Source organism: Pseudomonas sp. NFR09 (assembly GCF_900111535.1).
Lineage (GTDB): Bacteria > Pseudomonadota > Gammaproteobacteria > Pseudomonadales > Pseudomonadaceae > Aquipseudomonas > Aquipseudomonas extremorientalis.
Window position 1 is genome coordinate 57,442 of sequence record NZ_FOIH01000008.1, and the last position, 57,671, is coordinate 115,112.

47 protein-coding genes and 1 pseudogene (2 of these 48 only partly in view) are annotated in these 57,671 nt (G+C 62.2%); 28 read left to right on the plus strand and 20 right to left on the minus strand.

The features are described from left to right. Positions 1-407, plus strand: the 3' portion of a protein-coding gene (locus BMX59_RS18335) for a branched-chain amino acid aminotransferase (RefSeq protein ID WP_093124323.1). 613 nt of this gene lie to the left of the window's left edge; 407 of the gene's 1,020 nt are visible here — the last part of the coding sequence; the start codon falls outside the window, past its left edge; its stop codon occupies positions 405-407. A gap of 35 nt (positions 408-442) precedes the next feature. Here the strand turns inward: BMX59_RS18335 and BMX59_RS18340 are convergent, their stop codons facing one another. Continuing rightward, entirely contained in the window at positions 443-1,333 is an 891-nt protein-coding gene (locus BMX59_RS18340) for a GNAT family acetyltransferase (protein WP_093124327.1), read from the minus strand. Positions 1,334-1,618: 285 nt separating this feature from the next. Between BMX59_RS18340 and ctlX the strand changes: the two genes are divergently transcribed. The 7 genes from ctlX (at position 1,619) to BMX59_RS18375 (ending at position 7,525) form a co-directional block, all read left to right on the plus strand. Next, positions 1,619-2,545, plus strand: a complete 927-nt coding sequence (ctlX, locus tag BMX59_RS18345) for a citrulline utilization hydrolase CtlX (protein ID WP_092244650.1) — start codon at positions 1,619-1,621, stop codon at positions 2,543-2,545. 11 nt (positions 2,546-2,556) lie between these two features. Further along, on the plus strand, positions 2,557-3,603 hold the full coding sequence (locus BMX59_RS18350; RefSeq protein ID WP_092244647.1) for an ornithine cyclodeaminase: 1,047 nt from the start codon (positions 2,557-2,559) through the stop codon (positions 3,601-3,603). Positions 3,604-3,829: 226 nt separating this feature from the next. Then, positions 3,830-4,609, plus strand: a complete 780-nt coding sequence (locus BMX59_RS18355) for an ABC transporter substrate-binding protein (RefSeq protein WP_092244644.1) — start codon at positions 3,830-3,832, stop codon at positions 4,607-4,609. A gap of 167 nt (positions 4,610-4,776) precedes the next feature. Continuing rightward, the gene (locus BMX59_RS18360) at positions 4,777-5,478 is read left to right on the plus strand and encodes an ABC transporter permease (RefSeq protein ID WP_071492097.1); all 702 of its coding nucleotides are present in this window, start codon (positions 4,777-4,779) and stop codon (positions 5,476-5,478) included. Next, positions 5,475-6,188, plus strand: a complete 714-nt coding sequence (locus tag BMX59_RS18365) for an ABC transporter permease (RefSeq protein ID WP_065903984.1) — start codon at positions 5,475-5,477, stop codon at positions 6,186-6,188. The genes BMX59_RS18360 and BMX59_RS18365 overlap by 4 nt, the downstream gene beginning before the upstream one ends. A gap of 3 nt (positions 6,189-6,191) precedes the next feature. Further along, positions 6,192-7,022 carry an ABC transporter ATP-binding protein gene (locus BMX59_RS18370; RefSeq protein ID WP_256572979.1) on the plus strand — a complete coding sequence of 277 codons (831 nt, stop codon included), beginning with the start codon at positions 6,192-6,194 and terminating at the stop codon, positions 7,020-7,022. Positions 7,023-7,027: 5 nt separating this feature from the next. Then, the gene (locus tag BMX59_RS18375) at positions 7,028-7,525 is read left to right on the plus strand and encodes an Lrp/AsnC family transcriptional regulator (RefSeq protein ID WP_016974875.1); all 498 of its coding nucleotides are present in this window, start codon (positions 7,028-7,030) and stop codon (positions 7,523-7,525) included. Between the two features lie 122 nt (positions 7,526-7,647). Here BMX59_RS18375 and BMX59_RS18380 read toward each other — a convergent pair whose 3' ends face one another. The 4 genes from BMX59_RS18380 to BMX59_RS18395 form a co-directional block, all read right to left on the minus strand. After that, positions 7,648-8,481: a TIGR03915 family putative DNA repair protein gene (locus tag BMX59_RS18380; RefSeq protein WP_092244641.1), complete on the minus strand. Its 834-nt coding sequence runs from the start codon at positions 8,479-8,481 to the stop codon at positions 7,648-7,650. After that, positions 8,478-9,698, minus strand: a complete 1,221-nt coding sequence (locus tag BMX59_RS18385; protein WP_092244638.1) for a putative DNA modification/repair radical SAM protein — start codon at positions 9,696-9,698, stop codon at positions 8,478-8,480. The genes BMX59_RS18380 and BMX59_RS18385 overlap by 4 nt, the downstream gene beginning before the upstream one ends. Before the next feature lie 66 nt (positions 9,699-9,764). Beyond that, positions 9,765-11,102: a lysine N(6)-hydroxylase/L-ornithine N(5)-oxygenase family protein gene (locus BMX59_RS18390; protein ID WP_093124336.1), complete on the minus strand. Its 1,338-nt coding sequence runs from the start codon at positions 11,100-11,102 to the stop codon at positions 9,765-9,767. A 120-nt stretch (positions 11,103-11,222) separates the two neighbouring features. After that, complete coding sequence (locus BMX59_RS18395; protein WP_093124339.1) at positions 11,223-11,705, minus strand: sigma-70 family RNA polymerase sigma factor; 483 nt, start codon at positions 11,703-11,705, stop codon at positions 11,223-11,225. A 255-nt stretch (positions 11,706-11,960) separates the two neighbouring features. On the opposite strand from BMX59_RS18395, the gene BMX59_RS18400 reads away from it, so the two are divergent. The 14 genes from BMX59_RS18400 (at position 11,961) to BMX59_RS18465 (ending at position 27,812) form a co-directional block, all read left to right on the plus strand. Then, positions 11,961-13,130 carry an efflux RND transporter periplasmic adaptor subunit gene (locus BMX59_RS18400; protein ID WP_093124343.1) on the plus strand — a complete coding sequence of 390 codons (1,170 nt, stop codon included), beginning with the start codon at positions 11,961-11,963 and terminating at the stop codon, positions 13,128-13,130. Then, a complete protein-coding gene (locus tag BMX59_RS18405) occupies positions 13,114-15,102 on the plus strand; it encodes a MacB family efflux pump subunit (RefSeq protein WP_139212900.1) in 1,989 nt (662 codons plus the stop codon). The genes BMX59_RS18400 and BMX59_RS18405 overlap by 17 nt, the downstream gene beginning before the upstream one ends. Continuing rightward, a complete protein-coding gene (locus BMX59_RS18410; protein ID WP_093124348.1) occupies positions 15,095-16,498 on the plus strand; it encodes an efflux transporter outer membrane subunit in 1,404 nt (467 codons plus the stop codon). The genes BMX59_RS18405 and BMX59_RS18410 overlap by 8 nt, the downstream gene beginning before the upstream one ends. A 104-nt stretch (positions 16,499-16,602) precedes the next feature. Then, on the plus strand, positions 16,603-17,352 hold the full coding sequence (locus BMX59_RS18415; protein WP_093124352.1) for an alpha/beta fold hydrolase: 750 nt from the start codon (positions 16,603-16,605) through the stop codon (positions 17,350-17,352). Between the two features lie 106 nt (positions 17,353-17,458). Next, complete coding sequence (locus BMX59_RS18420; RefSeq protein ID WP_015884774.1) at positions 17,459-18,226, plus strand: FadR/GntR family transcriptional regulator; 768 nt, start codon at positions 17,459-17,461, stop codon at positions 18,224-18,226. Positions 18,227-18,451: 225 nt separating this feature from the next. After that, the gene (locus BMX59_RS18425) at positions 18,452-19,654 is read left to right on the plus strand and encodes an ABC transporter substrate-binding protein (RefSeq protein WP_093124356.1); all 1,203 of its coding nucleotides are present in this window, start codon (positions 18,452-18,454) and stop codon (positions 19,652-19,654) included. A gap of 57 nt (positions 19,655-19,711) precedes the next feature. Then, the gene (locus BMX59_RS18430; RefSeq protein ID WP_015884776.1) at positions 19,712-20,572 is read left to right on the plus strand and encodes a branched-chain amino acid ABC transporter permease; all 861 of its coding nucleotides are present in this window, start codon (positions 19,712-19,714) and stop codon (positions 20,570-20,572) included. A 1-nt stretch (position 20,573) separates the two neighbouring features. Continuing rightward, complete coding sequence (locus BMX59_RS18435; RefSeq protein ID WP_093124359.1) at positions 20,574-21,584, plus strand: branched-chain amino acid ABC transporter permease; 1,011 nt, start codon at positions 20,574-20,576, stop codon at positions 21,582-21,584. Then, positions 21,581-22,330 carry an ABC transporter ATP-binding protein gene (locus BMX59_RS18440; protein WP_071492108.1) on the plus strand — a complete coding sequence of 250 codons (750 nt, stop codon included), beginning with the start codon at positions 21,581-21,583 and terminating at the stop codon, positions 22,328-22,330. The genes BMX59_RS18435 and BMX59_RS18440 overlap by 4 nt, the downstream gene beginning before the upstream one ends. Beyond that, positions 22,330-23,025, plus strand: a complete 696-nt coding sequence (locus tag BMX59_RS18445; RefSeq protein WP_028617000.1) for an ABC transporter ATP-binding protein — start codon at positions 22,330-22,332, stop codon at positions 23,023-23,025. Before BMX59_RS18440 ends, BMX59_RS18445 begins: the two co-directional genes overlap by 1 nt. A gap of 13 nt (positions 23,026-23,038) precedes the next feature. After that, on the plus strand, positions 23,039-24,307 hold the full coding sequence (locus BMX59_RS18450; protein ID WP_092244616.1) for a Zn-dependent hydrolase: 1,269 nt from the start codon (positions 23,039-23,041) through the stop codon (positions 24,305-24,307). After that, positions 24,304-25,710: an amidase gene (locus BMX59_RS18455; RefSeq protein WP_092244613.1), complete on the plus strand. Its 1,407-nt coding sequence runs from the start codon at positions 24,304-24,306 to the stop codon at positions 25,708-25,710. The genes BMX59_RS18450 and BMX59_RS18455 overlap by 4 nt, the downstream gene beginning before the upstream one ends. A 175-nt stretch (positions 25,711-25,885) precedes the next feature. Then, positions 25,886-26,749 (plus strand): LysR family transcriptional regulator, encoded by an 864-nt coding sequence (locus BMX59_RS18460; RefSeq protein WP_092244610.1) that lies wholly within the window; start codon positions 25,886-25,888, stop codon positions 26,747-26,749. Between the two features lie 58 nt (positions 26,750-26,807). Further along, complete coding sequence (locus BMX59_RS18465; RefSeq protein ID WP_093124367.1) at positions 26,808-27,812, plus strand: LacI family DNA-binding transcriptional regulator; 1,005 nt, start codon at positions 26,808-26,810, stop codon at positions 27,810-27,812. Here the strand turns inward: BMX59_RS18465 and BMX59_RS18470 are convergent. The 6 genes from BMX59_RS18470 to BMX59_RS18495 form a co-directional block, all read right to left on the minus strand. Further along, complete coding sequence (locus BMX59_RS18470; protein WP_071492114.1) at positions 27,809-28,534, minus strand: SDR family oxidoreductase; 726 nt, start codon at positions 28,532-28,534, stop codon at positions 27,809-27,811. The two genes, BMX59_RS18465 and BMX59_RS18470, sit on opposite strands and share 4 nt — an antisense overlap. Then, positions 28,535-30,067 (minus strand): FGGY-family carbohydrate kinase, encoded by a 1,533-nt coding sequence (locus BMX59_RS18475; RefSeq protein ID WP_093124370.1) that lies wholly within the window; start codon positions 30,065-30,067, stop codon positions 28,535-28,537. Between the two features lie 2 nt (positions 30,068-30,069). After that, a complete protein-coding gene (locus tag BMX59_RS18480; protein ID WP_093124374.1) occupies positions 30,070-31,149 on the minus strand; it encodes an alcohol dehydrogenase catalytic domain-containing protein in 1,080 nt (359 codons plus the stop codon). A gap of 22 nt (positions 31,150-31,171) precedes the next feature. After that, a complete protein-coding gene (locus BMX59_RS18485) occupies positions 31,172-32,164 on the minus strand; it encodes an ABC transporter permease (protein ID WP_093124377.1) in 993 nt (330 codons plus the stop codon). After that, positions 32,130-33,638 carry a sugar ABC transporter ATP-binding protein gene (locus tag BMX59_RS18490; RefSeq protein ID WP_093124380.1) on the minus strand — a complete coding sequence of 503 codons (1,509 nt, stop codon included), beginning with the start codon at positions 33,636-33,638 and terminating at the stop codon, positions 32,130-32,132. The genes BMX59_RS18485 and BMX59_RS18490 overlap by 35 nt, the downstream gene beginning before the upstream one ends. A gap of 63 nt (positions 33,639-33,701) precedes the next feature. After that, a complete protein-coding gene (locus BMX59_RS18495) occupies positions 33,702-34,625 on the minus strand; it encodes a substrate-binding domain-containing protein (RefSeq protein ID WP_093124383.1) in 924 nt (307 codons plus the stop codon). Between the two features lie 294 nt (positions 34,626-34,919). On the opposite strand from BMX59_RS18495, the gene BMX59_RS18500 reads away from it, so the two are divergent. Together BMX59_RS18500 and BMX59_RS18505 are read left to right on the plus strand one after the other, a co-directional pair. Next, complete coding sequence (locus BMX59_RS18500; RefSeq protein WP_093124386.1) at positions 34,920-35,597, plus strand: sterol desaturase family protein; 678 nt, start codon at positions 34,920-34,922, stop codon at positions 35,595-35,597. Beyond that, positions 35,594-36,691: an SMP-30/gluconolactonase/LRE family protein gene (locus BMX59_RS18505; RefSeq protein WP_093124390.1), complete on the plus strand. Its 1,098-nt coding sequence runs from the start codon at positions 35,594-35,596 to the stop codon at positions 36,689-36,691. Before BMX59_RS18500 ends, BMX59_RS18505 begins: the two co-directional genes overlap by 4 nt. A 60-nt stretch (positions 36,692-36,751) precedes the next feature. Here the strand turns inward: BMX59_RS18505 and BMX59_RS18510 are convergent, their stop codons facing one another. The 6 genes from BMX59_RS18510 to BMX59_RS18535 all read right to left on the minus strand — a co-directional run bounded on the left by BMX59_RS18510 (position 36,752) and on the right by BMX59_RS18535 (position 44,076). Further along, the gene (locus BMX59_RS18510; protein WP_093124393.1) at positions 36,752-38,263 is read right to left on the minus strand and encodes a hypothetical protein; all 1,512 of its coding nucleotides are present in this window, start codon (positions 38,261-38,263) and stop codon (positions 36,752-36,754) included. Between the two features lie 113 nt (positions 38,264-38,376). Further along, positions 38,377-38,757, minus strand: a complete 381-nt coding sequence (locus BMX59_RS18515; protein WP_093124398.1) for a hypothetical protein — start codon at positions 38,755-38,757, stop codon at positions 38,377-38,379. A 2-nt stretch (positions 38,758-38,759) separates the two neighbouring features. Then, complete coding sequence (locus BMX59_RS30505; RefSeq protein WP_093124401.1) at positions 38,760-39,755, minus strand: hypothetical protein; 996 nt, start codon at positions 39,753-39,755, stop codon at positions 38,760-38,762. 137 nt (positions 39,756-39,892) lie between these two features. Continuing rightward, on the minus strand, positions 39,893-40,954 hold the full coding sequence (locus BMX59_RS18525; RefSeq protein ID WP_093124405.1) for a lipocalin-like domain-containing protein: 1,062 nt from the start codon (positions 40,952-40,954) through the stop codon (positions 39,893-39,895). Next, positions 40,944-43,406, minus strand: a complete 2,463-nt coding sequence (locus BMX59_RS18530; RefSeq protein WP_093124408.1) for an ABC transporter permease — start codon at positions 43,404-43,406, stop codon at positions 40,944-40,946. The genes BMX59_RS18525 and BMX59_RS18530 overlap by 11 nt, the downstream gene beginning before the upstream one ends. Before the next feature lies 1 nt (position 43,407). After that, complete coding sequence (locus tag BMX59_RS18535; protein WP_092244575.1) at positions 43,408-44,076, minus strand: ABC transporter ATP-binding protein; 669 nt, start codon at positions 44,074-44,076, stop codon at positions 43,408-43,410. A 275-nt stretch (positions 44,077-44,351) separates the two neighbouring features. Between BMX59_RS18535 and BMX59_RS18540 the strand changes: the two genes are divergently transcribed. The 3 genes from BMX59_RS18540 to BMX59_RS18550 all read left to right on the plus strand — a co-directional run bounded on the left by BMX59_RS18540 (position 44,352) and on the right by BMX59_RS18550 (position 48,367). Then, positions 44,352-45,029: a lipopolysaccharide core heptose(II)-phosphate phosphatase PmrG gene (locus BMX59_RS18540; RefSeq protein WP_175486692.1), complete on the plus strand. Its 678-nt coding sequence runs from the start codon at positions 44,352-44,354 to the stop codon at positions 45,027-45,029. A 174-nt stretch (positions 45,030-45,203) separates the two neighbouring features. Next, a complete protein-coding gene (arnT, locus tag BMX59_RS18545) occupies positions 45,204-46,859 on the plus strand; it encodes a lipid IV(A) 4-amino-4-deoxy-L-arabinosyltransferase (RefSeq protein ID WP_093124416.1) in 1,656 nt (551 codons plus the stop codon). Further along, on the plus strand, positions 46,859-48,367 hold the full coding sequence (locus BMX59_RS18550; protein ID WP_093124421.1) for an ArnT family glycosyltransferase: 1,509 nt from the start codon (positions 46,859-46,861) through the stop codon (positions 48,365-48,367). The genes arnT and BMX59_RS18550 overlap by 1 nt, the downstream gene beginning before the upstream one ends. 8 nt (positions 48,368-48,375) lie before the next feature. Here the strand turns inward: BMX59_RS18550 and BMX59_RS18555 are convergent, their stop codons facing one another. Both BMX59_RS18555 and BMX59_RS18560 read right to left on the minus strand, forming a co-directional pair. Beyond that, on the minus strand, positions 48,376-49,089 hold the full coding sequence (locus tag BMX59_RS18555) for an AAA family ATPase (RefSeq protein WP_071492131.1): 714 nt from the start codon (positions 49,087-49,089) through the stop codon (positions 48,376-48,378). Continuing rightward, positions 49,089-49,833: pseudogene (locus BMX59_RS18560) on the minus strand (ABC transporter permease). The gene BMX59_RS18555 and the pseudogene BMX59_RS18560 overlap by 1 nt, the downstream one beginning before the upstream one ends. A 1,411-nt stretch (positions 49,834-51,244) precedes the next feature. Here BMX59_RS18560 and BMX59_RS18575 point away from each other — a divergent pair. After that, a complete protein-coding gene (locus BMX59_RS18575) occupies positions 51,245-51,733 on the plus strand; it encodes a hypothetical protein (RefSeq protein WP_092244560.1) in 489 nt (162 codons plus the stop codon). Positions 51,734-51,773: 40 nt separating this feature from the next. Here the strand turns inward: BMX59_RS18575 and BMX59_RS18580 are convergent, their stop codons facing one another. Beyond that, on the minus strand, positions 51,774-57,671 hold the 3' portion of the coding sequence (locus tag BMX59_RS18580; protein ID WP_093124426.1) for a non-ribosomal peptide synthetase. 312 nt of this gene lie beyond the right edge of the window; only the last 5,898 of its 6,210 coding nucleotides appear in the window; its start codon lies off the right edge, out of view; the stop codon is at positions 51,774-51,776.

Consider the following 57,671-nt stretch of genomic DNA (forward strand, 5'->3'; position numbering starts at 1 on the left):
CCGACGCGATCTACCTGGACCCGATGACCCATTCGAAAATCGAAGAAGTCGGCTCGGCCAACTTCTTCGGGATCACCCACGACAATAAGTTCATCACGCCGAAGTCGCCTTCGGTACTGCCAGGCATCACCCGCCTGTCGCTGATCGAACTGGCCAAGACCCGCCTGGGCCTGGACGTGATCGAGGGCGAAGTGTTCATCGACAAACTGGACCAGTTCAAGGAAGCCGGCGCCTGCGGTACGGCGGCGGTGATCTCGCCGATCGGCGGCATCCAGTACAACGGCAAGCTGCACGTGTTCCACAGCGAGACCGAAGTCGGCCCGATCACCCAGAAGCTCTACAAAGAGCTGACCGGTGTGCAGACCGGTGACGTCGAAGCGCCGCAAGGCTGGATCGTCAAGGTCTGAGTTACCTGGAAAAACCCGCCATCTGGCGGGTTTTTTCATTGTTCGGGGATATTCACCACTAGCTTCTTGCCCATGCTGATCCTGGGTTCCACCCCATACCCCAATGCCTCGTAGAACCCGACGACCCCCTCATTACCACTGGTGATCTGCAGGTTGATCTTCATGCAGCCCAGCGCCGTCAATATCTGTTCCGCATGCCGCACCAGCGACGACCCCAAACCCTGCCGCCGATAGTCCCCATGCACCGCCACTGAATACAGCCAGCCACGGTGCCCGTCGTACCCGGCCAGAATGGTCCCGATCACCGTTTTTTTGTCCGTCGCGACAAAGAACAGCCCATCGTCGACCGCCAGCTTCTTATCAATCGCCAGGGCGGGCAGGTTGTGCGCCGTTTCGTAGCCGAATGCCTCCTGCCATAACGCTACCACCTGCGCCCGGTGCTGACGGTCGCGATACGGACCGATGGGATGCCGGGACAGCAGGGCCTTTTCCATCACCAACGTACGTTCGCTGCCGTGATAAACGTCGCGCACGGTGTGAAACCCCAATTTGGTGTAGAACGGCTCGGCGGTCAGCGATGACGGCACGCTCAGCACCGTCACCCCGGCTTCGCGGGCGCGTAGCTCAATCTCGATCATCAACAATCGCCCAATGCCCTGCCCTTGCAGCGCCGGGTTGACAAATACCGAGCGCACCACATTCGCATCCAGCGCTGCGGTGGCGACGATCACCCGATCCTGAATCGCTACCAGCACCACGCGACGCTTGAGCAGTTCCAGCACCGCCTCCGGCGTGAAGTTAGCGGCAACCCGCGCAATCACATGCGCCGGATAGTCCCGCGCATTGCTGCTGTGCAGGGCGGCCAGGATGACCTGGCTGATGCCCTCGGCATCGGTGGCTTGGGCTAAACGAACGACGGTAGACATAATTCCTCCTGGCTGACACAGCTGCAACAAACACCACTCTACCCATGTGGGAGGGGGCTTGCCCCCGATAGCATGCTTTCAGATATAGATTTTCTGGCTGACCCACCGCTGTCGCGGGCAAGCCCCCTCCCACAGGTTGCGTGCATTTCACTCCGGCAGCCGATTCGGCTGCCCTACCCCACTTTTCAGCTTTCCCGGCTGACCCACCCCTCGGTTTCAGCCGGGATTCATCCCGCACAACCCACAAAATACACCCACTGCTCACCCCATGGATGTCGTGCCCCCATGCAAACCACCAACACCGTCTTGATGATTCGCCCGGCGCGCTTTGCCTTCAACCCGGACACCGCGATCAACAACCGTTTCCAACGCCCGCCCCTCGACCCGCTCCACGCACAGCAGAAAGCGCTGGAGGAGTTCGACGGCTATGTCACCACCCTGCGCAATCATGGCGTGGAGGTTCTGGTGGTGCAGGACACCCCGGCGCCGCACACCCCCGACTCGATCTTCCCCAACAACTGGTGGAGCAGCCACGCCGACGGCAGCCTGGTGCTGTACCCGATGGAAGGCCAGAACCGACGACTGGAACGCGACAAAGGCGTGCTGCAAGTGTTGGAACAGCGATTTACGGTCAAGGACACCATCGACCTCAGCCACCTCGAACAACAGAACATCTTCCTCGAAGGCACCGGCAGCATGGTGCTCGACCGCCAGCACCGCATCAGCTACGCCTGCCACTCCGGGCGCACTCACCACGACGCCCTGCGCCAGTTCGCCGAACGCCTCGACTACCAGCTCTGCGTGTTCCATGCGGTCGACCGCCACCACGCGCCGATCTACCACAGCAACGTGATGATGAGCGTCGGCCGCGACCTCTCGGTGGTGTGCCTGCAAGCCCTGCCGATTGCCGATGAGCGCCAGGCCCTGGAGCGCTCCCTGCGCGACACTGGCAAGGACATCGTCGCCCTCGACTTCGACCAGTTGGAAGCCTTCGCCGGCAACATGCTCGAAGTCCACGACCGCGACGGCCAGCCGCTGCTGGTGATGTCGGCCAGCGCCTGGGGCGCCCTGCAACCGACCCAGCGCCAACACATAGAACGCCACACACGGCCGGTGGTGGTGAACATCGACAACATCGAACGCATCGGCGGCGGCAGTGCCCGCTGCATGCTGGCGGAAGTGCACCTGCCCGCCCGTCCCTCATTTCAATAAGGAGTCTTTCCATGACCCGCTATATCGACGTCAACGATCTCTGCTACCTGGTCTCGCAAAAAGGCCTGCCCACCTGCATCACCGAGATGGCCGAGTACATTCGCGCCGACTACCTGCGCTGGCAGGATTTCGAGAAATGCGCGCGCCTGGCCAACCACTCGCCGGACGGCGTGATCGAGCTGATGCCGGTGTCCGACGCGTCGCTGTATGCGTTCAAGTACGTCAACGGCCACCCGAAAAACACCCTGGCCGGCATGCTCACCGTGATGGCCTTCGGTGCGCTGGGCGATGTCGATACCGGCCTGCCGGTGCTGCTGGCGGAAATGACCCTGACCACCGCGATCCGCACCGCCGCCACCTCGGCGCTGGTCGCCCGCTACCTGGCCCGCGAGAACAGCCGCAGCATGGCGCTGATCGGCAACGGCTCGCAGAGCGAATTCCAGGCCCTGGCCTTCCACGCCATGCTCGGCATCAATGAAATCCGCCTGTTCGATATCGACGCCAAGGCCACCGCCAAGCTGGCGGCCAACCTCAAGGCCTTCCCGGCAATCAAAGTGATCCTGGCCGGCAGCGTGGCCGAGGCCGTCAAAGGCGCCGACATCGTCACCACCGTCACCGCCGACAAGGCCTACGCCACCATCCTCACCGACGACATGATCGAGCCCGGCATGCACCTCAACGCCGTCGGCGGCGACTGCCCAGGCAAGACCGAACTGGACCGACGTATCGTCGAGCGCGCCCGCGTGATCGTCGAGTACGAACCACAAAGCCGTATCGAAGGTGAAATCCAGCACATGCCGGAAGATTCGCCGGTGACCGAGCTGTGGCAAGTGATCAACGGCCAGCAGCCAGGCCGCGAGAATGCGCGCCAGGTCACGCTGTTCGACTCGGTGGGTTTCGCCATCGAAGACTACTCGGCACTGCGCTACGTAATGGACGTCGCAAAAGCGCTGGATGTGGGCAGCACACTTGAACTGGTGCCGGACCTGGCCGATCCCAAAGACCTGTTCGCACGCCTGGCCCGGCAGCCCGGCGTACAGCAGAAAAGGCGTGCCTGAGACCGCTCTGGCCTGCTGCTTTGCGTCGATGGCAGGCCGGTTTTTCAGGGATGAAAAGCCGATTCAGCGGGTGTCACAGCCGATTCCGCTGCATTGCCGGTTTTAACAGCGCAATTCGCGCTTTATGCACGGGGTAAACGACACAAAAAACGCACCATCATGAAGCATTCTCTGCTCCCAGTTATTCACTGCCCTGACATCAATTACAAAATATAGGGACCTGCACATGACTCCATTGCGATCACTCTTCGCCGCGCTGCTGTTGCCACTCTGCGCAAGCGCCGCCCACGCCCAGGACTGGAAAGAAATCCGCTTCGGCGTATTCCCCGAATACCCACCCTTCGAATCGGTGGCCGCCGACGGCAGCCTGCAAGGCTTCGATATCGAGTTGGGCAACGCGATCTGCGCCAAGCTCGAAGTGAAATGCACCTGGGTCCACAACGAATTCGACGGCATGATCCCGGCCCTGCGTGCGCGCAAGTTCGACGCGATCATGTCGTCCATGGCCGTCACCCCCGCCCGTGAAAAAATCATCGACTTCAGTGACCGGCTGTTCCTCAGCCCGACCTCGGTGATCACCCGCAAGAGCGCTGACTTCGGCGACACCCCGCAATCCCTCAAGGGCAAGCAGGTTGGCGTACTGCAAGGTTCGTTGCAGGAGGCCTATGCCCGTGCGCACCTGGCCAGGCTTGGGGCGCAGATCAAGGCGTACCAGTCCCAGGACCAGAACTACGCCGACCTGCAGAACGGCCGCCTCGACGCGACCCTGACCGACAAGCTCGAAGCCCAGCTCAACTTCCTGTCCAAGCCCGAAGGTGCCGACTTCAAGACCGGCCCGGCCTTCAAGGACCCGACCCTGCCCCTGGACATCGCCATGGGCCTGCGCAAGAACGACCAGGAACTGCGCACGCTGATCAACAAGGGTATCGCTGCCGTGCAGGCGGATGGCACTTACGCGCAGATCCAGAAGAAGTACTTCGGTGATCAGGATATCTACCACGAGTGATGCTCTGACCTCGCTGTGGAAACTTGCTTGTGTGGGAGGGGGCTTGCCCCCGATAGCGGTGGGTCAGTCAACTGATTTGGCACTGATACACCTCTATCGGGGGCAAGCCCCCTCCCACAAAAGGCAGCGTCCACAGTCAATCTCTGTGCTCCATCGAGATCATTTCCATGAATGAATTCCTCAACTTGCAGGGCTACGGCCCGATGCTCGCCCAGGGTGCGTGGATGACGCTCAAGCTGTCCTTCCTCGCCCTGGCCCTGAGCCTCGCCCTTGGCCTGATCGCCGCCGGCGCCAAGCTCTCCAGCGCCAAATGGCTGCGGGTACCGGCCACGCTCTACACCACGCTGATCCGCAGCGTGCCGGACCTGGTGCTGATCCTGCTGATTTTCTACAGCCTGCAACTGTGGCTAAACGACCTGAGCGAAATGTTCGGCTGGGGCTACTTTGAAATCGACCCATTTACCGCAGGCGTCGTCACCCTGGGCTTCATCTACGGCGCATATTTCACCGAGAACTTCCGGGGCGCGATCCTCAGCGTGCCGGTCGGCCAACTGGAAGCGGCGACCGCCTATGGGCTGAGCCGCTGGCAGCGTTTTCACCTGGTGCTGTTCCCGCAGCTGATGCGCTTTGCCCTGCCGGGCCTGGGCAATAACTGGCTGGTGTTGCTCAAGTCCACGGCGCTGGTGTCGATCATCGGCCTGTCGGACCTGGTCAAGGCCGCGCAGAACGCCGGCAAGACCACCAACGAGCCGCTGTACTTCCTGATCCTCGCCGGCCTGGTGTACCTGGTGATCACTACCCTATCCAACCGCATCTTCAAGCGCCTCGAACGGCGCTACAACCTCGGCATCAAGGGGATGGCGCGATGATCGAACTGTTCCAGCAATACGGCCTGGCCTACCTGTTCAGCGATGGCGCGGGGCTGTCCGGCGTGGCCATGACCCTGTGGCTGTTCATCATCTCGGTGGTGTTCGGCTTCGTGCTGTCGATTCCACTGGCACTGGCAAGGGTTTCCGAGCACTTCTGGCTGCGCTGGCCGGTAGAGGTCTACACCTACCTGTTCCGCGGGACGCCGCTGTATATCCAACTGCTGATTTGCTACACCGGGCTGTACAGCCTGGAAGTGGTGCAGGACAACGCCCTGCTCAACCAGTTTTTCCGCAACGCGCTGAACTGCACCCTGCTGGCCTTCGTGCTCAACACCTGCGCCTACACCGTGGAAATCTTCGCCGGGGCGATCCGCAATATTCCCCACGGCGAAATCGAAGCGGCCCGCGCCTATGGTTTGCATGGCTGGCGGCTGAACCTGTTTGTGGTGGTGCCGGCGGCCTTGCGCCGCGCATTGCCGGCCTACAGCAATGAAATGATCCTGATGCTGCACGCAACCTCCCTGGCGTTTACCGCCACCGTCGCCGACATCCTCAAGGTGGCCCGCGACGCCAATGCCGAGACGTTCCTGACGTTCCAGGCCTTCGGCATCGCCGCCCTGCTCTACATGCTGCTGTCCTTTGCACTGGTGGGCCTGTTCCGACTGGCCGAACGTCGCTGGATGCGTTTTCTTGTTCCTACCCGAGGCTAACCCATGAATCAGTCCGCGCAGGCCCTGGCCACTTATCCCGTTGACGAACCCGTTGCCACACCCGCCACCGCCGCTATCAAGCTGCAAGTCGAAGGCATCCACAAACGCTACGGCGAACACGAAGTGCTCAAGGGCGTATCGCTGAATGCGCGCAATGGCGATGTGATCAGCCTGATCGGCGCCAGCGGCTCCGGCAAAAGCACGATGCTGCGCTGCATCAACTTCCTCGAACAGCCGGACGCCGGGGTGATCACCCTGGACGGCATCAGCATCGAAATGCAGCAAGGCCGCGCCGGCACCCGCGCGCCGCACCAGGCCCAACTGCAGAACCTTCGTACACGCCTGGCCATGGTGTTCCAGCACTTCAACCTGTGGAGCCACATGACCGTGCTGGAAAACATCACCATGGCCCCGCGCAGGGTGCTGGGCGTGAGCGCCGCCGAGGCGGAAAAGCGCGCACGCCTGTACCTGGACAAGGTCGGCCTGCCGGGCCGCGTGGCGGATCAGTACCCGGCGTTCCTGTCCGGCGGCCAGCAGCAGCGCGTGGCGATTGCCCGGGCCTTGGCGATGGAGCCGGAGATCATCCTGTTCGATGAGCCGACTTCCGCGCTCGACCCAGAACTTGTAGGAGAAGTCCTCAAAGTCATACAGACGTTGGCCGAGGAAGGTCGTACCATGCTGATGGTCACCCACGAAATGGGCTTTGCCCGCCAGGTGTCCAGCCAAGTGCTGTTCTTGCACCAGGGCAAGGTTGAGGAACAAGGCGACGCGAGGATCCTCGACCACCCCAGCAGTGAGCGCCTGCAGCAATTTCTTTCCAACCGTTTGAAGTGAAACCCATGGATACCAAGGCCAACGGACCCCATTCCTCCCCTGCGCTGGACCGCATCGATGAAGCCATTATCGAAGTGCTGCGCCATCAGGGGCGCATCACCTACGAAAAGCTCTCGTCGCTGGTACACCTCACGCCCCGTCCCTGCCTGGAACGGGTGCGCAAGCTGGAGCGGCGCGGGGTGATCCGTGGGTATGGGGCGATCATCGATGTGCAGATGGTCTCGCCAGGCTTGTCATTGCTGGTGCTGGTGGCCTTGTCCAACCAAAGCGGGCGCTCGGCGCAAAAGGCCTTCGAAGCCTGTGTGAAGGCCTGCCCGCAGGTGTTCGAATGCCAACTGATCAGCGGGCCGTTCGACTACAGCCTGCGCATGCGTTGCCGGGACATGGAGCATTACCGGGTGTTGACAGAGACCTGGCTGAACAATGATGAGTTGCACATCGATAAGTTGGTGGCGCATCCGGAATTGGCAGTGGTCAAGAACACCGCCACCGAGTTGGCCTGAACTTATCTCTCCAAAACACTGCCGATCGAATGTGGGAGGGGGCTTGCCCCCGATAGCAGTGTGTCAGTCTATGCATCTGTGACTGACACTCCCTCATCGGGGGCAAGCCCCCTCCCACATATTCAACCCTGCCCGCTTAAGATTCTCTTGCCAGGCTTGGTGCCAATCAGCCTGGCCTGCCCATCCTTCTGCTTTCCCGTCCTTGCCTCGCTGATCAACCCCGGTATCAACTTGCCCTCCGGCAGGTTCTTCCAGAACCGGCTGGGCAAATGCCCTTCCATCACCTTGGGGTTCAACCGTGCGGGGTTGAAGATATGGCTGTAATAGGTCAGCCACATCGCGCTATGGGGGTCCTCGACATTCTGCGCCAACTGCCGCCACGCCTCGGGGCACTCACGCTGGTGGATCAACTGCTCGCCATCGTAGTAAACCCCATCCAACGGCGTGGCGATCATCCAGCGATGACGGCCCATGCGCCCGATAAAATGTTGGCTGGCGGATTTCAGGATGTCATGGGCCGGTTCATGCCAGGCCACATATTCCGGCAGTTCCGGCCCCGCTCCCGCCGGCAGCGCGATAAACCGCACAAATGCATGCAGGTGGTGCGCCTCGCGGCTGACCTGCTTGATCCGCCGCTGCAACTCGCTGCCCAGCTTGTCCCCGGCCAGCATCGCGGTGCGGTCGCCATGGCTGACGCGCCACAGCACCTCATACAGCAGGCTCCAGCGTTGGTCGCCGTGGTAGCAGGCAGCCGATTCCAGCAGTTCCAGCAGGGCCTTGGGCACTCGCGTCTGAAAAGGCCCGGGCGCCTCGGGAATCGACTGGTCAGTGGCAAACAGGTCCGCCACCTCCGCCTCGCCCCAGCTCACCTGACTGGGGTCGACCTGATGGCTGAGCAGCCAGCGTGCCTGGTCGCGCCAGGTGGCGAACAGGTTGTCGCATTCCAGGCTGATCACCCCCACAACCCCATCTGCTCGGGTTGCGGGCGGTCGCGCAGTTGTTCGCGCAGCAGCACGCTGGTGCTATCGGCCTGTTGCGGATGGTAGTCGCTGGTGATGAAAAACGGCTTGGCCTTGGCCAGCACGCAGCGCATGCGCGCCAGGTCTTCGAAGCGGATCTTGCGTTCGCGGCGCAGGTCCACCAGGCGCTGGGTGGTGCGCAGGCCAATGCCTGGAATGCGTGCGATCAAGGTCGGTTCGGCGCGATTGAGGTCCAGGGGGAACACATCGCGGTTGTCCAGGGCCCAGGCCAGCTTGGGGTCGATGTCCAGGGCCAGGTGGCCGGGGCCTTTGAACAGCTCATTGGCGTTGAACCCATAGCTGCGCAACAGGAAATCGGCCTGGTACAAGCGGTGCTCGCGCATCAGCGGCGGCGCGGCCAGGGGCACGCTTTTCGGGCTGTTGGGGATGGGGCTGAACGCCGAGTAATACACGCGACGCAGCTTGAAGTTGCCGTACAACGCCTCGGCACCGTGGAGGATGGTGCTGTCATCGGTGTCGTCGGCGCCGACGATCAGTTGCGTGCTCTGCCCGGCCGGGGCAAAACGCGGTGCACGCGGTTCGTTGCGGACCGTCTGCTCGCCAGTGTAGATGGTCTGCATGGCCTGCTTGATCGAGACGATCTTTTTTTCCGGCGCCAGGGTCTGCAGGCTGGCCTCGGTGGGCAGCTCGATGTTCACGCTCAGCCGGTCGGCATAGCGCCCGGCCTCGGCGATCAGCGCCGGGTCCGCGTCGGGAATGGTCTTGAGGTGGATATAGCCGCGAAAGTCGTGCTCTTCGCGCAGCAGCTTGGCCACGCGCACCAACTGCTCCATGGTGTAGTCGGACGAACGGATGATGCCGGAGCTGAGAAACAGCCCGCTGACGCAATTGCGCCGATAGAAATCCAGGGTCAGGGTCACCACCTCCTCCGGGCTGAACCGTGCGCGGGGCACGTCGCTGGAGCGGCGGTTGACGCAGTACTGGCAGTCGTAGAGACAGAAGTTGGTGAGCAGCACCTTGAGCAACGACACGCAACGCCCGTCCGGCGTATAGCTGTGGCAGATGCCCATGCCATCGGTGGAACCCAGCCCCGTCTTGCCCTCGGAACTGCGCTTGGGCGCGCCACTGCTGGCGCAGGACGCGTCGTACTTGGCGGCGTCGGCGAGAATGCTGAGTTTTTCGATCAACTGCATGGAGGGCTACCGATACTGGTTTTTTGTACAGTATCAGGCGGCCCTCCCGGTCACAAGCGCAGTTGGTCAGCTGGCGGTGGCAAGCAACCGGTCCTGCACCGAGCGCCCCTTGCCGCGCCCACGGTCCAGGGCATACAACGACGCCGCAATTTCATCGGCGCGGATCGGCAGCACCGACAGCAAGGTGTCGCTCAAACCGTGGCTGGCCTGGCTGAACCCCTGGATGTAGACGCCGGCGTTGCAACGCTCGTCGGTGACGATGCGGTAGTCGCGCGCCACGTCGAAGTCGCCCAGGTAGTCTTCCAGCGGCGCGAGCAAGGCGCGGTGCGTCTGGCGCTCGTAGCCGGTGGCCAGGATCACCGCGTCGTAATGGTTGAGGCTGGTTTCGCCGTTGGCGTTGTTGCGCAGCGCCAACTCGATGCCCAGCGGGCCCGGCGTGGCCTTCTCGACCACGGTCATGGTGCGGAACGCCTGGCGGGCGATGCCGGAAACTTTCTGGCGGTAGAAAATGCCGTAGATGCGCTCGATCAGGTCCAGGTCCACCACCGAATAGTTGGTGTTCTGGTACTCGGCCACCAGGCGCTCGCGCTCGGCGCCCTCCTGCTGGAACACCAGGTCGGTAAAGGCCGGCGAGAACACTTCGTTGACGAACGGGCTGTCATCGGCCGGCTTGAGCGCCGAGCCGCGCAGGATCATGTCGACCTGCACCGACGGGAAGCTGTCGTTCAGGTCGATAAAGGCTTCGGCCGCACTCTGGCCGCCGCCGATGATGGCGATGCGCATGGCCTTGCCGTCGACACACGGCTGGCTGGCCATGCGCTCCAGGTATTGGGAATGGTGGAACACCCGGCTGTCGCCTTTGAGCGCGTTGAACGCCTCGGGAATACGTGGCGTGCCACCGGCGCTGACCACCACCGAACGAGTGGTGCGCACATGCTGCTCGCCCAGTGCATCGCGGGAGATCACGCGCAGGGCTTCGACCTGCTGCTGGTGCAGGATCGGCTCGATGGCCAGCACCTCCTCGCCGTAGCGCGCCTGGGCCTGGAACTGGCCGGCGACCCAGCGCAGGTAGTCGTTGTACTCCATGCGGCACGGGTAGAAGGTGCCCAGGTTGATGAACTCCACCAGGCGGTCGTGGGCTTTCAGGTAATTGACGAAGGAGTACGGGCTGGTGGGGTTGCGCAAAGTCACCAGATCCTTGAGGAACGAGATCTGCAGCTCGCTCTGGGTGACCAGGGTATTGCCGTGCCAGCGGTAGTCAGCCTGTTTGTCCAGGAACAGTACGTCCAGTTTGCCCTGGGCCTTTTCGCGCTCCTGCAGGGCGATGGCCAGCGCCAGGTTCGAAGGGCCGAAACCGATACCGATCAGGTCGTGAACCGCGGGCGAAGCAATTGCCTGTGTCATTCCAGTGTCCTCTGGATAAGCCCCTTGGCGGTGGGGCGGGAATACCTTTCAAGGCCTGCACATCAGGCCGTGTGTTGATAGGAAACGAGGACAGTGAAATAAAATTTAACCAATCATTGATCAGTGCGCTTCCCACTCGCGCATGCGCACCCGGCAGTGCTTCATGGCGTTGACGATGTGTTTTTCCACAAGGGCGCGGGAAATGCACAGGCGTTCGGCGATCTGCAGGTGGGTCAGGCCGTCGAGTTTGCGCAGCAGGAAGCTGTCGCGACAGGCCGGCGGCAGCTCGGCCAGGGCGCGTTCGAGCAGTTCCAGGCGCTGGCCGTGGTCGTGGGTGGTGTGCGGCGAAATGCTGGCAAAGCGTTCTTCGGCATCGAGTACGTCCAGCGGTTCGACCTGGCGCAAGGCGTTGCGCCGGTGGCCGTCAATCACCAGGTTAAGCGCGGTGCGGTACAAAAAGGCACGGGGTTGTTCGATGGGGGTGTCGCTGGAACGTTCCAGCACCCGGACATACGCGTCATGCACCACATCCTCGGCCACCTGACGGTTGCCCAGCTTGGCGTTGAGGAAACACACCAGCTCGCGATAGTAGTTTTCCAACATGACTCCCGGCCGCGGGGTGGCGGCATTAGGTCCCCGGGTGCAAAAAAGACAGCGTTCAGGTGATGGCAGTTTGAGTGTGTGCAATTTATAGTAATTCTCATCTACTTTTAAAGCAGACTCGCATCAACGGACGATTTTTTTCTTCAAGGGAGCTGTAACTGCTTATGTAACCGCCTAAATCCCCGCGCAATTCTCTCGTTTACTTGTCAGCTCCCCGCAACTGCGGTCCGAACTTTCCTGGCTGGAAACCCACGCATGAAACGCCCTCGACCCGCCCGACGCGCCTTGCTCGTTATCGCGTGCCTGATCCCCATTATCGCCGTCGCGGCCTGGCAGGTGCTGCCGCCGGGGCGTGACACCCTCACCACCGTCAGCGTCACCCGCGGCAATATCGAAAACAGCGTGACCGCCCTGGGCACCCTGCAACCGCGTCGTTATGTGGACGTGGGCGCCCAGGCATCGGGGCAGATCCGCAAGATCCACGTCGAGGCCGGCGACCAGGTGCAGGAAGGCCAATTGCTGGTGGAGATCGACCCGTCCACGCAGAAGGCCAAGCTCGACGCCAGCCGCTACGCCATCGAAAACCTCAAGGCCCAGTTGCAGGAGCAAAAGGCCCAGCACGAACTGGCGCGCCAGAAATACCAGCGCCAGCAGCGCCTGGTCGCCGGCAACGCCACCCGCGAGGAAGACGTACAAACCGCCAAGGCGGAACTGAGCGCCACCCAGGCCCGGGTCGATATGTTCCAGGCGCAGATCCTGCAAGCCCAGGCCAGCCTGCGCAGTGATGAAGCCGAGTTGGGCTACACGCGGATTTATGCGCCGATGACCGGCACCGTGGTCGCGGTGGACGCACGGGTCGGCCAGACCCTCAACGCGCAGCAGCAGACACCGTTGATCCTGCGGATCGCCAAGCTGTCGCCGATGACCGTCTGGGCGCAAGTCTCGGAAGCTGATATCGGCCACGTCAAACCGGGCATGACCGCCTATTTCACCACCCTGAGCGGCGGCAACCGGCGCTGGACCAGCACCGTGCGGCAGATCCTGCCGATCCCGCCCAAGCCGTTGAACGAAACCCAGGGCAGCGGCAGCCCTAACAGTTCGAATAAAAGCGGCAGCGGCCGCGTGGTGCTGTACACCGTGTTGCTGGATGTGGACAACAGCGACAACGCGTTGATGGCGGAAATGACCGCCCAGGTATTTTTCGTCGCCAGCCAGGCCCAGAATACGCTGACGGCGCCGATCGCTGCGCTACAGGGCACGGCCAACGCCAACCAGCAGATCGCCCGGGTGGTGGGCAAGAATGGCCGTATCGAGCAGCGCCAGGTGCAGGTCGGCATCAGCGACCGCTTGCGCGTGCAGGTACTCGACGGCCTGAACGAAGGTGATCAACTGCTGGTCGGCCCGGCCGATGGCAACGGGGGTTGAGGTGAACACGGCCCTGATCGAACTCAAGGACATCCGCAAGTCCTACGGCGGCGGCGACAGCCCGCAGGTCGACGTGTTGCGCGGCATCGACCTGGCGATCCATGCCGGGGAATTCGTCGCCATCGTCGGTGCCTCCGGCTCCGGCAAGTCCACGTTGATGAACATCCTCGGTTGCCTTGACCGCCCCAGCACCGGCGACTACCTGTTCGCCGGGGAAAACGTCGCGCACCTGGACAGCGACGAACTGGCCTGGCTGCGCCGCGAAGCCTTTGGTTTTGTGTTCCAGGGCTACCACCTGATCCCCTCGGGCACGGCCCAGGAAAACGTCGAGATGCCGGCGATCTACGCCGGTATCAGCGCCGCCGAACGCCATGCCCGCGCCCACGCCCTGCTCACCCGCCTGGGCCTGGCCGAGCGCACCGGCAACCGTCCGCACCAGCTGTCCGGCGGCCAGCAGCAGCGAGTGTCCATCGCCCGTGCGTTGATGAACGGCGGCCATATCATCCTCGCCGACGAACCCACCGGCGCCCTCGACAGCCACAGCGGCGCCGAGGTCATGACCCTGCTGGACGAACTGGCCAGCCAGGGCCACGTAGTGATCCTGATTACCCACGACCGCGAAGTGGCTGCGCGGGCCAACCGCATCATCGAAATTCGCGATGGCTTGATCATCAGTGACTCGGCCAACGACAGCGACACCAAGCCCGTAGCCACCACCGGGGCCCTGCAAGCCGTGGACCTGCGCCAGCGCCTGGCCGACGGCGCCGAGCACAATGGCGCCTGGAAAGCCGAACTGGTGGACGCGGTGCAAGCTGCCTGGCGTGTGATGTGGATCAACCGCTTCCGCACCGCGCTGACCCTGCTGGGCATCATCATCGGCGTGGCGTCGGTGGTGGTGATGCTGGCGGTGGGCGAAGGCAGCAAGCGCCAGGTCATGGCGCAGATGGGGGCGTTCGGCTCCAACATCATCTACCTCAGCGGTTCATCGCCGAATCCGCGCACGCCGCTGGGGATCGTGACGCTCGATGACGTGCATGCGCTGGCGGCCCTGCCGCAGGTGCAGCGCATCATGCCGGTCAACGGCAACGAAGCCGGGGTGCGTTTCGGCAATGTCGACTACATGGCTTACGTGGGCGGCAACGACACCAACTTCCCGGAGATTTTCAATTGGCCGGTGGTCGAGGGCAATTATTTCACTGCCGCCGACGAGCGTGCCGCTGCCACCGTGGCGGTAATTGGTCATCGTGTGCGCGAGAAGCTGTTCAAGGGCGAGGTCGACCCCATCGGCCAGTACATCCTGATTGAAAACGTGCCATTCCAGGTGATCGGCGTGCTGGCGGAAAAAGGCGCCAGCTCCGGCAACAAGGACAGCGACGATCGCGTTGCCATCCCTTACACCGCCGCCAGCGTGCGCCTGTTCGGCAGCTACAACCCCGAGTATGTGGTGATCGCCGCGGCGGACGCGCGCAAGGTCCGCGAGGCCGAGGTGGCCATCGACCAGTTGATGCAAAAACTGCACAACGGCAAGCGCGACTATGAGCTGACCAACAACGCCGCGATGATCCAGGCCGAGGCGCGCACGCAGAACACACTGTCGCTGATGCTCGGTTCGATTGCCGCGATCTCCCTGTTGGTGGGCGGCATCGGCGTGATGAACATCATGTTGATGACTGTACGCGAGCGTACCCGTGAAATCGGTATCCGCATGGCCACCGGCGCACGCCAGCGCGACATCCTGCGTCAGTTCCTCACCGAAGCGGTGATGCTTTCGGTGGTCGGCGGCCTGTGCGGCATCGCCCTCGCGCTGTTGGTGGGCGGCGTGCTGGTGCTGGCCAAGGTGGCGGTGCAGTTTTCCCTGGTGGCGGTGTTCGGTGCATTCGGTTGCGCCCTTGTCACCGGCGTCGTATTCGGCTTTATGCCGGCCCGTAAAGCTGCCCGGCTCGATCCGGTCAAGGCGTTGACCAGTGAATAAACGATCCCTTTACCTGCCCGGCCTCTGCGTATTGCTCAGCGCCTGCACCGGCAACCCGCCTGCCATCGACAGCGGCATTGCACCGCCGGCTGCCTGGCAATATACCGAGCGCAGCGCCGCCCAGGCCACTCAGCAGCAATGGTGGACCCAGTTCGGCAGCCCGCAGCTCAATCACCTGGTCGACCAGGCCCGCCGGGACAGCTTCGACGTGGCCGCCGCCACGGCCCGCGTGCGCCAGGCCCAGGCCAGCGCAGTGATCGCCGGCGCGCCGCTGCTGCCGGAGGTGAAATTCAACCTCGCCACCAGCCGCCAGAAATTGCTGCGCGGCCCGGGTGGCCCGGACCTGGACGCAACACGCAGCGATGATACCGTCGATAACTACAGCGCCAACCTCACCGCCAGTTACGAGGTGGACTTCTGGGGTGGCCGCGCCGCCGCCCGCGACAGCGCCTTACAGAGTCTGCGCGCCAGCGCGTTCGACCAGGCCACGGTGGAACTGACCCTGCTCAGCAGCGTCGCCGACCGCTACGCGCAAACCCTGGCCGCCCGGCAGCGCGAGCAGATTGCCGAGCTGAACCTGGCCAATGCGCGCAATGTGCTCGCGCTGGTGCAGACCCGCTATGACGCCGGCTCCGCCACCGCGTTGGAACTGGCCCAGCAAAAAAGCCTGGTGGCCAGCCAGCAACGCCAATTGCCGCTGATCCAGCAACTGAGCGAAGAATCGCGGATCACCCTGGCCGCCCTGCTCGGCCAGCCGGTACAAGGCCTGGACCTGGGCTCCGAGAGCTTCCAGGCGCTGACCTGGCCAACCATCGGTGCGGGCATGCCCAGCCAACTGCTCAGCCGCCGCCCCGACCTCGCCAAGGCCGAAGCACAACTGGCGGCGGCACAGGCCGACGTCACCGTGGCCCGCGCCGCCATGCTGCCTGCCATCACCCTGGGCGCAACCCTGGGCTCGGATGCCTACAAGGCCCTGGATATCCTGCGCAGCCCCTACTACACGCTGACCGCCGGCCTGGTCGGCCCGATCTTCAACAACGGCCGTTTAAGCGCTGAACGCGACAAGGCCCGCGCCCGCCAGGATGAACTGCTGCAAACCTATCGCGGCGCGATCATCAACGGTTTTGCCGATGTGGAAAAAGCCCTCAGCAGCATCACCCGCCTCGACCAGCAACGCGAATGGCAGCGTGAAGAACTGCAACAGGCGCAGACGGCGTTCCAGATTGCCGAAAGCCGCTACCAGGCCGGCGCCGAAGACCTGCTCACCGTGCTGGAAACCCAGCGCACCCTGTACGCGGCCCAGGACCAGAACGTGCAACTGCGCTTGTCACGCCTACAGGCCAGTATCGCCCTGTACAAAGCACTGGGTGGTGGCTGGCAGACAGAGATCCGATAAACAAAACTCCAATTTCATACAACAGACGTTCTTTCAGCCTACATTCTTCGACCCAAGGTCCTTGGTAAAAAAGCCGCTATCACACGGTTGCCCGGGACCTCTCGATGACTGCTGCAAAACACCTGACGGGCGCCTGCCTCTGGCTGATGGCAAACCTTGCTACAGCCCAGCCGTTGATCCCCCCCACTGCCATCGACTGGTTGCTGGACTGTCCCCTGCCCTCCGTTGAACGCCTGGACCCTGCGGTACTGGAACGGACCCAATGCGGCACCGTGAGCGTACCGCGCAATCATGCCGCACCCCGCCAGGGCAGGTTGCGCTTGTACGTAACCCGCGTCGGTGCCCGCGACCCGTTGAACCGTGAAGGGGTGATCATTGCCCAGGCCGGCGACGCGGCCAAGAAGACTCAGGTCGGCACCTTCGTCATCCACCTGGCCAGCCTGTGGGGCTCCCACTCCCACCCAGCCTATCGCCGGCTGGTCGACCGTTATGACGTCATCGAGCTCAGCACCCGCGACCTCAGTACCGACAATGGCATCGAGCAGGCGGCCCAGGACCTGGAGTTCGTACGTACCCAACTCGGTGAAGCTCAATTGCGTTACCTGGGCAATGCCGACAGCGCACGCCTGGGCAACCACTACGCCACGCTGTTCCCCGAGCGGGTCACGCGCATGGTACTGGTCAACGCGCACGCGAGCGAAATGGCGGCGCCCTTCGTTGAACAACTGCGCCTGAAAGACTCGTCCACACAAGACGCCAGCAGTTGCATCAACCGCTGGGTGGGCGACTTCCTGATCTACGGCAAGCAACCTCCACGCTCCACGCGCTGCCTGGATTCCGCCGAAGGACAGTAACCCTCGTTTGCGACCTGTTGCCCTCAAAAACGACACCTGGCGTTGACGTTGGGGGTCGATCGTTATTAAGTGCTATTTATCCGCATTAATACGATAAATCGAACCCATGCTAAGCCGCCCGCTACGACGCAAACGCCAGAAGCTGTCCGATGTGATTGTCGAGTCGGTCAAGCGCTCCATCGTCACCGACGCCTTGAAGCCCGGCGACCGCCTGCCCACCGAACGTGAGTTGATGGAAAGCTTCCAGTGCTCCAAGGGCTCTGCCCGCGAAGCACTCAAGGCCTTGGAAGTGGAAGGCCTGGTGAGCACCCGCACCGGCCCCAGCGGTGGCGCCTACCTGAACCAGGCCGGCACCGAACCGGCCAGCCGCGCATTGCGCAACTACCTGCACTTCCAGCACCTGGACGGCGAACAGGTGTACCAACTGCGCAAAGTCATCGAAGTGGAACTGGCGGTGTCGGTGCTCGGGCGCCTCAGCGAAGACGACTACCAGGCCCTGCAAGACAACGTGGACTTCTGCAGCGCCCCGGAAGACAGCGAGGCCGGCCAGCGCGAACAACGCCTGGCGGAGCTGGAGTTCCACAACCTGCTGGCCAAGGCCTGCCCCAACCCGCTGCTGAGTTTCATGGCGCAGTTTCTCAACGACCTGCTGCGCGACCTGGTGGTGCTGAAAAAAGCCTACAAGCCCAAGCGCAAGCAGTTCGACGCGGCCAACCTGGATTATCACAAGCAGTTGCTGATCGCCTTTCGTGCCGGGGATGAAAGCGCGGTACGCAGCTTGATGCATGAACACATGTGCGATGCCGAACACCACATGACCGCCCTTGAAGGCCAGGTCAGCCCGCATTTTCTACTGGAGTTCGATCACTCTTAAAGAACACCACAGACCTCATGTGGGAGGGGGCTTGCCCCCGATGACGCCAGCACATTCAACATTAATGTCGACTGACACACCGCTATCGGAGGCAAGCCACCTCCCACATGTGGGCTGCATTTCAACCACACATCGTTTCATCCAATAACAGGCCTGCCCACAGGCCCTTGCTCCACCGTATCGCCATTGCCACTCCTGCCAATAACTAAACCAGGGAGTCACCCCATGCAGCGTCGTACGTTGTTGAAAGCCAGTCTCACCGCCGCAGCCGCCCTCAGCCTCCCGCTGAGCGTGCGCTCGGCATTCGCCGCCGAGCCCTTTACCTTTTACGGCCTCAAGTCCATGTCTGGCGCGTTTGCCAGCTATGGCAAGTTTGCCGACATGGGTTCGCGCCTGGCGGTGGAGCAGTACCCGCAGGTGCTGGGTCGCCCGTTGAACTACAAGGTCATCGACACCGAAGGCAACGCCGGCAAGGCGGTGCGCAAGGTCCAGGAAGCCATCCAGCAGGACGGCGCGCGGTTCTTCCAGGGGTGCACCTTGTCCTCGTCGGCACTGGCGGTGGCCAAGGAAGTCGACAAGGTCGGCGGCGTGTTCATGACCCCGGTGGGCGCCGATGAAGTCACCGGCAAGGACTGCAACAAGGCGACGTTCCGCTGGTCCGTGCCCACCTACGGCGCAATCCGCGAAACCATGGTGCCGCTGATCAAACTGCTGCCCGACGCCAAGCGCTGGTACACCATCACCCCGCAATACGTGTTCGGCGAAGCCCTGCTCGAAGGCGCCAAAAACGTGCTCAAGGAACACGGCCTGGAACACGTCAGCAACAGCTACCACTCGCTGCAGGAACAGGAATTTTCCGGCTACCTGACCAACGCCATCTCGACCAGACCCGACGTGCTGGTGCTGCTCAACTTCGGCAGCCAGTCGTCCAACACCCTGCGCCAGGCGGTCAACTTCGGCATCAAGGAGCGCATGAAAGTGCTGCTGGTGTGGTCCGCCGGACTCGACCAATTCCAGGAACTGGGCAGCGATGTACTCGAGGGCGTGTACCTTGGCGCACAGTACTGGCACCAGGTCGACACCCCGCTCAACCGTGAACTGGTCAAGCTGACCCAGGCCAAGTACGGCATCAACCCCACCTACCCGCTGGCCGCCGACTACATCAGCACCAGGGTCATGCTCGAAACCATCATCGCCACCGGCAGCTTCGACGGGCCGACCGTGGCCAAGGCCATGCAGGGCCTGAGTTTCGAAGGGCCCACCGGCAAGGAATCGATCCGCGCCGGCGACCATCAGGTGATCAAGGACTACTACCTGCTGATCGGCAAGGCCAGCAGCGAGATGGCCGACAAGGACGACCTGGCCAAGGTGCTCAGCGCCGGCCAATCGTTCCCGCCGGTGGACGCCACGGGCTGCACGCTCGGCTGATCCCCTGAATTTTGTAGCGCAGGGCCGCGCAAGCGGCGTCCTGCCGAGGGTTCCTGCATGCTTAATCTTTACCTGTTCCAGATCCTCAACGGCCTTGGGCTGGGGATGATCTACTTCCTCATTGCGGTCGGGCTGACGATCATTTTCGGCCTGCTCAACTTCGTCAACTTCGCCCACGGCGCGTTCTTTCTGCTGGGTGCCTACATCTGCTACACCGCCGTGAGCCTCACCGGCAACTTCTGGCTGGCGTTGCTGATCGCGCCACTGGTGGTGGCTGCACTGGCCTGGGTGATCGAGCGCCTGTTGATCCAGCGGATCTACCACTTGCCGCACATGTTCCAGATCCTGGTGACCCTGGGGATTGCACTGATCATCCAGGAGGCCAGCGTGATGATCTGGGGCCCGGTGGGCAAGAGCGTCGCGGTACCGGAACTGCTGCGCGGCGTGCTGGTGGTGGGTGACTTCGTGTACCCCTACTACCGCCTGTTCCTCATTGTGTTTTCCGGGCTGGTCGGCCTGGGCCTGTGGTTGCTGCTGGAACGCACGCGCTTCGGTGCCCTGGTGCGCGCCGGCAGTGAAAGCACCGAAACCGTGTCGCTGCTGGGCACCAATATTTTCCGCCTGTTCTCCATGACCTTCGCCCTCGGCGTGGCCCTGGCCGGCGTCGCCGGTGTGCTGTTCGCACCGTTGCGCGGCGCGCAGCCCTTTGTCGGCCCGGAGATCCTCGGCGTGGCCTTCGTGGTGGTGGTGATCGGCGGCATGGGCTCGTTCAGCGGTGCGCTGGTTGGCGGTTTGCTGGTGGGCGTGGTGCAAAGCCTGATGACCACACTCTGGCCCCAGGGTGCGAGCCTGATGATCTACGGCGCGATGGCCGTGGTGATTCTGGTCCGTCCCTACGGCCTGTTCGGGAGAGCCTGACATGAGCGAGAAAAATCCCCTGCCGTTTGCCAAGACGCAATCGCGCGCAATGCTGCTGTGGGTGTTGGCGGTATTGATCGGCCTGCCGCTGATCTTGCCGTCGGCGACCCTGGCCACCGAGATCCTGATCTTTGCCATGGCCGCCCTGGCCTGCAACCTGTTGCTGGGCTACACCGGGCTGCTGTCGTTCGGCCAAGGCATCTTCTTCGGGGCCGGCGCGTACTGTGCGGCGCTGCTGATGATCCACCTGCAACTGGGCCTGTTCACCGCGTTGCTCGGCGCCGCCATTGCAGGTGGGTTCCTGGCCTTGCTGGTGGGTGCCCTGGCGATCCGGCGTACCGGTATCTATTTCGTGATGCTGACCCTGGCGTTCAGCCAGATGGCGTATTTTGTCGCCTACACCCTCAGCGACTGGACCGGCGGCGACAACGGCCTGCTCAGCGTGCCGCGCCCGGAAATCCGCCTCGGCGACACCGTGCTGCTGTCCCTGGCCGACGCCCGCGCGTTCTACGGTTTTGTCGCGGTGCTGTTCCTGCTGATCTTCATCGGTGCGCGCCGGGTGATCGCCTCGCCGTTCGGCAGCACGCTGATGGCGATCCGTGAAAACGAAACCCGCGCCTCGGCCATCGGCTACGACACGCGGCACTTCAAGATCCTGGTATTCGTGCTGTCCGGCGCCGTCACCGGGATTGCCGGGGCGCTGTACGCCATGCTGCTGCACTTTGTGCCGCTGTCGAACATCGACCTGGCGATGTCCGAGAACATCCTGATCATGACCATCGTCGGCGGCACCGGTTCGCTGTTTGGCTCGTTGCTGGGCGCCGGTTCCATCGTGCTGCTCGGGGATTTCCTCTCCGACCTGTGGCCGCGCTGGCTGATGCTGCTGGGGGTGATCCTGATCCTGGTGGTGATCTTCATGCGCGGTGGTTTGTGGGGCGGCCTGGCGTCGCTGTTCGAGAAGGTACGCGGCAGCCGCAAGAACGTGGTTATCGCCAAGGAGGAAGGGCTATGAGCATCCTGCTGGAAACCCAGGACCTGGAACTGGCCTACGGCGCGTTCCACGCAGTGAATGGCGTCAACCTCAAGGTCGAGGCCGGCACCATCCACACCATCATCGGCCCCAACGGTGCCGGCAAGACCAGCCTGTTCCACTGCCTCACCGGCGAGCGCCAGGCCACCGCTGGAGCAATTCATTTCGACGGTAAAAACCTGATGCGCAAGCCCGCCCACGGCCGTGTGGGCCTGGGCATGGCGCGTTCGTTCCAGCTGACCAGCCTGTTCCAGAACCTCAGCGTGCGCGAGAACCTGCGCCTGGCCGCCCAGGGCCGTGACGGCGCACGTGCCCTCAACTTCTGGCGTCGCGTGGACAGCCAGCGCGAACACCTGGAGATGGCCGACCAGGTGCTGGAACGCCTGCAACTCACCGCCCGCGCCGACACCCTGGCCGGCGAGTTGTCCCACGGCCAGCAACGGGTACTGGAGGTGGGCATGTCGATCTGCTCCAAGCCGAAACTGTTGATGCTGGATGAACCCACCTCGGGCATGGGCATCGACGATATCCCGATCATGACCCAGTTGATCAGCGACCTCGGCCGCGATCACACAGTACTGCTGATCGAACACAACATGAGCATTGTCATGTCCATCAGCCAACGCATCACGGTGATGAGCCACGGCCAGATCCTGGTGGAAGGCACGCCGGAATTCGTGCGCGCCGATGAACGTGTGCGCACCGCATACCTTGGGGAGGCTGCCTGATGCTGATCGTCGAGAATATCCATTCCTACTACGACAAGAGCCACGTGCTGGAAGGCGTGTCGCTGACCGTCAACCCCGGCGAACTGGTCACGCTGCTCGGCCGTAATGGCGCCGGCAAGACCACGACCCTGCGCAGCATCCTCGGCATCATCTGCCCGCGCCAGGGCCAGATCCACTTCAACGGCCAGGCGCTGGTCGGGCAGAAGATCTTCGAAATCGCCCGTCAGGGTTTGGCATTGGTCCCGGAGAACCGTGGGATTTTCCGCTTGCTCACCGTCGAGGAAAACCTGCGCATCGCCGCACGCAAGACCAGCCGCTGGCAACTCGAAGACGTGTACGCCATGTTCCCGCGCCTCAAGGAGCGCCGCAAAAACGCCGGCCATGCGCTGTCCGGCGGCGAGCAACAGATGCTCGCCATCGCCCGTGCGCTGCTCAACGACCCCAAGCTGCTGATCCTCGATGAACCCACCGAAGGCCTGGCCCCGGTGATCGTCGACGAACTGGTGAAGATCCTGCGCAAGGTCAAGGACGACGGCCTGCCGGTGCTGCTGGTGGAACAGAACCTGATGGTCTGCGACAAGCTCGCCGACCGCCATTACGTGCTTGAACAGGGCCGTGTCGTCTACGAAGGCAGCGCCGAAGCCTTCCGCGCCGACCCTACGATCAAAAACCGTTATTTGGCCCTGAGTGCCTGACCGGAGATTGCAGATGAACAGTTTTGCGCAACCGCTCCAGAGCAACGCCCTATTGATCAACCGCGACCGCCTGTGGCAATCGCTGATGGACCTGGCCCGACTCGGCGCCACCGCCAAGGGCGGCGTGTGCCGCCTGGCCCTCACCGACCTCGACCGCCAGGCCCGCGACCTGTTTGTGCAGTGGTGCGAGGCCGCCGGGTGCAGCGTCAGTGTCGACGCCATCGGCAATATCTTTGCCCGCCGCGCCGGGCGCAACCCCGCCCTGCCCCCGGTGATGACCGGCAGCCATATCGACACCCAACCCACTGGCGGCAAGTTCGACGGCTGCTACGGGGTGATGGCCGGGCTGGAAGTGATCCGCACCCTGAATGACCTGGACATCGAAACCCAAGCGCCGATTGAAGTGGTGGTGTGGACCAACGAAGAAGGCTCGCGTTTTCCGCCGTGCATGATGGGCTCCGGGGTGTTTGCCGGTAAGTTCGACTTGCAGGACACCCTCGACAAAGTCGATGACCGGGGCCTGTCGGTGGGCGCCGAATTGCAGCGCATCGGTTACGCCGGTTCCCGCGCCGTGCTCGGCCACCCGGTCGGTGCCTACTTCGAAGCACATATCGAACAAGGCCCGGTACTGGAAGACCAGGCCACTACCATTGGCGTGGTCATGGGGTGCCTGGGGCAGAAGTGGTTCGATCTGACCCTTACCGGCGTCGAGGCCCACGCCGGCCCGACGCCGATGCACCTGCGCAAGGACGCCCTGGTCGGCGCCGCCGAGGTGGTCAGCGCGGTCAACCGCATCGCCCATCAACAGCAGCCCCACGCCTGCGGCACGGTGGGTTGCCTGAGCCTGCACCCTGGCTCGCGCAACGTGATTCCCGGCCAGGTGCACATGACCATCGACCTGCGCCACCTGCACGCGGACAAGCTGCAAGCCATGGTCGACGAAGTGCGCGGCGTGATCGAAGCCACTGCCCAGCGACACGGCCTGACCTTTGAGCTGACGCCCACCGCCGACTTTCCACCGCTGGACTTCGCCCCGGCCTGCGTCAATGCGGTGCGTGACGGCGCCGAAGCCTTGGGCCTGAGCCATATGGACATCGTCAGCGGGGCCGGGCACGACGCGATTTTTGTCGCCGAACTCGGCCCGGCCGGCATGATCTTTGTGCCGTGCGAAGGCGGCATCAGTCATAACGAAATCGAAAACGCCGCGCCGGATGACCTGGCAGCCGGCTGCGCGGTATTGCTGCGCGCCATGGTCAATGCGGCACAGGGGGACGTGGCATGAGCGAGATCGGCCAACTGACAGCGGTGCAACTGCTGCAGCATTTTCGCGACCAGACCTTGTCGCCGGTGGAAGTCACCGAGGACGCTTTGTTGCGCATCGAGCGCTACAACCCGGTGGTGAACGCCTATTGCCACGTCGACCCGGAAGGTGCGCTGAACGCCGCACGCGCCTCGGAACAACGCTGGCTCAAGGGCCAACCCTGCGGCCCGTTGGACGGCGTGCCGGCGTCGATCAAGGACCTGACACTGACCATCGGCATGCCGACCCGCAAGGGCTCGCGCACGTCATCCGCCGAAGGGCCGTGGGACGTCGACGCGCCTTTCACGGCCTTCATGCGCAAGGCCGGCGCGGTGCTGCTGGGCAAGACCACCACCCCGGAATTCGGCTGGAAAGGCGTCACCGACAACCCGCTGTACGGCATCACCCGCAACCCCTGGGACACCCGCACCACGGCGGGCGGCTCGTCCGGCGGCGCGGGCGCAGCGGCGGCGTTGAACCTCGGCGTGTTGCACCAGGGCAGCGACGCCGGCGGCTCGATCCGCATTCCCTGCGCGTTTACCGGCACCTTCGGCATCAAGCCGACCTTCGGTTATGTGCCGCAGTGGCCGGCCAGCTCCATGACCATTCTGTCGCACCTGGGGCCGATGACCCGCACGGTGGAAGACAGTGTGCTGATGCTGCAAACCATCGCCCAGCCGGATACGCGCGATGGCTTGATCGGTGCTCCACGCACCACACCATGGCTGACGCCGGGTACGGATTTGAAAGGGTTGCGTGTGGCCTACAGTCCGAACTTCGGTTACGTGAAGGTCGACCCACAAGTGGCCAAGGTGGTCGCGGAGGCGGTGCGAGGCCTGGAACAACTGGGCGCCCATGTCGAGCAGATCGACCCCGGTTTCAGCGACCCGCTGGACGTCTTCAGCACCTTGTGGGCAGCCGGCGCGGCACGCCTGACCGGCGCCATGAGCGAGACACAAAAACAACTGCTGGACCCCGGACTGTCAAGGATTGCACAACGCGGCGAACAGTTGAGCCTGGACGACTTCAGCGCCGCCCTTGAAGCCCGCGCCGCATTGGTGGCGCGCATGGCCGCGTTCCATGAGCATTACGATGTGCTGGTGTCGCCGATGATGCCGATCACCGCATTCGAAGCCGGGCACGACGTACCGCCCGGCTCCGGCTTGCAGGCATGGACGCAGTGGACGCCCTTCACCTACCCCTTCAACCTGACCCAGCAACCGGCGGCATCGGTGCCGTGCGGGCTGGCGGCGAATGGCTTGCCGGTGGGCTTGCATGTGGTGGGGGCGCGGTTTGCCGATGAGCAGGTGTTGCGGGTGTGCCAGGCGTATGCAAAGGCATTCCCGACCAAGCACCTGCAAGCGCCAATCATCAGAACACCGTAGAACCCAATATGGGAGGGGCTTCACGCCGATGGTCCTGGCCTTATCTGGCTAAGGACGAACACTGCAACTGTGGGTACTTTTCGCCAGTTCTACCTGAAGACCTTGGAAGCAAGCCTTCTCCCACCGTTTCGAGCGCATTCCATTACACTGTCCCCCATTCATCCCCGGGGGTTTCATGGACATCGAACTGGCACGCACCTTCCTCGAAATCACCCGCTGCGGCAGCCTCGCCGCAGCGGCCGAGAAACTGCACGTCACCCAGACCGCCATCACCGCACGGGTCAAGAGCCTGGAAAGCCAATTGGGCAGCACGCTGTTCATCCGCAACCGCGCCGGCGCCAGGCTGACCGCCGACGGCGAGGCCTTCGTGGTGTACGCCAACCAGTTGCTGCAAACCTGGGAAGCGGCCAAACGCGACCTGCCATTGCCCGATGGCTATCGCAACGTGCTGCACATCGGCGGCGAGGTCAGCCTGTGCAACCCGTTGATGCTCGGCTGGGCCCAGGCCCTGCGCCAGAACATCCCGGGCCATGCCCTGCGCACCGAAATCCGCGAAGGCGAATACCTGTTGCGCCAACTGGAACTGGGTGTGCTGGACGCCGCGCTGGTGTTCCAGCCGCAGTACTGGCCTGGGTTGCAAGTGGAACAGGTGCTGGAGGAAAAACTGATCCTGGTGCAGCTGGCGAGCAACCCGGCGCCCTACGTGTACATCGATTGGGGACCCGGCTTTCGTCAACAACACGACGCCGCCCTGCCCGACAAGGCCCGCGCCGCGCTGAGTTTCAACCTGGGGCCGCTGGCGTTGCAGTACATCCTGGAAAATGGCGGCGCCGGTTATTTCCGTACCCGCGTGGTGCAGAGCTACCTGGACAGCGGCGTGATGCAACGCGTGCCCAAGGCGCCGGAGTTCAGCTTCCCCACGTACCTGGTGTATTCACGGGCGCGGGATTCGGCGGTGTTGCAACAGGCACTGGCGTTGCTGCGCGAGGTGGTCAAGGCCGAAAGCGACTGGTCGCAGCGCTGGGACCCGCTGATTTGAAGCAACAATATCCGCCGCGCATGCTAGCCTGCGGGTGTTTCCTTTTGCAGCCTTACCGATGAACAAGAAAAAGTCCGTCACCATCAGCGACATCGCCAAACAGGTCGGCATGACCACCATCACGGTGTCCCGGGCGCTGAGCAAACCTGACCTGGTCAAGCCGGCCACCCTGGCGCGCATCCTCGAAGTGGCGCGGGAGCTGGACTATGTGCCCAACGCCTTCGCCCGCGGCCTCAAGCGCAGCGAAAGCCTGATCATCGGCGTGATCACCGCCTCGGTGGACAACCCGTTCTACAGCGAAATGATCAAGGCAATTTCCCGCGAGGCCAAGCAGCACGGCTACACCATCATGCTGGTGGACACCGATGAGCTGGAAGAACTGGAAAGCAAGGCCGTGGACACCCTGTTGGGCTACCGCGCGGCGGGGATCATCCTGTCGCCGGTCTCGGATGAGCCGGGCTACCAGCCCGACTACCTGGAACGCCTGGCCAACGGCAAGACCCCGGTGGTGCTGCTCGACCGCACGATCCACGACAGTCCGTTCAGCCGCGTGGTGCTCGACAACTACCACAGCGGCATCCAGGCCGCGCACTACCTGCTGCGCCAGACGCCCGACCTCAGGCGCCTGCTGGTGCTGACCGGCCCCGAACATTCACGCATCACTGTGGAGCGCCTCAAAGGCCTGCGTGAAGTGCTGGCCGAACACCCGCAGGTGCAGGTCGAAGTGCAGGCCGGCGACTACACGCTGATGCCGTCCTACCTGCACACCCTCGACTACCTGGCCGAACACTCGGCGCCGGACGCGATCATGGGGTTCAACCAGTTGATCACCCTCGGCGCCCTGCGTGCGCTGCGCATGCACAATATCCCCCACGACAGCCTGACCATCTGCGGCATCGACCGCCTGCCCTTCGCCGATATCTTCGGCGTGCCCATCGCCTGCGTGGCCCATGATGCGTCGCTGGCCGGCAGCAGCGCGGTACGCCTGCTGCTTGACCGTCTCGAAGACCCGGGCAAGCCCCGGGACAAGGTGGTCATCGCCGGCCAGTTGGAAAACGGCTAGCGGCTGGTATAGCCGCCGTCGATGGGCAGGCTGACGCCGCTGATCATGCTGGCCGCGCGGCTCAGCAGGAACAGCACCGGCAGGGCCACTTCCGCAGTTTCAGCAAACCGCCCCAAGGGAATTGCCGCCAGCGCCGGGTCGCGCTTGGCCGGCGCGGACCACGCCATGGCTGCCATCGGCGTGAGTGTGACCGTGGGGTTGACGCTGTTGACGCGAATGCCGAAGCGGCCCCACTCGGCGCATTGCACACGGGTGATCGCATCCAGCGCCGCCTTGGAGGCGCAGTAGCCGAGGTGATCGTCCAGCGCCACCAATGACGCCTGGCTGGAGACGTTGACGATGCTGCCGGCGATCTGCGCTTCGATCATTTTTGCCGCCACGCGGCTGGCGACCTGCGCGGCGGCGCGGGCGTTGACCTGCATCACCTGGTCGAACGCCTCGGCGCTGATGGCGGCGGCGGGCTCCAGGCGCGAGATACCCGCGCAGTTGACCAGGCCGTGCAGCGGCGGCAGGTCTTGCAGGGCATTGTCGAGGGCGGCGCTGTCGGCGATGTCCAGGCAGAGGCTATGGCAGCCGAGTTCGGCCAAGGCTTGGGCGTCGCGGCCAAGGGCAAACACATCGGCGCCGCTGGCAATCAGTTGCAAGGCGATTTCACGGCCGATGCCACTGCTGGCGCCGGTGACGAGGATGCGGTGGTGGGTGAAGTCGAAGGCTGCGTTCATTCAATTCTCCTGCAGGCTGTGCATGATCGGTTTCAGGGCCGGATACAGCTTCAGGTATTCGCCGAACGCACGGTCGTACGCCTCGACATTTTCCGCCTTGGGCTCAGCACGCAACTCCAGCTGTACCCAGCCCTTGTCCATCTCCCCATCGCTCACCAACCCCACCGTATGTGCCGCAAGCAACGCCGCGCCCAACGCCGCCTCAACCTCCTGCACGATGGTGTACACCGGATACCGCGTAACGTCCGCGATGATCTGCATCCACAGGTCCGAATGGCTCGCCCCGCCCACCACGATCAAGCGCGGGTCCAGGGAATGCGCGCCGCGCGTGCCCGCTTCGATGTTGTGCCGCAGGGCAAGACTCACCCCTTCCAGCACTGCGCGGTACAGGTGGATTCTGCTGTGATACAGGTTCAAGCCGACAAAACTGCCACTGGCGCGGTCGTCCCACACCGGGCTGCGCTCACCCATCAGGTAGGGCAGGAACAACAACCCTTCGCTACCCGCCGGTATATGCGTCGCACGCTGTTCCAGCAACGTCAGGCTGTCCTGGCCCCTGGCCTTGGCCTGCTGCTCTTCGGCCTGGCAGAACTGCTCGCGAAACCAGCTCACCGAAGCCCCGGCGGTGATCGCACCGCCAAAGATATACAGGTCGCGGTGGCCGTTGTAGACGTGGGGCATGCTCACCAGGCCATGGTGTGCATCCACCTGCTGGTTGAGGTACCCCCAGCACATGCTGGTGCCGATCATTGCCACGTGATTGCCTGGCTGAGTCACTCCCGCCGCCAAGGTTGCCATGGCCGCATCGACGCCACCGGCCAGGATCGGTGTCCCCGCCTGCAGGCCCAGACGTGCAGCCCACCCCTCCAGCAACCCACCGACGACCTCCCCGGAATACACCAGGCGCTCCGGCATCATCGCCGGCGGTATGCCCAATGCGTCGAGCATTTCACCAGACCAGCCACGTGCCTTCACGTCGTAGACGCCACCGATGTTGCCGGCACTGCTGTGGTCCACCGCCAACTCACCGGTGAAGCACCAGTTGATGTAGCTGTTCGGTGGCAGCAGGTAGCGGGTTTTCGCCCACACCTCGGGCTGGTGCTGCTTGAGCCAGAGCATCTTGGTGAAACCGTAGTAGCTGTCCACCGAGTTGCCGGTCACCTCGAACAGGCGCTCCAGGTCCACATGCTCACGCACCCAGGCCACCTGCTCGCCGGCGCGGCGGTCCATCCAGATCAGGCACGGGTGCAGCGGTGTGAGCTGCGCATCCACCGCAATCCCCGAGCCGCCGTACAGGCTGCTGATGCACAGCGCCTTGACCTGGTCTTTCGCCACGCAGGCCTTGGCCATGCACTGCGCCACACAGATCTCGACCGCATCCAGCCAGACCTGCGGCCATTGTTCGGCCCAGCGCACTTTCGGGGTATCCACGCGATACCCCTGGCTGTGCTGGGCGATGATCGCGCCGTGACCATCCACCAACAGCGCCTTGGTGCTCTGGGTTCCGATGTCGACCCCCATCACGTAATGCATGCTCAAACCACCGGCTTCAACAGCACCTTGATCGACTTGGTCGAGTTGGCCAGCTCGAAGGCTTCGGCCCAATCGTCCAACGGGAAGTCATGGGTGACGATGCCTTTGGAGGTGACCAGGCCGCGCTCGAACAGGTCGATGGCGATCGGGTAGCAATAGGGGCCGAGGTGCGCGCCGCGGACGTCCAGTTCCTTGCGGTCGCCGATGATCGACCAGTCGACGCTGGTCTCGGCGCCGAACACGCTGAACTCGACAAAACGCCCGAGCTTGCGGATCAAATCCAGGCCCTGGGTCACGCCGGCCGGCACGCCGGTGGTTTCGATGTAGACGTCGCAGCCATAGTTGTCGGTGAGGCCGTTGATGATCTCGCGGGCGTTGTCGCGCGACGGGTTGATCACCACATCGGCGCCGAATGTCTTCGCCAGCTCCAGGCGCTCATCGACCATGTCGATCACCACCAGTTTCTTCGGGGTTTTCAGCGCGGCGACTTGGACCATGCACAGGCCGAGGGTGCCGGCGCCGGCGATCACCACCACGTCGTCGAGCTGGATATCGCCACGGTTGACGGTGTGGATCGAACACGCCATCGGTTCCACCAGTGCCGAGTCTTCCAGCGACACCGACTCGGGAATTTTGTGCACGATGGCGGTCTTGGGAATGCGCATGTACTGGGCCATGCCGCCTTCGGCCACTTCACGCTGGAAGCCGAAGATGTTGTGCACTTCGCACATCCAGTACTTGCCGGATTTGCAGAAGCGGCACTTGCCACAGGGCACGATCTGCTCGGCGATCACTTTGTCGCCGACCGCGACCTCAAAGTGCTCGGCGGCGCCCTCGCCCACTTCCACCACATAGCCAAAAAATTCGTGCCCCGGTACCACCGGCGCCTTGACCCAGGGGTTGTCGCCGCCCCAGAACATCGCGGCGCCCGAGTGGCACTTGCAGTCACTGGCGCAGATGCCACAGGCGGCGATGCGGATCACCAGTTCGTTGACGCGGGCCTGGGGTTTGCCGATGCGTTCCAGGCGATAGTCCTTGGGGCCGTGGCAGACGACGGCTTGCATTTGGGTGTGCTTGTCCATGGTGTTAGGTCCTGTCTTGAGTTTATTTATGGCGCTGACGGCTGATGAAAATCGCCAGCAAAATGATCCCGCCCTTGATCACGCTCTGGACGTAGGGCGAAACGCCGAGCATGTTCAGTCCGTTGTTCAATACGCCGAGCAGCATGGCGCCAAGCAAGGTGCCGACGATCACGCCACGCCCACCGGCGATCGACGCACCGCCGAGCACCACGGCGGCAATCGCATCCAGCTCGAACGACACGCCGGCATTCGGCTGGCCGCTCATCAAGCGTGAGGTGAGTACCAGCCCGGCAATCGCCGCCGTCAGGCCGCTGATGCCGTACACCAGCAACTTGAAGCGCGCCGCGCGCACGCCGGACAAGCGCACCGCTTCTTCATTGCCGCCGATGGCGTAGATGTAGCGGCCGATGCGCGTGTGTTGCAGCAGCACATAGGCGGCGGCGTAGGTAATCAGCATGATCAGGATGGGCACTTCGATGCCGAACAGGCTCTGGCGACCAAAGAAGCCAAACCACTCCGGCAACCCGGAAATCGGGTAGCCGTCGGTGTACATCAGGCCCAGGCCCCGGGCGATGCCCATGGTCGCCAGGGTGACGATGATCGGCGGCATGTGCAGGTAGGCGACGAACAGGCCGTTGCCGATGCCGAAGGCCACGCCGATCAACATCCCCGCGCCAATCGCCAGGCCCGGCGGCAAGCCCGCGACCATCAGGCCAGCGGTGAGCGTGCCGGACAACGCCATCACCGGCCCTACCGACAAATCGATGCCGCCCGTGAGGATCACGCAGGTCATGCCCACCGCGATAATCGCGTTGATCGACACCTGGCGGGCAATGTTCGACAGGTTGCTGGCGGTCAGGAAGGTGTCGCTGGCCAGGATCATCACCAGGGTCACCACCACCAGCCCCACGAACGGGTAGAACGCCGGCGAGCGCACCAGCCGCGCCAGGTTCAGGCGCAGCCGACTGCTGTCGACGGTGTTAATGGACGTATTCACTTGAGCCCCCTGTTGCATGGCGCATGACCTCTTGAGGATTGACGGCGGACGCTTCGAGTACCTTGACGATGGCGCCCTTGTGAAACACGGCGACGCGGTCGCACATGCCGATGACTTCCGGCAACTCGGAGGAAATCATGATGATTGCGTAGCCCTGTTCGGTGAGGCTGCGCATCAGCGCGTAGATCTGCGCCTTGGCCCCCACGTCGATGCCACGGGTGGGTTCGTCGAACACCAGCACGTCGCAGTGGTGGTTGATCCAGCGGGCGATCACCACCTTCTGCTGGTTGCCGCCACTGAGGTTGAACACCCGGCTTTCGCCGCTGGGGGCCTTGATCGACAGCTGACGCATCAGGTCTTCGACGCTGGCGCTTTCCCTGGCCTTGTCGATCAGGCCCGAAGCGTTCTGGTATTTGGGCAGGTTGTTCAGCGAGATGTTTTCACGAATGCTGAAATCGGTGATCAGCCCTTCGCTCTTGCGGCTTTCCGGCAGTAGGCCGATGCCGTGGGCGAGCGCTTGTGCCGGGTCATCGAGGGTGATTTTCTCACCGCGCAGCCACACGTCTTTGCTCACCGACGGCAGCGCGCCCATCATGCCCAGCGCCAGTTCGGTGCGACCGGAGCCGACCAGACCGGCAAAACCGAGGATCTCGCCCTTGTGCAGTTGGAAGCTGTTGCGGGGCCCGTTGCGCACCAGCTGGATGTCCCTGACCTCCAGCAACAGCGGCCCGCGTGCGCTGCTCGGTTTGGGCGGAAAACTGCATTCCAGGCGCCGCCCGACCATCATCTCGACCAGGCGGTCGATATCACTGTCGGCCACCTCGGTGACGCCGACATTGCCGCCGTCGCGCAACACGCTGATGCGGTCGCACACCTGGAAAATCTCCTCCAGGTGATGGGAGATGAATATCACTGCCACGTCCTGGCGCTTGAGCTCGCGCATGATCTCGAACAGCAGCTCGGCTTCGCTGGGCGTGAGGGTGGCGGTGGGTTCGTCGAGCACCAGCAGGCGCGCATCCAGGGCCAGGGCCTTGGCGATTTCGACAAACTGCTGCTCGGCCACGCTCAGGTGCTTGACTGCGCATTGCAGGTCAATGGTCACGCCCAGGCGCTTAAACAAGGCCTCGCTGGCCTCGACCATTTCGCGCTTGCGCAGCAGGCCGAAACGGTTGCTGAGCTCATGGCCGAGGAAGATGTTTTCCACCGCCGTGAGGTAGGGAATCAGGCTGAATTCCTGGAACACGATGCCGATGCCAGCGGCGATTGCATCGCGGTAGGTGGCGAACTGCCGGGCCTGGCCATCGATCAGGATCTGGCCTTCGTCCTGATGCTCGACGCCGCCGAGGATCTTCATCAGGGTCGATTTGCCCGCGCCATTTTCGCCGAGCAAGGCATGGATCTCGCCGCGCTCGACCTGCAGGTTGATGGACTTGAGGGCCTGTACGCCCGGGTAACGCTTACAGATGTTTTCCAGCTTCAGAAGACTGCTCATACCGCCGACCTCGTATTCAGAAGGAGACCGCAAGCCCCACGGATGGCGTGGGGCCTGGGTGATTTACCAGCTGAAATCCTTGGCCTTGTCCCGGTCGATCAAGGTGATGTCCACCGGGATGGTGGCCGGCACTTGCGAGCCCCACTTCTTGGCCAGGGCAATGCCCAGGGCGAGGCGGATCTGGTCGCGGGGGTATTGCGCCGAGGTGGCGATGAACTTGCTGCCCGGCTTCTGGATCGCCTTGATCGCTTCCGGCGCGCCGTCGACGCTGACCAATTTCACATCCAGGCCGCTGGCTTCGATGGCCGAGAGTGCGCCGAGGGAGCCATTGTCATTCACGCTGAAAATACCTTTGAGCGTCGGTTGCGCCTGTAGCATGTTTTCGGTGACGGTCAGCGCCTGGTCGCGCTCCTGCTTGCCGTTCTGGACGCTGACAATCTTGATGTCCGGGTGCTTGGCCACGGCTTCCTTGCAACCGCGCACACGCTCCAGGATCGGCACCACGGCGATGCCGTCGAGGATGGCGATGTTGCCTTTGTCGCCGATGCTCTTGGCCAGGTATTCACAGGCCTGGAAGCCGGCATCGAAGTTTTTCGAACCGACAAAGGAATCCAGCGGGCCATCCGCCTGGGCATCGACCGCGACAACCACCACACCGGCGGCATGGGCGGATTTGACGGCCGATTGCACGCCGACCGAATCGGTGGGGTTGATCAGCAGGATATCGATGCCTTTTTGCAGCATGTCTTCGACGTCGCTGACCTGCTTGGACACGTCGTGGCGGGCGTCGGTGATGATCAGTTTCGCACCGATGCTCGCCCCGGCTTCTTCCAGGGCGTTTTTCATGGTGACGAAATAGGGGTTGTTGATTTCCTGGAAGGACGCGCCGATGCGGATCGGCTTGGCGGCGTCGGCAAAAGCAGGGGCGGCGGTGCCGAGGGTGATGCTTACAGCCAATAAACACAGGGTTTTCGGGAGCATTTTCATGGCGTGGTTCTCTGTTTTGTTTTTATTGTTAGAGCAAATGTTATCGTTAACATTTTGCGAGAAGCTAACAAGGAAATTCGGGTGACGCAAGGGGCCACTGGTCGGCTTCGGGCGAAATGTGGGAGGGGGCTTGCCCCCGATGGCGGAGTGTCAGTTGGCGATGTAAGTGACTGACCCGCCACCATCGGGGGCAAGCCCCCTCCCACACGTGTTCATGTGTGCACCACAAAACCTCGCACAATCTTGAGTACCAACTAAGCTCAGCCTCCAATAAAAAATACCGAGCTGCCCGCCATGGCCCATCCCACCGAGACCTTTCGCGCCCGTTACCGCGCCCAAGTCGCGACCCACTACAACCCCTGGCTCCACGCCGGTTTCGTGTTCGGCTACGGCATTGTGTGCATCAGCCTGGCCTGGTCATCGACGCACCAGATCACCGCACTGCAATGGCTGACCGTGCCCGCGACGCTGGTGTTCTTCAACCTGTGTATCTACCTGGTGCACCGCCACCTTGGCCATCACAAACACGCCTTGGCCCGTCTGTTTTATGCGCGCCATACTGGCGATCACCACAGCTTTTTCACCCCTGGCCACATGACCTACGACAGCCCCCGGGACTGGCGCGTCATCCTGTTCCCGGCCTGGCTGATCGTGTTGCACAGCCTGGCGATCACACTGCCCGCGTGGTGGTTGATCAAACAACTGAGCCCCAACGTCGCCGGCCTGTTCGCCGGGTGCATGATCCTCGGGTATTTGCTTTACGAATTGTTTCACTCCTGTGAGCACCTGCCCGCCGACCACCCGGTGGCGCGCCTGCCGTGGATCCGCCAGATGCACCAGTTGCATGCCATGCACCACCGCCGCGAGCTCATGCAGGGGCGCAATTTCAATATCGTCCTCCCGCTGATGGATTACCTGTTCGGCACCCTGTACTGGGAGCCGGGCCCCCACGACAACCAGGAATCGTCATGAGTACCCGTCCCAAAAAACTGCGTCATCTGTTGTTTGTGCTGTTTCTGCTGGTGGTTGCCTTCTTGCTGCTGATGCCCACCAAAGTGCAACCGGTGAACTGGACACCGCCCAAGCCACCGTCGATGAAGGACGGCCCCTACGCCGAAAACCAGCGTCTCAAGGGCGTGCAGAAGATCGGCGCCCAGGACATCGCCGGGCCAGAGGCGTTGCTGCTGGATACACAGGGTTATCTGATCAGCGGCCTGCATGACGGGCGCATCATCCGCACCGCGCCCGACAGCCGCAGCCTGGAGGTGCTGGCCGACACCGGCGGGCGGCCCCTGGGTCTGGCGCTGCACCCGGATGGGCGCTTGATCATTGCCGATGGCATCAAGGGCCTGCTCGCCCTGGATGCAAACCGCCAACTCACTACCTTGAGCACGGGTGCCAATAACGTCCCCTTCGGTTTCACCAATGACGTCACCGTGGACGCCAGCGGGCGTTATGCCTACTTCAGTGATGCATCGAGCCGCTGGGGTTACGGCCAGGACGGCGAAGCGGTGATCGAGCATGGTGGCGATGGCCGGTTGCTGCGCTATGACTTCAGCAACGGCACCACCGAGGTGCTGCTCGACCAGCTGCAATTCGCCAATGGCGTGGCCCTGGGCCCGGATGAACATTACGTACTGGTCAATGAGACCGGCGCCTATCGCATCAGCCGGTATTGGCTCAAGGGCGAACGTGCCGGCAGCCATGACCTGTTTATCGACAACCTGCCCGGCCTGCCGGACAACCTCAGTTTCAACGGCCAGGACCGTTTCTGGGTGGCGCTGTATTCACCGCGCAACCCGTTGCTGGACAGCTTCGCCGGGTACCCCTTGCTGCGCAAAGTGATGGTGCGGGCGTTGATGGTGGTGCCCAAGCCGATCGAGCGCAAAGCCTTTGTGCTGGGGTTGGATACGCAAGGCAAGGTGATTGCCAATTTGCAGGATGGCAGCGCGGGGAATTACTCGCCCATTACCACCGCTCGGGAATACGGCGAGTGGTTGTACCTGGGCTCGTTGAAGGGCACGAGCATGGCGCGGTTGCCGTTGGCACAGGCGTTGGCGCCCTGACGCAAAAAGGGCATACAGGCGCGCGGCCTGTATGCCCTGGTGGTTACTGGTTAAACACGCTTAGCTCTTGGTGCTGCTGAGCAGGGTCTGCTTGCACAGATGGCCAAAGCTGACGAACTCAGTGTTATCACCACCCACGCCGATACCTGGGTATTCCAGCACTTCCATGCGCCATACCCCGTAGTTGAAGTCGGTACGCCAAGTGTTTTTGTAGCCCTGGGCGTAGTCGACAAAGGTGGTCTGGAAGTCACCGAAGCAGGTGCCCACGTTGATCGTGCCACTCGCCTGACCGGCACTGTTGGTAGCCGCCGAATACCCTTTGTAGACGATAGCACCGGTGTCGGGGTTGATGTGCTGGTCGAGGTAGACGATCGGGTGCAGCCCCACCAGCGGTGCGCCGGTGCTGTCCGACAGCCCCATGGTCCAGGTCAGGTCGCGATAGGCCTGGGTGGTCATGTAGCCATACCCCACGTCGGACGCGGAGTAAGGGATGCGCAACACGTTGCCTTCGCCTTTTACATCAGGGCTGTTGACCCGAGGGTTGGAACCGAAGGACAGGTTGTATTTGCCCGTTGCGCTCCAAGGCTCATTCGGGTGTTGGTTCGGACGAACACGCACCTTGACTACCCCACCGACACCCGGGTTCGGGATCGACGTCGACACGACATTCGCACCCACGGTGACCCACTGGCTGCCATCGAAACGCTCAAGGATCCACTTGTTACGGGTGCTGCCACTGGCCGCGTCGGCCGTCAGGGCTATGCCTACGCTCTGGCCACGGACCGCCGTGAAATCAAAGTAGTCGACATCGTCTAGGCTGTCGGCGTTGCCTTTGATGTAGTTCAGGGTATCCGGCAGTTGAAACGCCGTGTCGGGCGTGTCATTGGGTTCATAGGCATCGATGTTGGCATCCACCGCCACACCGAACTGGAAGCTGGAGCCCTGCACCGCTGCGTTGGCTTCCATGAACCAGTAGTAGTCACCGGCAGGCACCACCCCGCTCAGGCTTTCATCGCCCGTGCCTGGATTATTGGAGGTGCCCAGCGGGAGCGGATTGCCTTGACCATCGTCCTGGAACAGGGTCAACGACATGTCGGTGCCTGCGGTCTGACCCACCAGCAACGCGTTGATGCGCGCCTTCTGTGGCAGGTTGAAGTGGTAGCACAGCAGGTCACCGGTCTGTACGCCATTGATGGTGTACAACTGGTTCACATCCAGCGTGGTTTCACAGCCCTGGACCAGTGCCGCCTGCACGGCGGCCGCTGCCTTAGCATCGGCTTTCTTGACCTGGGTTACCGGTGCCGGAGCGGCATGATCTTCCACCACCGAATCGGCCTGGGCCTTGGCGGCGAACGCCGGTTTTTTCAGTTGAGCACCCGCTTTGAGTTGCTGCTTGAGCGTCGCTGGGGCCTTGGTGGCCGGCACTATACCGGCGGCTTTGAGGCTTTGCTTGATGTCAGTTTGAACGGCTTGTGCAGCCAGGTGAGGGTATTGCTCGGCCAGGGCGAAGGCCGAAACGAAGCAGGAGGCCGCCATGGCCGCGCCCAGCATAAAGGCTTTTTTCGATTTCATTTTTTATCCATCCATAGTTAAAAAGTGAAGCTCAGGTGACGTCCGGTCACCTGGGATGGAATGTAGGATATGACTGGATGGATGTACAGTATTTTTTGAAGAAATTTCAATTTCTATGGAGTGGGGATGTCGCACCACCAGCGCCAGAAGCCCCAGACTGCTGTTGCGACGGCCAAAATTTGCAAAAGGTAGTAGGGCCACACCATCCAACGCTTGAGCGCTACAGGAACAGATGCCAGTTCGGCCTCTGTCACCAAACCGGCCTCCACATGGCGTTTTGAGTTTGAAAAGAAGTCAGAAATCAGCATCATGCGATGCTGCCTGTCGATCCACTGGTTTCGGCTCCAGAAGCGCTTGTTCTCGCGAACCTTTTCGTTTTCAAGGAAGTAACTTTCGACCTCGTCGAGCTTTATGTATTTTGCAAAAATCAGCACCCCTAAGGAAAAAAACAACCAAACAAACAGCACGACTGAGTAAACGAGAAAAAAGTCCACTGTCAGGCCCCTTCAGGTTGAAATATCAAATCCCCATCGATCTCTATAACCGCCCCCCCCAGAAATGAACCGAAATCACCTAACGCATCACCTCCCGTCGTCCCCCCCGCTACACCTCCAACAACTCCACATGCGAGTTCACCATTCCCTTTCAGACGAACACCTAAAAACAACTTGCATGCCCGACCAGCAACTTTTGCGCCCCAAGCTCCCAGAGTCGCGGCCCCCGCCACTGACCCCACCAACCTCCCCGCCTCCACATACTTCGCCCGTCTACACTGCGCCTCCCGCCCCTCCACACACGCCTCCTTGATCTCCAACCCTGCCACTCCCACATCCAGCGCCAACCCCACATAAGTCCCTTTGCCCAACCACTTCGACATCTGCGCAATCTCCCGCATCCGCTTCGCATACCCGGCGATCTCACCTTTATGCAGATAGCTCTTGGTCGATAGGCCCAACACCTTTTTTAACGAATCATTGCCCTGCAACCCCGTACCCAACCGCGCCGCACCTTGCAGTTGCACCTCCAACCGCCGGAACAATCCCTGGCGCTGTTGAATAAACGCAGCCCTGTCCAACACACCGTCCTTCAACCGCTGATGCAACCGCTCGATCTCCTCCAGCGTCTGCGCCACTTCATCCAGGTGCCGCGCCCAGGCCGAGGTCGCACTGCCGATGCCAATCGAGCCATTCGCCATGAAACTCTGCAGCAAGTCATAGTTATCGATCACCGTCGTGCCGGCCGCAGCACTTCCCTCCAGATGGCGGCGTACCTCCTCGGCATGCCGCATCAACCAAGCCTCCTCCACCGAGCAATTCACGCTGTGGCTGTCGGGAATAATCACCAGTTGCCCGGGCGCCACCAGGCCGGGACGCAGGTGCCGGTTCAGCACGTCAAAATGAGCGGAACGCTGGCGGCCCGGGGCACCGCCCATCAGTCGGTTTTTCAAGCTCTGATAGTCCGTCGCGCGGTCGTTGATAAAGCTTTGCGCCATGCCTCACATCCGGTGAGCAATGAAGATGGCGTCGAAATATAAGCAAGCGCCTAGGCCCCGGACACACGTCCAGGGGGGGCGATTTACATTTGGGAAGCTGCCTACGCAGCAAAGAAATACAGCCTACGGAAACAACCCTAATACCCGGTCATTTCCAGGTAACCCACCCCGCCCTCGAACTGCACCGGGCCTTCCCAGTACGGGATACTCAGGTTCATCCAGGCATTCGGGTTGACTGCTTGCGTAGTGATATCCAGCTGCTTGCCGGGGATTTTCAGCGACCAGCGGGTGGGGATCTTGCGCCCTTCTATGGCCGTCGTTTCCAGCGGCGTCAGTTGGATATCCGCGTTGTGCAGGGTTTGTGTATGGCCCTCGCGATCAATCCAGGTGCCGGTCAGGTAGGACGCGCCATCGGTTTGCCGTACTCGGAACAACATCAATTGCTCGCCCCGGTCCAGGTGCAGGGAAAACCAGTCCCAGCCGGTCTGGCTGGCGGTCAGCGGTTGGCTGCTCCATTCGCGGTCGAGCCAGGCCGGGCCGCTGACTTGATACACCCGGCCATCAAGGCTGACGCTGCCGCTGGCGTTGAAAAACGGTTGGCTGTAGTAGTACGAGGCCTGGCCCTGGTCGGATTTGCGGCTGTAACCGCTGTCGCCCTGCAGCACCAATGGACGGCTGGATGTCAGGTGCAGGTCGTAGGCGAATTGCGCACCGCTGGCCTTGAGTTGCATGTCCGACAAGGCGCCCATTGCACCCGGACGGGTGGCGAAATTCCAATCATCGATCCAGGCGTTGAACGGCACTGCCTGGGCTCCGGCCTGGCCGACGCCACCGCGTGCGTAACGCTCGGCGGCGTAATGGTGGGTGGCGGACGTGACGGCCGCGTGGCCGAGCCACACGGTGGAGTCATGCCAGCCTGCTTGCACCGGCCCGGCCTTGAGTGCATTGCGAAACAACGTCCATTGCACGCCAAATACATTGCCCTGCGCGTCCTTGAGATTGGCCGTGACGTACCACCATTCGATACGGAAGTCCGCATGGGAGCCATGATCCTCGGGGAAGCTGAACACCTTGCCCGGTACCACCTGGGCAAAGTCCGCCGCGTCGCTGCCCAGGCCGGCAAAGCTTTCCTGTGGCGCGGGCACTTTGTCGCAAGCGGCCAGTAACAGACACGCCACCAACAGGGGCTTAATCTTCATGGGCAAACGTCCTCAACAAATCCGCAGGACGGCTGCTGTACAACTGCCACAACGGCCAGGCCGACGCCAGCAAGGTCGCCAGCATCGCCAGCCCGAGCAATTGCGCCAGCTGCCACGGGAACACCTGCAATGGCAGGCGCCAGCCAAACGCCTGCACGTTGATCACCGCATCCAGGCACCACGCCAACAGCAGGCCGAGCGGTACGGCCAGCACCAACGTGAGCACCGCCAGCAGCCAGGTCTGGCCGAGGTTGAGCAGCATCAATTGCCGACGCGTGACGCCCAATGCCCACAGCGGTGCGAGCTGGCCCAGGCGGCTCTGGCTCTGGGTCAACAGGCTGATGAACAACGCCACGCCGGCCACGCCCAAGGTCAGGCTGTTCAGGGCAGCGGTGGCGGCGAAGGTGCGCTCGAACACCTGGCTCGACCAGCCCTTGAGTTGTTGCTGATCGACGATACGGTTGTCGTCCAGGGCAAAGGCGCGCTGCACCTCACGTACCAGCGGCGCCACGTCCGACGGTGACACCCGCAGGTTGAAACGCGCCGGTGACAGCGTCGGCCAGTGCGCCAGCAGATGTTGTGAGCTGACCAGCACATGCCCCTTGGGATTGCCGTAGTCGGCGTAAATCCCCACCACCTTCGGTGACCACACACCCTGGGGCGTGGGGATGTTCACGGCATCGCCCAGTTTCACCCCGAGCCGGCGCGCCAGTTGCTCGCTGAGCATCAAGGTGTCGCCCTTCTGCAACTGGTCCCAGGGTTCGCTCGTGGCCTCCAGCAGCGGCCAATGCTGACGGTAGGTGGGATCGTCGACCACGCCAAACAGGTCCGCCGGCCAGCCCTGCACTTGCACGGCGACCTGCCAGGTGGGCAGCACGGCCTGCACTAACGGCTGTTGCGTCAGCCAGGTGCCGAGTTGTTCGGCCTGGGCAGGGCTTTGTGGGTTGAGATACAACTCGGCAGTCAGGCGCTGCTCCAGCCAGTTGTTGAAGGTATGACGAAAACCCGAGGTCATGGAGCCTGCGCCGATGTTCGCGGCCAGGGCCAAGAGCAGCGCCATCAGGGCCAGGCTCAAGGCCGGCAACTGCTGGCGGCAGTCGGCGAGAAACCACTGGCCGAGCACCGAACGGCTACGCCCCAACACGGCCTTGAGCAGGCCGTTGAGCAGCACCGGCAACCCCAGGGCGGCGCCAAGCAGCAATGCCGCCATCAGTACAAAGCCGGCAGCCAGGCTGTTACCCAGCCACAGCGCCAGCACGGCGATCAGCAACGCAGCGACGGCCACCCACGCTTGACGACGCAACCAGCGACCGTGAGCTTCATGCCAGGCCTGGGCGTTGGCCAGCGCCAGCAAGGGCAGGCGCGCCGCCCGCCACAGGCTGCCGGCACCGGCGAGCACCGCACCGAGCAGGCTCAAGCCCAGCCCCGCGCCCCACCACCACGGGCTGAGGCTCAACTGTCCCGGTACTTCAGCGCCATACAAGCCACGCAGGCTGGCGGCCACATCGGGCAATAGCAGACTGGCCAACAGGTAGCCGCTGGCGACGCCCAGCACACCACCGAGCAGCGAGAGCACGCCCAATTCCACGCTCAAGCTCACAATCAGCAGGCGCACGCTGACCCCACACGCGCGCAACGTGCGCAGCAGCCCGCGCCGTTGCTCCAGGGCCAGGCCGATGGCGGCATGCACGATGAACAGCCCCACCACGAAGGACAGGAAGCCCAGCGCGTCGAGGTTCAGGTGAAAGCTCTCGGTGAGGCGAGCGAGGTTATTGTCCTCGCCTTGCTTGAGTTGCAACCCGGCGGGCGGCGTGGGTTGGCTGGCCGCGAACGCCTTTTCCACCAGCAGCCGCGACAGGCGCTCAGGCATCTGCAGCACGGGCTGGGCGAAACCGATGTCGGTGAGCAACAGGCCGGGCGCCATGTCTGCTTGGGCTTGCAGCGGCGGCAGGGGGTGACCGCTCAGGGTGGTTGGTTGCTGGCCTTCGCGCAGCCCCAAGGCCTGCAAGGTCTGCGGCGCGATCCAGGTACGCCCCGGCGGATCAAAAAACGCGAGCATCTGCGCCTGGCTCAAGCGCTGCCCTGCCACGGCGCCGCTGCCGGGCAACGACAACGGATCGATGCCCATCAACTGCAGGCGTACATCCTCCTGCCCCTTGAGCTGTACCCGCCCCTGTACCACCGGAGACACCGGCCAACCAGCGCGGCGCAATTGAGCGAAGACCGCCTGGGGGAAACTCGCCCCGTCCGGCGCACCGAGGCTGGCCTGGGGTTCGCCGCCGATCAATTGGCTGGCGCGGGCATAGCTGTCACGCGCCTGGCTGTTGAGGGCTTGCACGCCGATCAACAGCGCGGTCGCCAGCCAGAGGCCGGTGAGCACGCTGAAAAACTGCACGGGATGCCGTCGCCAGTGGCTGAGCAATGCGCGCAAGGTCCACTGAAATACCGCCATCTCAGGCGGCGCCTGCGGCTAGGACGCGCCCACGCTGCAACACCACCTGGCGGTCCAGTCGTGCAGCGATGCGCGGGCTGTGGGTGACCATCAACAGGCTGGTGGGGCTGTCGCGCAAGAGGTCCAGCAACAGTTGCAGCACTTCGTCGCTGGTCGCCTCGTCCAGGTTGCCGGTGGGCTCGTCGGCCAACAACAGGCCCGGGCGTGACGCCAATGCGCGCCCCACCGCCACCCGTTGCTGCTGGCCGCCGGAGAGTTGTTCCGGGTAGCGCTTGAGCAAATCCCCAAGGCCCAGGCGCTCGACCAATTGCGCCTGCCACTGCGGGTCAAAGCGCCCCGCCAGCCGCGCCTGGAACGCCAGGTTATCCTCGACCCGCAAGCTGCCGATCAGGTTGAACTGCTGGAACACCAGACCGATTTCGGTACGTCGCCAATGGGCCAGTTGCGCTTCGCTCAGTTGGTCAAGGCGCTGCTCGCCCACCTGGATGCTGCCGCCATCCACACGGTCGAGCCCGGCCACCAGGTGCAGCAAAGTGCTCTTGCCGCTGCCCGACTCGCCCATCAGCGCCAGACTGCTGCGCCGGCCCAGGTGCAGATCGACACCGGCCAACACTGCCAAAGGCCCCTGGGGGGTGGCATAGCTTTTGGTCACACCTTGCACCTGCAACATGACAACACTCGTTTGATGGGCGGCCATCGAGAATAACGGCTACCGCCCAAGGCCACGCAAATTTTTCACATGGATTTCACCGGCTGCCCACCCGCGCCTCTTTAAATTACCCACCAAGCATCACTTGTCGGCAACTTGTTAGTTGCCCTTTTTCACAACTTTTTACATGCAAGGTGTTCAGCGAAAAGACAGCCGTCGTGTGACAGCCTCTGGTCCCACTAAGGACATTCGCTAAAACGTTGCGCCTAACTAATACAACACTGCCAACAATGCCCATGGTGAATGAAGTGGTTGACCTTACCCTGACCAAACCGCGCTCGCCCCGGGACTTTTTCAAGCGTTTGCAACGACTCTGGCTGGGACTTGCGGTGGTTGGCCTGCTGCTGGTTTGCAGCCTGTTCTGGCCGGCGTCGCCACGGGACCTGGGCATCGGCGACCGCCTGCTGACCTCGCAAGTGATGCCGCTGTGGCGCGACGGCGACCTGATCGTACTGGTGCGCCATGAAGAGCGCTGCGACCGCTCCTCCAACCCGTGCCTGGGCCCGGTGGAAGGCCTCACAGTGCACGGCAGCCAACAGGCCGAAAAGCTCGGCAACGCCTTTAAATCCATGGGGATGGACACCAGCGATGTGCTTGCCAGCCCGGCTATCCGCACGGCGCAGACCCTACGTTTCATGTTCGACAAAAACGAGCTGACCTCGGGCCAACAGGCCATCTGCGGCACGGCCATGGGCGAGGAATTGCTCAGTCAAAAGACCCCCGGCCGCAACCTGGTGTTCGTCACCCACAGTGGTTGCATCGCCGACTTCGAAAAAACCCAGGGCTTCCCCCATGCCACATTCCCCGAATACGGCAGCGCATTATTCGTGCAGGCATTGCCCAACGGCAAATTGAAGATCCTGGGCATCGTCAACAACCCGGATTGGCCTGCCGCGCTAAAACAGACTCACTAACTTACCCGCCGCCCTGTTCAGCAAAAAGACAGCCCTGTTCTGGCATGTTTAGTTGCGCCTTTTAAATAAGGACATCATGAATATTTTCTGCAATTGCGTGAACGCTGTGACTTTTCCAACTATTAATTCACTACTTGAAACCTACATCACTGAGCGTCAGGGAGCGACGTTTGCATGACCCGACTAAAATCCCTGACGGTATTACTGCTGGCCTTCGTTGCGCTTTACCTGCTGCCCCTGGGCCTGCACGGCCTGTGGACCCCGGACGAAACCCGCTACGCCCAGATCAGCCAGGAAATGCTCCAGAGCGGTAACTGGGTGGTGCCGCACTTCATGGGCATCCGCTACTTCGAAAAACCCGCCGGCGGCTACTGGTTGATTGCCCTGGGCCAGGCGGTGTTTGGTCAAAACCTGTTCGGCGTGCGAATCGCCTCGGCGCTGACCACCGGCTTGAGCGTGCTGCTGGCCTACCTGATCGCCCGTCGCCTGTGGAACGACCCGCGCAAGAGCTTCGCCTGTGCCCTGCTCTACCTGAGCTTCGGCCTGGTGGCCGGGCAGGCGGGGTACTCCAACCTCGATCCGCAATTCACGCTCTGGGTCAACCTGAGTCTGGTAGCCCTGTGGTTTGCGCTCGACAGCACCACACTGCGCGGCCGCCTCGGGGCCTGGGTCATCGTGGGCCTCGCCTGCGCCATGGGTTTCATGACCAAGGGTTTCCTGGCCCTGGTGTTGCCGGTGCTGATTGCCGTGCCATACATGCTCTGGCAACGCCGCCTGGGAGAGCTACTGCGTTATGGCCCGCTGGCGATGGCGGTCGCGGTATTGGTGGGCCTGCCGTGGGTGCTGGCCATCCATCTTCAGGAACCCGACTTCTGGCGCTTCTTTTTCTGGAATGAACACATTCGCCGTTTCAGCGCCGACAACGCGCAGCATGTGCGGCCCTGGTGGTTCTTCCTGCCGATTATCGCCGTGTCCAGCCTGCCGTGGGCGGGACTGCTGCCGACGACTCTGCGCAAGACCTGGCAGGAAAAGCGCCAGCCGGCGATCACGTTCCTGGCGTTGTGGCTGCTGCTGCCCCTGGGCCTGTTCAGCTTGAGCAGAGGCAAGCTGCCGACCTACATCATGCCGTGCCTGCTGCCCCTGGCCTTGCTGATGGGCCATACGCTGATCGACCTGGTCAAGCAGGGTAAAGCCCGCACGATCTGCCTCAATGGCCTGTTCAACTTCATGATCGGCATGGCGGCCATGATCGGCCTGATCTACCTGCAAATCGCCCGGCCGCTGTACAGCAACAGCCACGCCGAGATGTTCAGCTTGTCCCTGGCCTTCATCGTGTTGCTGGTGTGGATTCTCGCCAACCTGCTGCAAGTGATTCGCCCGCTGACGCTGTGGGCGATGCCTGCAATGGGTATCGGCGTTCTGGTGATCCTGCTGCCGGCAAGCATGCCGTCATGGATCGCGGACAACGAAATGCCCGACCAGTTTGTGCTTGAACACCTGGAAGAACTGCAACAGACCCACGCCCTGCTCAGCAACGAACTGGGCGGTGCCAGCGCCCTGGCCTGGCGCTTGAAACGACCGGAAGTCGCGTTGTATGACACCGAGGGCGAGCTGCGCTACGGCTTGCAGTACGCAGGCTCGGTGCAGCGCAAAGTGGAACTGGACGGGGTCCAGGCCTGGCTCAAGGACGCGCGCCAGCACGGCTCGGTGGGCGTGCTGCTGCGGGTCAACAGCACCAGTGAAATGCGTGAAGCCGGGCAACTGCCGCCAGGCGGTAAACGTTACTACAAGGGTTATCTCGAGCTGATCATCTATCCGAGCCTGCCCTGATGACGACTGTGTGGAAGAGCGAACGCGGCGCCCTGCTGCTATTGCTGGGCGTCACCGCGCTGCTGCTGCTCACCGGCCTCGGCGCACGCGACCTGTGGGGCCCGGAGACCCGCTGGGCGAACATCGCCTTGCAGATGCTGCAAAGCGGTGACTACTTCGACCCCTATCTCAAGGGCACCCCCTATTACGACAAGCCCCTGCCCTCCTACTGGCTGATCACCGCCACGGCCCACCTGATGGGTGGCCTCGGGCCGTGGTCACTGCGCTTGCCCTCGGTGATCGGCGCCTGGCTGGTCTACCTGCTCGGTGAGCAACTGATGCGCAAAGGCACCGGGCTGATCGCCGGCTGGATGCTCGCCACCACCTTCTACTTTCTGTTCTGGGCGCGGGTGGCCACGGCGGATGTGCTGACGGTGTGTGGCGTGCTGGCCGCGGTCTGGTGGTACTGGCGTGGACCAGAGGACACCCGGCTGGGTCGCTATACCGTGTTTTTCCTGTTGCTGGCCGTGACCTCGCTGTTCAAGGGCTTGATCGGCTTTGTGCTGCCAGGCCTGGTCCTGCTGCCGCACCTGCTCGGCGAGCAGCGCTACAAGCAGCATCTCAACCTGCGCCTGGTGCTCGCCCTGCTGATCGCTGCCGGGGTGTATGCCGTGCCGTTCGTGCTGTCGCATGTCTACGGTGCGCCGACCTATGGGCAAAGCGGCCTGGCCCTGGTATTCCGCGAAAACGTGGTGCGATTCTTCGACCCCTTCGACCACATGGGGCCGATCTACACCTACCTGATCTACCTGCCCGCCTACACCCTGCCGTGGCTGCCGTGCTGGCTGCTCGGCCTGCGACTGGCGCTGCGGCACTGGCGCCAGACCCCGCCCAACGTGCGATGGCTGGTGTGGGGCCTGGGCCTGTTGTTTGTGTTCTTCACCGCCAGTGGCAGCCGGCGCAGCTACTACGTGTTGCCACTGGTGCCCTTCGCTCAGTTGCTCGGCGCCTGGTGGCTCAGCGAACGCCTGCAAGCCAGGCCCGCCAGCCGGCCGCGCTGGTACAAAGGGTTCGCCTGCGCCGCCGTGTTGATGCTGCTGGTCATTGGCGTGGCCTATCCATGGAGCAACGGCAATGGCGGCGTCACCCGCCTGGCCGAGGATGTGCGTACCGAAGCGGTCAAAAGCGCACCTTGGGATGAGTGGCAAATGGTGCTGGTGGAAGTGGACAACAAGGTGCCGATGTACCTGCAAAACAGTGGCGAGCCGTTCTACTACGTGGCCGAGACCCAGGACTTCCCGCGCCAGGGCGACAGCGCGGCGTTCATGGCCTGGCTGCAGAAAACCAGCGGCAAGGCCTTCGATCCGCAGCGCACGATCATCGTCACGCAGTATTCCAAGGATGATCCGACGCCGTTGGCGTACCTGGGCGCGGATCACCAGGTCATCACCACCCAGCCGGACAATGGCGAGCGTTTGTTTCAAAAACGGCAGGACGGCAACGTGGCGTTCGTTCCCTTGCCTGAATAGAAGCGGTCTTATCCTTTTGGCAGGCTGGCGGCATGGATAAATGCCTCATCCAGGCTTTGGGCGTCGTAGGCGCCCATGAAGCCTTGCGCATCAGTGAAACGGTTGAATCGCCTTTGGCTCAGCATGTAAAAGTCATCGCAATGCGCGACGATTTCATCGACGTTGTGTGATGAAACCAACACCGCGACACCCTCTGCCGCCGCCCCCTCCAGACAACGCCAGATGTGATAACGAAACTCTGGATCCACACCCGCCGTGGGTTCATCCAGTATCACCAGGTCCGCGTTGGCGCAGAGCAGGGACAACGTAAAAAACCAGCGCTTTTCCCCATAGCTGCAGAGTGCGGATTTTTTGTTCCAGATCTCGCAGTAACGCTCTGCGATGCCGGGGCTCCATTTTTCGATTTTATCGAGTGCATGTTGTTGGGTGACCCTGGTGTCGGAGCAAAACAGCATGGTCATTTTGAAGATGTCGAACATGCGAAATACAGGGGGTGTGCTGATGATCTGTGACAGGTACAGCAGCTTGGAAAAGGCGCTGCTTATTTCACCACCCTCTCTTTTCTTCAGGCCGCACAGCACATCAAAAAAGGTGGTTTTGCCGGAGCCGTTTGGGCCAAGAAGGCCTGATATGGAGCCGGCAGTGACTGTCAGAGAAGCCTTATGAAACACGATATGAGTTCCATACCTGACGTCAAGAGAGTCTACGAGAAGCCTTGCCATCAATAACGACTCCAAACAGGATTGATTAATAAATAACGACACATCACTAAAAACAAAAACACAAGTGAAATGGCAACAACCCAGAAAACCAAACCGCATTCAACCACGCCGTCCAACATAATCTTATTCGCCCACCACATCGGGTTAAAAACACCGACTATAGCTAAGGCGGGACTCACTGGACCCATACTGATGATCCCGAGAGCCAACATCGTAAGGGACAAAATTGAAAAGAGGGTGCTCGTATTTTGAAAGCCTAATGGGACAAGCGTCAGCAACAGCGCGGGTATAGAAAAAAGAAGAAAGCAAACATAAAATCGCCCTACGATCACAAGATACTCCGCGACATCAAACTCCCCTGAAAAAATTCGGGTGAGCATATAAAATACGGAGCAATACAATATTGAAACAACTGAATATGCAGAAAACTGCCCAATCAAAAAAAACAACCTTCGTACGATCCGTGTAAACAAAAGACCGAAGAAAACCACTTTCCCTTCGACCAACTATGTAAAAGGCAAGCCCGAACAGTGCAACATTTGAGGAAACAAAGGCGTAAAACCATGAAGTCTTCGACAGGTAATCCACGGCCTCACTACTCAGTGGCGCACGCGCGTAGGTAAGCAAATAATAGGTAACCACTGGAGATACCACTGTCCAAAATAATGCAACAGGTTCTCTGAGTTGTTCCTTTATGAACAATACTGCTAGCAAGACCGGCCTTGACACGAAATAAAAACCCATCATTCACCTCACGGAAACGGGACTATAACTTCTAGCCTAGAGCTTTCAACCGGGTACAGTGCGCCACCGCTCGGGTATCCCTTTTGCAAGAACCCAGATCCCTTGATAGTAATGGGCGCATCAATTTCTCTACATCTGAAAACTCTAAGGAGAAAGGTGAGAAATGCTCAAGATCTCAGGGGAATTGCTCTTTCTAAAAATGCAAAAGTATCATTTTGATTTAATCCATTTTCCGCCAACACCTCATCCAGCTCGACTTTCGTCATCAGCTTCGACAGTTTTAGTTGCCGAAGGGCTCTTATCAACGACTGTGAATGAATTTTCGAAACCCCGACGTCGGAAATTAAAAGACTCTCCGCCTCAAAGTTCAGGATTTCATAGTTAGGTATGGTTATATTCATTAGCCTCATGCGCGCATCAAATTAGGTTGCTCACCGTCAAGCAACAACACCAAATCTAGTCCAGCAGGAGAATATCGCAACAACAATAAAACCTTCACGTAGGAAATATAACTATCAACTTTAGGAAAGTTCACTCACACAATTCAGAAGATCAACAATTGCCAAAAACGTCAAAGCTATCACCCATCACACTTCAAAAAATCAAACCCTGTGAATTTAATAACTTACAAATTATCGGACTAATAGAATCAACTAATACCCACGCAGGTGTCTTTTGCAAAACAGAACTCAGTCCTACAGACGCGAACAAAAAAACCGACAAACGGCACTGGTTAGTTCTTAATGTTTGTCGTCCGCGCTACGCTGATACCGGCTTCGCTCATCTGTGTAATGACTACATCGCCGAGGATGTGTGAACAGAGACGGCCAAACTCGCGTAGTGCTTTCAGCACACCCGCAGGTGGTGTGTATGGTGCAGAGTACCTCCTTGAGTTTTTCTGCCTCGCGAATGAATGCGATGTGCCCTTGGGGCTCTTCGCAGTGGGCATCGCTCGCTGCGCCATACGCCCGCAATCAAATATCCGGATTGATCCGGCTTTTGCGCTGCGCACTCGCCAAGTTCCGGCTGTTGAGGTCGCTGTTCCGTCTGCCCGCTTGCAGGACGACGGCGCGGTTGGTCACCCGTTGCAGGTCGGACAAGCGCTGAGAAATGCAAAGGATGACTACGCAGCGGGCGCGTTGGCCGTGTGTTTGTATGAGCGTATAGGTAGCCTTGGAATGAGTGGCGCAAGCGGCAATAGCCAGAAAACGAGTCGAACAAATAGTCATGCGCCGCAGGGAAGTACAATCATCTTAATCACCTGCAAGATAGTTGGGCTCATCAAAACCAACAGCTCCATATAATCCAAACACATGGATACTCGTTTTTTTATACCTGTCAACATACACAGTTTACACACGCCTGAAACTTGAAATAATTGGAGCACACCCCCGCAAAGGAAGCGCTCATCATGTCTCAGGCACACTTGAAAGACCTCATTCATCACAACGAGCCCGGCAAAAGCAAAGCAACGGGTACATTCACCGTAAGTCTGGATGGTGCTCAATTCCCACTGCCACAAGAAAAACGCTTGGATTTCGAGAAACATCTCGGCGACGAGCTTTTCGAAACCAGATGGATTGGCAGGAGAGTAGGTGAGCAGTCTGACGCCGACTATCAAGCCGTTGTATTGACCATTTCAGATTCGGTCCCCGATGGACCTCATCAAGTTACATACTTTGGAGACGTAACGGTGACTTACGCTCTTGTTAAAAACAGTCTCATCTTCACTTATTATGCAAGGGCAGGAGAACTCACCCTCACCTCTGATCGCACATCTGGGCAGGAGCATATTTATGGCACTTTCACCAATTGCCGAATGGTTCAGGATGAGGCGCCGCAAAATGAGTTCCGGATGTCGGGCACTTATGACCTGAAGGATGTTCGCATCATCCCTTGAAAAAAGGGGGCGGTGCCAATTGCAGCCGCCCCCCCTCACTTCAAATCCGCCGCCGCCGCCCCAACTGCGGAATAGCCGCCTGAGGCACCTCCACCCGCTGCACCTGCGTCAACACACACCCAGCCAGTTGCGCCACCGTCGGATGACTGAACAACGCCCGCGCATCCACCTCTACCCCCGCCTTGCGCATCCGCGCCACCAGGTTCACCGCCAACAACGAATGCCCCCCCAACTCAAAGAAATGATCGTGTCGCCCCACCCGCTCCAACTTCAGCACCTCAGCCCAGATCCCGGCCATCAAGCTCTCCACGGCTCCGACCGGCGCGGCATAGGCTCGGCTCACCACCGCCCCCAACCCCGGCTCCGGCAAGGCCTTGCGGTCGAGTTTGCCCGCTGGGTTGAGCGGTAACTCGTCGAGCTGCACAAACGCCGCCGGCACCATGTATTCCGGCAATTGCTCCAGCACATGGGCGCGCAACGCATCCGGGCTCGGCGCCTCGGCACGCGCGGTGAAGTACGCCACCAGGCGTTCATCGCGAATCAACACCGCCACTTCACGCAACGCCGGATGCACCAGCAGCCGTGACTCGATCTCTCCCAGCTCCAGGCGTACGCCGCGCAGTTTGACCTGGAAGTCGTTACGCCCGAGGAACTCCAGATTGCCGTCAGGCAGGTAGCGCACCAGGTCGCCAGTGCGATACAGGCGATCACCGACCACGAACGGGCTGTCGATAAAACGCTCGGCGGTCATCTGCTGCAGCCCCAGGTAACCCCGCGCCACGCCGACCCCACCGATGTGCAACTGACCGCTCACGCCCATGGGCGCCGGCGCATCATGCTCATCCAGCACATACAGGCGTGTGTTGTTGATCGCCCGCCCGATCGGCAACTGCAATGCCGGCACCGGCGCGCCGGGTTCCAGGGTCCAGGCGCTGCTGTCCACCGTGGCTTCGGTGGGGCCGTAGACGTTATGCAGGCGCACCTTGGGCAAACGCGCCTGCACGCCACGAGCCAGGGCTTCGGTGAGTTCGCCACCGCCGCACAGCACATCAGTGAGGCTGGTACACAGCGCTGACTCTTCCAGCTCAAGGAACTGCTGCAACATCGCCGGCACGAACTTGATCACCGTGATCTTCTGCTCGCGAATCAGCTGCGCCAGATAGGCCGGTTCGCGATGACCATCGGGCCGTGCCAACACCAGGCGCATGCCGTTGGTGAGCGGCCAGAACAGCTCCCACACGGAACCGTCGAAGCTGAACGGCGCCCGCTGCAATAGCGCGCCGCCCTCGGCATTGGGGCACAGCTGCGAGCCCCAGTGCATCAGGTTGCCGAGGCCACGGTGTTCGATCATCACGCCCTTGGGCGTACCGGTGGAGCCCGAGGTGTACATCACGTAGGCCAGGTTGGCCCCGCTCAACCCTGGCACCAGCGGGTTGCCGACAGGTGCCTGGCTCCACGCGCAGTGGTCGAAGTCGATCACCGGGATCGACACGTCACCCGGCACGTCACGGGTGGCGGCGTGTACCAGCAGCGCCACCGGTTGGCTGTCGTGGAGCATGTAGGCCAGGCGCTCGCGCGGATAACCCGGATCCAGCGGCACATAGGCGCCACCGGCCTTGAGGATGGCCAACAGGCCCACCACCAGCTCCAATCCACGCTCGACGCACAGCGCCACGCGGGCGTCCGGCTGCACACCGCGCTCACGCAGGTGGAAGGCCAGTTGGTTGGCGCGTTCGTTGAGTTCGCGGTAGGTCAATTGCAACTCGCCGGCCTGCACGGCGATGGCATGGGGGATATGCCGCGCATGGGCTTCGAACAGCGCCTGCACCGTGAGGGTGTCGGGGTAGTCGGTGTCGGTCGCGTTGAAGTCCACCAGCAGGGTTTTCAGCTCGCCGGCGGGCAGTACCTGAACGTCGCGCAAAGGTGTCTGTGGCGCCTGGTCCAGCGTGTCCGCCAAGTTGATCAGTGTGGTTTCGAGGTAGTCGAGCAGCCGACCGGCGCCAATTTGCTGCGGCGCCTTGGCCTTGATCCGGAAACCGTTGACCGTGTCGTCCACGGTCAGCATCAGCGGGTAGCTGAGGATGTCCTCACTGCTGAGCAAGGCAATGCCCGGCACCAGGGTCAGGTCACGCTCGGCGTCGGTGTGGCGGTAGTTGAGCAGGCTGTTGAACAATGGCGACGCACCGCTGCAACGCTGGGCCAGCGCCAGGGAGGCTTGTTCATGGGCAAGCAAGGCACTGAGGCGTGCGTGGGTATGCGTGAGGGCTTCGGTCACCGTGCGCCCGGCCAGGCGCACCCGCAGCGGCAGGGTGTTGATGAACATGCCCAGGGCGCGATCGGCACCCTCGCCCGCCTGCAAACGGCCGAGCAGCACGGTGCCGAAGACCACGTCATCGCGGCCGGCGATACGGCTGAGCACCTGGGCCCAGGCCAGGTGGAACAGACTGGCGGTGCTCACTCCCATACCACGCGCCTGGGCACGCAAACGTTGATTGAGGCTGTCACTCAAGCCACGTTCGGCTTCTTCGGTGTGCGCCCGATCCGCCTGGCGCTCCTGGAGACCGAAGGCCAGGGTCGGCTCGTCGACATCGCCCAACTGCTCGCGAAAGAACGCCTCGTGCGCCGCTTGACGTGCCGGCGAACGGGCTTGCACCACCACATTGCGATACGGCACCGACGCCGGTAGTTGCGCCTGTTGGCCGAGCAAGTGAGCGCGGATTTCCTGCATCAGGAGGGTGGTCGAGGTGGCGTCATTGACCAGGTGATGGAAACGCAGCCGCGCAACCCAACGCGAGTGCTGCGGCTCTTCGGCATAGTCCAGGGCCATCAGCGGCGCCTGGCGCAAATCCAGCGGCGCGGGGTCCTCGCGCAGCGGTTCAACGCGCAATTGCGCCTGGCACCACACCACTTGCATCGGTTGCTCCAGGGCCTCCCACACCAGGCTGGTGCGCAGGATATCGTGGCGGTTGATCACTTGTTGCAGGGCCTGGGCAAACGCGTCCAACTGCTCGCGCTGCGCAAAGCTGAACAGCGCCTGCTGCTGATACGGATCGCGCTCATCGGTGATGTGGTGGTAGAGCAAACCTTCCTGCAGCGGCGCCAGCGGGTAGATGTCCTGCACGTTGGCCACGCCGCCGGGAATGCTCGCGACGATCAGATCAAAGCTGGCAGGGTCGAGTTCGGCCAGGTCGGGGGCGTCCACGTCGCTGAGCTCACTTGCCGCCGCCAGGGCCGCCAGGGTCGGCTGGCCGAACAGCACCTGCACATCGGCATGCAACCCGACCTGGCGCATGCGTTGCACCAATTGCACGGCCAGCAACGAATGCCCGCCCAGTTCGAAGAAGTGGTCGTGGCGCCCAACCTGCTGCACCTGCAACAGCTCGGCCCAGATCTGCGCCAGTACGCTTTCCACGCCGAGGTGCGGCGCCTCATACAAACGGGTGACGAACGCCTCTTGGGTCGGTGCGGGCAACGCCTTGCGATCAAGCTTGCCGTTGGCGGTCAGGGGCAACGCGTTCAACTGCATGTAGGCGGCTGGCAGCATGTAGTCGGGCAGCGATGCTTGCAGGTGGGCGCGCAAGGCTTCTATCGGCACAGCTTCACGGGGGACGAACCAGGCCAGCAACTGCCCTTCGCGGGCTTGCACCACGGCGTCCTGAATATGCGGATGCGTGGCCAGGGCCGTTTCGATTTCGCCCAACTCAATGCGCACGCCACGGATTTTCACCTGGTCGTCATTGCGCCCCAGGTACTCAAGGTTGCCGTCCGGCAGCCAGCGTACCAGGTCGCCGGTGCGGTACATGCGCCCCTGAGTAAAGGGGTCGTCGAGGAATCGCTCGGCACTGAGCTCGGGACGCTTGAGGTAACCCCGCGCGATGCCCTGGCCGCCCACGTACAGCTCGCCTGCCACCCCGATGGGCAGCGGCCGTTGCTGCGCGTCCAGCACATACACCCTGGCATTGGCGACAGGCGCGCCGATATGCAATGGCCGGCCGACGGCCATGGGGCCGGAGGTGGCGACCACCGTGGCTTCGGTAGGGCCGTAGTTGTTGATCACGGCGAAGGACTGCGCCTGGGTGAAAGAACGCAGTCGGTCGCCGCCGATCAGCAGAGTGCGCAGGGTCGGGTGGTGCAGGCCCTGGCTGAAGGCGTATTCGGCCACGGGCGTCGGCAGGAAGCAGACGTCCAGCGGCTGTGCCCGCCACCAACCGAGCAGCGCGTCGATGTCTTCGGCGCCATCATGGGCCGGCGGCAGGTGCAGCGTGGCGCCCACGCACAACGCCGGCCAGACCTCCCAGGCCATCGCATCAAAACCGAAACCGGCGACGCTGGCGGTGTGGCTGCCGGCATGCAGGTCGAAGGCCCGGCAGTGCCAGTCCACCAGGTTCGAGACGCTGTGGTGCTCGACCATCACGCCCTTGGGCAAACCGGTGGAGCCGGAGGTGTAGATCACGTAGGCCAGGTGAGAGGGGCTGACCGCGACGCGGGGGTTGGTGCCCAGGTGGAAGGTCGGGCGGTCGAGCTGGATCACCGGCACCGTCAACTGAGGCAAACGATGCAGCAAATCGTGCTGGGTCAGCACCACCACCGGGTCGCTGTCTTGCAGCAGGTAATTCAGGCGCTCGGCGGGATGGGCCGGGTCCACTGGCACGTAGCAGGCGCCGGACTTGAGGATCGCCAGCAAACCCACCAGCGTATCCAGACCACGCCGCGCCAGGATCACCACCCGGTCGTCAGGCTGCACGCCGCGCTCCAGCAGTTGATGGGCCAGCGCGTTGGCCTGCTGGTTGAGTTGGGCGTAGCTCAGGTGCCGCCCCTGGTACACCGCCGCCACGGCGTCCGGTGCGCGCGCGGCCTGGGCTTCGATGCGCGCGTGCAGGGTGTGTGGCTGGGTGACAGGCTGGGCGGTGGCGTTCCATTGCTGCAACCGCGCCTGCTCGGCGGGTGTCACCAGGGAAAAATCGCTGATCGTCAGCGCGGTGTCTTCCAGCCCCTGTTCCAGCAGCCAGGTCAGGCGCTGCGCCAGGGCCGCCACTTCATCGTGCTGGAAGTACGCCTCGTTGTAGACGCAATGCAGGCAAGCGGTGTCCTGGTAGCGATTGCTGCGCAGGTGGAGGGCCAGGGGCAGCGGCTCGTGGTGGTTGGACACTTTGACCGCACGGGCCACTGTCGTGCCGTAGCGCAGTTCATGGTCGTCCTGCTCGAAGGACACCGACAGGTCGAACAGCTGGCCGCGGTCGCTGCGACGCAGGCCCAACTCACGGTTCATCTCGCTGAGGGGGAAACGCTGGTGGCGGAAGTCCTGCTTGAGCTGGTCGCGCACCCCACGCACCACCCCGCTGAACGGCGACTGCTCATCAAACTGCAAGCGCACGGCGCTGACCTGGGTGAACAACCCGACGGTGGAGCGGAACCGTGCATTGGAACGGTTGAGAATCGGCACCCCCACCACCCATTCCTCGCGTTGGGCGGTGCGGGTGAAATACACATACAGGGCCGCCAGCAGTACATGAAACGCCGACGCCTGGTAACGGTTGGCCACCTGTTCCATTCGGTTGAGCAGTGCCACCGGAAACGCCTGCGCCAAGGTATTGCTCGCGGCCTTGGCCGTGTGCCGTGGGGTCAGCAGCGGCTCCGGAATCAAGCGGTATTTGTCCAGCCAATAGGCGCGGTCGCGGGCATAACGAGCTGACGCGTGGTAGTGCTGGTCTGCGTCGATAAAATCGATGTAGGAAGGCGCCGGCGAGTCCGGTTGTAGGCCTTGCGCCAGGGCCGTGTACAGCTGCGCGAGGGATTGCAGCATCTGGCCGAAGCCCCAGCCATCGAGGATCAGGTGATGCGCCTGGGTGCCGAGGCGGTAGTGATCGTCGTCGAGCTTGACCAGGAAAAAGCGGAACAACGGCGCACCCTGCATCGCATAAGGCAGGGCCATTTGCGC

Bases quoted from the DNA above. Each gene is read 5' to 3' on its own strand.
- BMX59_RS18535 (WP_092244575.1), bottom strand. From the start codon at position 44,076: ATGTTGCAGGTGCAAGGTGTGACCAAAAGCTATGCCACCCCCCAGGGG.
- BMX59_RS18465 (WP_093124367.1), top strand. From the start codon at position 26,808: ATGAACAAGAAAAAGTCCGTCACCATCAGCGACATCGCCAAACAGGTC.
- BMX59_RS18540 (WP_175486692.1), top strand. From the start codon at position 44,352: ATGGTGAATGAAGTGGTTGACCTTACCCTGACCAAACCGCGCTCGCCC.
- BMX59_RS18495 (WP_093124383.1), bottom strand. From the start codon at position 34,625: ATGAAAATGCTCCCGAAAACCCTGTGTTTATTGGCTGTAAGCATCACC.
- BMX59_RS18370 (WP_256572979.1), top strand. From the start codon at position 6,192: ATGAATCAGTCCGCGCAGGCCCTGGCCACTTATCCCGTTGACGAACCC.
- BMX59_RS18525 (WP_093124405.1), bottom strand. From the start codon at position 40,954: ATGAAGATTAAGCCCCTGTTGGTGGCGTGTCTGTTACTGGCCGCTTGC.
- BMX59_RS18460 (WP_092244610.1), top strand. From the start codon at position 25,886: ATGGACATCGAACTGGCACGCACCTTCCTCGAAATCACCCGCTGCGGC.
- BMX59_RS18530 (WP_093124408.1), bottom strand. From the start codon at position 43,406: ATGGCGGTATTTCAGTGGACCTTGCGCGCATTGCTCAGCCACTGGCGA.
- BMX59_RS18355 (WP_092244644.1), top strand. From the start codon at position 3,830: ATGACTCCATTGCGATCACTCTTCGCCGCGCTGCTGTTGCCACTCTGC.
- BMX59_RS18440 (WP_071492108.1), top strand. From the start codon at position 21,581: ATGAGCATCCTGCTGGAAACCCAGGACCTGGAACTGGCCTACGGCGCG.
- BMX59_RS18385 (WP_092244638.1), bottom strand. From the start codon at position 9,698: ATGCAGTTGATCGAAAAACTCAGCATTCTCGCCGACGCCGCCAAGTAC.
- BMX59_RS18415 (WP_093124352.1), top strand. From the start codon at position 16,603: ATGACTGCTGCAAAACACCTGACGGGCGCCTGCCTCTGGCTGATGGCA.
- BMX59_RS30505 (WP_093124401.1), bottom strand. From the start codon at position 39,755: ATGGCGCAAAGCTTTATCAACGACCGCGCGACGGACTATCAGAGCTTG.
- BMX59_RS18390 (WP_093124336.1), bottom strand. From the start codon at position 11,102: ATGACACAGGCAATTGCTTCGCCCGCGGTTCACGACCTGATCGGTATC.
- BMX59_RS18470 (WP_071492114.1), bottom strand. From the start codon at position 28,534: ATGAACGCAGCCTTCGACTTCACCCACCACCGCATCCTCGTCACCGGC.
- BMX59_RS18550 (WP_093124421.1), top strand. From the start codon at position 46,859: ATGACGACTGTGTGGAAGAGCGAACGCGGCGCCCTGCTGCTATTGCTG.
- BMX59_RS18485 (WP_093124377.1), bottom strand. From the start codon at position 32,164: ATGCAACAGGGGGCTCAAGTGAATACGTCCATTAACACCGTCGACAGC.
- BMX59_RS18435 (WP_093124359.1), top strand. From the start codon at position 20,574: ATGAGCGAGAAAAATCCCCTGCCGTTTGCCAAGACGCAATCGCGCGCA.
- BMX59_RS18455 (WP_092244613.1), top strand. From the start codon at position 24,304: ATGAGCGAGATCGGCCAACTGACAGCGGTGCAACTGCTGCAGCATTTT.
- BMX59_RS18500 (WP_093124386.1), top strand. From the start codon at position 34,920: ATGGCCCATCCCACCGAGACCTTTCGCGCCCGTTACCGCGCCCAAGTC.
- BMX59_RS18350 (WP_092244647.1), top strand. From the start codon at position 2,557: ATGACCCGCTATATCGACGTCAACGATCTCTGCTACCTGGTCTCGCAA.
- BMX59_RS18445 (WP_028617000.1), top strand. From the start codon at position 22,330: ATGCTGATCGTCGAGAATATCCATTCCTACTACGACAAGAGCCACGTG.
- BMX59_RS18450 (WP_092244616.1), top strand. From the start codon at position 23,039: ATGAACAGTTTTGCGCAACCGCTCCAGAGCAACGCCCTATTGATCAAC.
- BMX59_RS18505 (WP_093124390.1), top strand. From the start codon at position 35,594: ATGAGTACCCGTCCCAAAAAACTGCGTCATCTGTTGTTTGTGCTGTTT.
- BMX59_RS18575 (WP_092244560.1), top strand. From the start codon at position 51,245: ATGTCTCAGGCACACTTGAAAGACCTCATTCATCACAACGAGCCCGGC.
- BMX59_RS18365 (WP_065903984.1), top strand. From the start codon at position 5,475: ATGATCGAACTGTTCCAGCAATACGGCCTGGCCTACCTGTTCAGCGAT.
- BMX59_RS18400 (WP_093124343.1), top strand. From the start codon at position 11,961: ATGAAACGCCCTCGACCCGCCCGACGCGCCTTGCTCGTTATCGCGTGC.
- BMX59_RS18475 (WP_093124370.1), bottom strand. From the start codon at position 30,067: ATGCATTACGTGATGGGGGTCGACATCGGAACCCAGAGCACCAAGGCG.
- BMX59_RS18405 (WP_139212900.1), top strand. From the start codon at position 13,114: ATGGCAACGGGGGTTGAGGTGAACACGGCCCTGATCGAACTCAAGGAC.
- BMX59_RS18395 (WP_093124339.1), bottom strand. From the start codon at position 11,705: ATGTTGGAAAACTACTATCGCGAGCTGGTGTGTTTCCTCAACGCCAAG.
- BMX59_RS18430 (WP_015884776.1), top strand. From the start codon at position 19,712: ATGCTTAATCTTTACCTGTTCCAGATCCTCAACGGCCTTGGGCTGGGG.
- BMX59_RS18425 (WP_093124356.1), top strand. From the start codon at position 18,452: ATGCAGCGTCGTACGTTGTTGAAAGCCAGTCTCACCGCCGCAGCCGCC.
- BMX59_RS18480 (WP_093124374.1), bottom strand. From the start codon at position 31,149: ATGGACAAGCACACCCAAATGCAAGCCGTCGTCTGCCACGGCCCCAAG.
- BMX59_RS18420 (WP_015884774.1), top strand. From the start codon at position 17,459: ATGCTAAGCCGCCCGCTACGACGCAAACGCCAGAAGCTGTCCGATGTG.
- BMX59_RS18360 (WP_071492097.1), top strand. From the start codon at position 4,777: ATGAATGAATTCCTCAACTTGCAGGGCTACGGCCCGATGCTCGCCCAG.
- BMX59_RS18490 (WP_093124380.1), bottom strand. From the start codon at position 33,638: ATGAGCAGTCTTCTGAAGCTGGAAAACATCTGTAAGCGTTACCCGGGC.
- BMX59_RS18555 (WP_071492131.1), bottom strand. From the start codon at position 49,089: ATGGCAAGGCTTCTCGTAGACTCTCTTGACGTCAGGTATGGAACTCAT.
- arnT (WP_093124416.1), top strand. From the start codon at position 45,204: ATGACCCGACTAAAATCCCTGACGGTATTACTGCTGGCCTTCGTTGCG.
- BMX59_RS18510 (WP_093124393.1), bottom strand. From the start codon at position 38,263: ATGAAATCGAAAAAAGCCTTTATGCTGGGCGCGGCCATGGCGGCCTCC.
- BMX59_RS18375 (WP_016974875.1), top strand. From the start codon at position 7,028: ATGGATACCAAGGCCAACGGACCCCATTCCTCCCCTGCGCTGGACCGC.
- BMX59_RS18340 (WP_093124327.1), bottom strand. From the start codon at position 1,333: ATGTCTACCGTCGTTCGTTTAGCCCAAGCCACCGATGCCGAGGGCATC.
- ctlX (WP_092244650.1), top strand. From the start codon at position 1,619: ATGCAAACCACCAACACCGTCTTGATGATTCGCCCGGCGCGCTTTGCC.